This is a genomic window from Paenibacillus sp. S28, assembly GCF_016624415.1.
Classification (GTDB): Bacteria; Bacillota; Bacilli; order Paenibacillales; family Paenibacillaceae; genus Paenibacillus_AQ; species Paenibacillus_AQ favisporus.
In genome coordinates this window covers 115344-173014 of record NZ_JACVTM010000013.1, presented here as the reverse complement: position 1 = coordinate 173014, position 57671 = coordinate 115344, and the positions used below count along the sequence as shown (strand labels likewise).

Sequence of the window (57671 nt, the reverse complement as noted above, 5' to 3'; positions counted from 1 at the left end):
ACGCTGGAGACTTTCTTTCAGCTCGACTGCAATGTCAGCGAGACGGCGAAGCGACTATATATTCACCGAAACACCCTTTTATACCGGCTCGATAAGATCAAACAAGAGACCAATCTGGACGTTAGAAGCTTTGGGGACGCGGTTTTGGTGAAGCTGACGATGCTATTGTATAAAGTGACGAAAAGAAAATAGGTTTTTTGTGCAGATTGTGTATAGCCAGTCTGCGAGATGTTGGGTAATATATAACTATCATAATGTATTCGATTTCATAACTATACACTAAGGGGGCAAATTCACATGGCAGGTGTACGTTTAGAGCATATTTTCAAAAAGTATCCGGGTTCTGACAAAGCAACAGTTATGGATATCAACCTTGATATCAAGGATAAGGAGTTTCTGGTGTTGGTAGGTCCTTCCGGTTGCGGTAAATCTACGACGCTTCGTATGATCGCCGGTCTGGAAGAAATCTCTGACGGTAAACTTTACATTGGCGACCGCGTCGTGAACGATGTAGCTCCTAAAGACCGCGATATCGCGATGGTGTTCCAGTCCTACGCTTTGTATCCACACATGAACGTATACCAAAACATGGCCTTTGGTCTGAAGCTGCGTAAAGTGAAAAAGGATGAAATTGATAAACGTGTACGTGAAGCTGCGAGAATCCTCGATATCGAGCATTTGCTGGATCGTAAGCCAAAAGCTCTTTCCGGTGGTCAACGTCAGCGTGTTGCCTTGGGACGTGCGATCGTGCGTGATCCTCAAGTCTTCCTGATGGACGAACCGCTTTCCAACTTGGACGCTAAACTTCGTGGTCAGATGCGTGCGGAAATCACGAAACTGGTGAAACGCCTTGAAACCACTTGTATCTACGTAACACATGACCAGACGGAAGCCATGACGATGGGCGACCGTATCGTGGTTATGCAGGACGGCATTATTCAACAAGCCGCTTCTCCGGAAGAGCTGTACAACAATCCAAACAACCTGTTTGTTGCCGGCTTTATCGGATCGCCTACCATGAACTTTATTAACGGAACACTCAGCGAGTCCAACGGTTCTGTACGCTTCAAATCCCAAGGACTTGACGTAGAAGTTCCAGGCGGTAAAGCGCAAATCCTGAAGAGCAAAGGCTACATCGGCAAAGAAGTGATCATGGGCGTTCGTCCGGAAGATATTCATGAAGAGCCTGTATTCTTGGAAGCATCTCCGAATACGATCTTCACGGCCCATGTAGACGTAACAGAAAACCTTGGTCACGAAATGCTCCTCTACCTGAGCGGATTGGGTAACGACACCGTTATCGCCCGTGTAGACGGACGTTCTACGACTCGTGAAGGCAACAGCGCTCGTTTGGCTGTCGACATGAACAAAATTCATATCTTCGACAAAGAGTCTGAGCTGAACGTATTGTTGGCTGACTAATTCCAGGCGGAATGCCTGAAGATGAAGAGCCGCCCTTTCGGGCGGCTCTTTTGTATTTGGAGCGAATAGGCTGCTGACATTGCATTCATGGGAAATATCATTTACGATGGGTACATTAGAAAATTCATGGTTTGACCGGCGGCAGTCGGCTGACAGAAGAGCCAGCTGATAGAAAGGGAGACGTGAAATGGCTAAGAAAGTAAGAGTATCTGAATTGGTCCAGCAATTTCAGCTGGAGGTCATTTCAGGGGAACACGGCCTGAGACGGGCCATCACGACAGACGATTTAAACAGACCGGGTCTGGAAATGGCAGGTTATTTTGAATATCATCCTGAGGAACGGGTGCAGCTGCTGGGACGAACGGAGCTGGCCTTTTTTGCCATGCTTACGGCAGAAGAACGGAAAGAACGGATGGAGCGCCTGTGCAGCAGCGAGGAAACGCCTTGTATTGTTGTCACGAGAGGGCTGGAAGTGCCCGAGGAATTGATCCATTTTAGCCAGGAAAAGAACCTGCCCATCCTGCGGAGCAATATGGCGACGACCATCCTGTCCAGCCGGATTACCGGCTTTCTGGAGAGAAGGCTGGCGCCGACCACTACCATTCATGGCGTATTGTGCGACGTCTATGGGGTAGGCATGCTGATTACCGGCAGCAGCGGCATCGGCAAGAGTGAAACCGCACTGGAATTGGTCAAACGGGGCCACCGGCTGATCGCTGATGATGCGGTGGAAATCCGGCAGACCTCGGACTTTCAGCTGCACGGATCGGCTCCTGAGCTGATTCGCCATCTGTTGGAGATCCGTGGTGTCGGGATCATCAACGTCATGACCCTGTTCGGAGCCGGAGCAATCCGGAACAACAAACGAATTACACTTGTCGTCAAGCTCGAGGCCTGGCAGCAGGATAAACAGTACGACCGGCTCGGACTGGATGAAGAAACGACCAAAATCATCGATACCGACATTCCTCTCGTGACCATTCCGGTACGTCCGGGACGTAACCTTGCGGTCATCATCGAAGTGGCGGCTATGAATTACCGGCTGAAGCAAATGGGTCTGAATGCGGCCCTACAGTTTACGAATAAGCTCACAGCCACCATTGCAGAAGATATGGACGATATGGACTAGGAGAGTGGATACATGGCTACATTGCTAATTAATCCGATCGCTTTCTCGATTGGATCCCTGTCGGTTCACTGGTACGGTCTGATCCTGGGCTTGGGGGCGCTGGTTGGCCTCCTCCTGGCCATCCGGGAAGGCAGAAGATTCGGCATTATGCCTGAATTTTTCATGGACTTGCTGCTGCTGGGAGTACCGTCGGCTATTATCGGGGCGCGGATCTATTTCGTGGCCTTCATGTGGGACGATTACAAGAACAACCTGCTGGACATTTTTAAAATATGGAACGGCGGGATTGCCATTTACGGTGCGCTGATCGGAGCGATCATATGCGCCATCATCTATTTCCGTTACAGAGGGTACAACTTCTGGCGCATTGCCGACATTTGTGCACCCAGCCTGCTTACGGGGCAAATGATCGGTCGCTGGGGCAACTATGTGAACCAGGAAGCGTACGGCGGTCCGGTGAATGAGTTTTTCCTGCGGAACAATCTGCATTTGCCTGCTTTTATCGTAGACCAAATGAACGTCGAGGGCGTATACCACCATCCGACCTTCCTGTACGAATCGTTATGGAGCCTGGTGGGCATCATCATTTTGTTTATTCTCCGTCGTCAAAAGTTTTTGCGCGCGGCTGAATTGTTCCTTTCTTATTTTATTTGGTACTCGATCGGGCGGTTCTTTATCGAAGGACTGCGGACGGACAGCCTTGCTTTTAAGGGTCCGGAATGGCTGGCATCGATGGTTAACGGTTTGTGGAAACCGATGGAGTGGATGGGATTCGAGCATGGTGCGCTTGACCCGAACTATGGAAATGTCCGTATTTCCCAGCTGCTAGCGATCCTGATTATCGTCGTCGCCATTGTATTGATTATTGTGCGCCGTACAACCGGTCAGGCGAAGGAGCACTATCTGGATCCGATCGTCTCGACGAAAGCGCCGAAAGATACGGTGCCGGAAGCAACCGCGCTGGATCATGATACTAAAGTAGAACCCGTTGCTACCCCTGAGCACCGCGAGGAGAACGCCGTAGTGGAGGACAAAAAGGAGTAACGACAGCATGATAGATACCGTACTGTTTGATTTGGACGGAACGATTATTGATACGAATGAATTGATTATCAGCTCGTTTATGCATGTACTGGAGAAGCACGTCCAGCCCCCCCTGACTCGGGAAGTGATCATTCCAAAAATGGGAATGACGCTGGAGCAGCAGCTCCAGTTTTTCTCGGGGAGCGAGGATGTGACCCATTTTCACCAGGCTTACAGAACGTATAACGACGCTCATCACGACGAGATGGTGCAGCCTTTTCCGCATGTGCTGGAGGTAATCAAGGAACTGGACCGGCGCGGCATTACGATGGGGGTTGTGACCACCAAAAATAAGCCGGGCACGTTCCGCGTGCTGGAGATGTTCGGGCTGGACAAGTATATGAAGGCGATTGTAACGGTGATGGACGTTGAGCATCCCAAACCGCATCCGGAGCCGGTGCTGATGGCCATCAAGCAGCTTGGAGCGGATCCGGCAGCAACGTTGATGGTCGGGGACAGCCCGGTGGATATTCAATCCGCCAAGGCGGCAGGCGCCCGGTCTGCCGGGGTCGCTTGGTCGCTGAAAGGCGAGAAGGTGCTCCGCGAGTATAATCCGGATTACATACTGCATGATATGACCGATTTATATTCCTTGGTGGAACAGGAGTAAGGCGATTGTGAGCAGAAACGTGACCCGTTACCCGGTCGAAGGCCCGAACGCGCTGTGGCAAATCTATAGAACGGTCAGCCCTTGGAAAGGGGTTAAAAATTTCATATGTATACAAGCGGCCCGGTACTGCCCGATTCTTCCGCTAAAGAATTGGATCTACCGTCACCTGCTGGGGATGAAGGTGGGAGAGCATGCCGCCTTTGGCCTGATGGTCATGGTGGACGTGTTCTTTCCGGAGAACATCACGATCGGGGATAATTCGGTGATCGGGTACAACACGACGATTCTCGCCCACGAGTATTTGATTAAGGAATACCGGCTGGGACAAGTCCTGATCGGCAGCAATGTGCTGATCGGAGCGAATACGACCATTTTGCCGGGAGTCACGATTGGAGACGGCGCTGTCATTGCCGCGGGGTCCGTCGTGCACAAGAGCGTACCGGCGGGTGCCTTTGTCGGCGGAAACCCGCTGCGCGAGCTGAGACGTTCGGATTCGAAAACGGAGGAGGATGCGCATTCCTCGTCCGTGCCGGCATCGGATGAATAAAGGCAGCGGCCGCACATACGAAAACATTCAAAAGCTTGGATTTTGAATGTTTTTTTTGTATCAAGCCGAGGCAAGTGCACGAAAGTGAAACGTATGGCAATTGACGAATCTGCCTTTTCATGTTAATATAGCCATTATTCTTTACTTTGGTAGTATGGTAGCACTTTAACGTGATGAAGAAATATAACTGTTCGAGGTGATGGGACGTGACCAAGCCGAAAGGTTTTGAAAAGCCTTCAGGCGTCCGCGATTATGTGCCTTATGCGGTCTCCAAGCTGCGCCGGATCGAGCGCGACGTGCTTGACTGCATGAGCCGCTGGGGTTACCGGCAAATCATGACGCCGACGATGGAATATTACGATACGGTAGGCGTGGCAAGCTCCACGTCGGACCGCAAGCTGTTTAAATTATTGAATAACCGGGGCACCACACTGGTGCTTCGTTCGGATATGACGGCTCCGATCGCCCGGGTGGTCTCGTCGCTGCTGAAGGAAGAGCCTCTGCCCATCCGGCTGTCTTACCACGCGAACGTGTTCCGGGCCATTGAGGAAGAAGCCGGACGGGAAGCGGAATTTTTTCAGACTGGCGTCGAGCTCGTCGGTGACGATTCACCCGAAGCGGATGCCGAGGTCGTGGCGCTGGCCATTGAGTCTTTGAAGGCGGCGGGTGTGTCTTCTTTTAAAATTGCCATGGGCCACGTTGGGTTTCTCAACGGGTTGTTTGATGAAATCCTCCCGGGATCAACCGAAGCTCAGCAATCACTGAAAGAGGGACTGCTCAGCCGCGACTTCGTCGGTTTCCGTAAAACAATCAGCGAGCTGGGTGTAACGGATGAACAGCGGAATTGGCTCGAAGGACTTCTCCGTCTGCGCGGAGGCCAGGAAATTTGCGATCAGGCGCTGGAGCTGAGCGGTCATCCGCTCGCAAGGGCATCCATCAGCCATTTGTGCAAAGTATGGGAGGTGCTGGAGGCGTATGGTGTGTCGGAGCACGTGCTTATCGATCTGACAATGATCGGAGACTTTTCCTACTATACAGGAATGACGTTTGAAGGCTACGCCTCCGAGCTTGGCTTCCCGGTCTGCAGCGGCGGACGGTACAACAATCTGCTGAAGCAGTTTGGACGGAACGTTCCGGCGACGGGATTTGCGCTGAAAACGAACCGTATTCTGGATGGCGTCAACGGCGTGCAGGAAGCGGCTGTGCTGCCTGTTCTCGTCCGTTATGACGCAGCACATCGCAAGGAAGGCCTGGCCGAGGCGGCGAGGCTTCGTGCGCAGGGACAATCGGTTGTTACGCTGTTGATCGACGGAGATCATACCGGCCCGGATGCGGCGCAACCAGGGGCGACCAGCCAAGCTTATGGAGAGGTTATCACTTTTGGCGAGAGTTTGGGGTAAAGGGAACCTGGGGCAGGATTAGAAAAACATAAACAGCGAATTGAGATAGATCAACAATTAGAAGCAGGAGGGAGAACGTTGGCAGAAACTTTAAAAGTGGCGATGCCGAAAGGGCGGATCTATAAAAAAGCGTCGGCATTGTTCCGTGAAGCCGGTCTTCCGATCCCGGAAGAGGTCGATGAGTCGCGCAAACTGGTCATTCCGCTGCCGGAGCTGGACATGGAATTCATCCTGGCTAAACCGGTGGATGTGCCGACCTTCGTGGAATACGGCGCCGCGGACATCGGCATCGTCGGCAAGGATGTACTGATGGAAGAAAATCGCGATGTCTACGAGCTGCTGGACTTAGGTATCGCCAGATGCCGGATGTCCGTGATCGGTCTGCCCGACTGGAAGCCGGGCATTCAGCAGCGCGTGGCAACGAAGTACCCGAACGTGGCGTCGCAGTACTTCCGCGAGCAGGGGCAGCAGGTCGAAGTGATCAAGCTGAACGGCTCCATCGAGCTTGCGCCGTTGATCGGGCTTTCCGACCGGATCGTCGATATGGTGGAAACCGGTCAGACGCTGCGGGAAAACGGTTTGGTGGAAATGAACAGCATCTTTGAAATAACGAGCCGCCTGGTGGCCAACCGGGTGAGCTACCGGATGAAGAACGGGCAAATCCAGTCGCTCTGCGACCGGCTTCAGAAAGTGATTTCCGCTTCGGAATAGTTCGGGATAAAGCCAAGCAGAGTGGATGACGAAGAGATAGCAGAGGGGGAGAATGGGATGAAAATCGTACCGGTTGAGGATTTTGATCTGCGGCGGGAGGTCGAGTACGGCACGCCGGAGCAAAATGCAGCCGCCAAACGGATCGTGCAGGACGTAAAGCAGGAGGGCGATGCAGCTCTGCTCCGGTACACAGAAGAGCTCGACCGCACGAAGCTGACGGCATCGGGCCTGCGCGTGACTGAAGAGGAGCTGAAGGCGGCATACACAAAGGTTGAGCCATCGTTCGTCGAAGCAATTTCGGCTGCGGCGCGCAATATTCGCGCGTTCCACGAGAGAGAGAAAAGAAACTCCTGGATGGATCTGCAGCCTGACGGCAGCATCTTGGGGCAAATCATCCGTCCGCTGAAGCGGGTCGGCGTCTATGTGCCGGGCGGGAAAGCGGCCTATCCGTCGTCCGTGCTGATGAATGTCATTCCGGCGCAGGTGGCGGGCGTTCCGGAGATCGTCATGGTGACACCGCCGGCGACGGGCGGAAAAGAGGGCATCAACCCGTATATTCTGGTGGCGGCCGCGGAAGCCGGCGTCCATGAAATTTACCGGGTTGGCGGTGCCCAGGCCATCGCGGCACTGGCGTACGGCACGGAGACGATCGCGCCGGTGGATAAGATCTGCGGGCCGGGCAATATTTATGTCGCGCTGGCCAAGCGGGAAGTGTACGGTGCGGTCGATATCGACAGCATCGCCGGGCCAAGCGAAATCGTCGTGCTGGCCGACGAGCAGGCCGACCCCGAATTCGTGGCGGCCGACCTGTTGTCCCAGGCCGAGCATGACGAGATGGCGTCCGCGATTCTGGTGACGCCTTCGCGGCAGCTGGCGGACGCGGTCGCCGCCGAGGTAAAGCGGCAGCTGGAGAGCCTGCCCCGCCGGGATATCGCGGCGGCTTCGGTGGAGGGCTACGGAGCCATCATCGTAGTGGAGTCGCTGAAGGAAGGCATATCGGTCGTCAACCGGCTGGCGCCGGAGCACCTGGAGCTGATGGTCCAGGATCCGATGGCGATTGTCGGGCTGATCGAGAATGCCGGGGCGATTTTCCTCGGAGCATACAGCTCCGAGCCGGTAGGGGACTATTTTGCCGGACCCAACCACATCATTCCGACGAACGGCACGGCCCGGTTTTCTTCACCGGTCGATGTCGATGATTTTATTAAAAAGTCCAGCATGATCTACTACAGCAAGGAAGCGCTCCTGAAAAACGGCGAAGCGATTATGGAGCTGGCGCGCGGCGAGGGGCTGGAAGCGCATGCCCGGGCCATTGAGGTCCGGCTGAAACGCGAAATCGAAGGGAGAGACTAGAACATGACTAATCAAAGCAGCGAACGCCGTGCAAGCATCAGCCGCAAAACGAACGAGACCGACATTCAGCTGACGTTTGGCGTAGATGGCACCGGGGTATCCGAACTGGAAACGGATGTGCCGTTTCTGAACCATATGCTGGACCTGTTTACGAAGCACGGCCAGTTTGATTTGAAAGTGAAGGCCAAAGGCGACATCGAGATTGACGACCACCATACGGTGGAGGACATCGGCATCTGCCTCGGCCAGACATTAAGGGAAGCCCTCGGCGATAAAAAGGGCATCAAGCGCTACGCGAACGTGTTTATTCCAATGGATGAGGCGCTCGCTCAGGTCGTGATCGACGTGAGCAATCGTCCCCATTTTGAATACCGGGCGGAGTATCCTTCCAGCCAAGTCGGAAGCTTCTCCACCGAAATGGTGCATGAGTTTCTGTGGAAGCTGGCGCTGGAGGCACGCATCACGCTGCATGTCATCGTTCATTACGGCCAGAACACGCACCACATGATCGAAGCGGTGTTCAAGGCGCTGGGGCGCGCGCTGGATGAGGCGACCAGCATCGATCCACGGGTTACGGGGGTTCCATCAACGAAGGGAGTGCTGTAACCGTGACGATCGCCATTGTGGATTACGGCATGGGCAACCTGCACAGCGTCAGCAAGGCCGTCGAACGTCTCGGCACCGAGGCGCTTGTGACGGGCGACCGCGAAGCCATTCTTGGGGCTGACGGCGTCATCCTGCCCGGCGTTGGCGCGTTTGGCGACGCGATGGAGCACCTGCGCGAAACCGGGCTTGACCGGGTAGTTCGGGAGGCCGCTGAGGGCGGGAAGCCGCTGCTCGGCATCTGCCTCGGCATGCAGCTGCTGTTTGGCAGCAGCGAGGAGCATGGCCATCATGAAGGGCTCAACATCTTGCCGGGCAGGGTGGTTCGCTTCCCGGACGGGGAGCTGAAGGTGCCGCACATGGGCTGGAACCGGCTGCAGTTTGTGCAAAAGGACAGTCCGCTCTTCAGCGGCCTTACGGAGGGCCATGTGTACTTTGTCCACTCGTATCATGTGCTGCCGGACGAACCCGCCGATTTGCTGGCAGTAACGGATTACGGCCGTCCGGTGACCGCGATCGTGGGCCGGGGGTCGGTATATGGCATGCAGTTTCATCCGGAGAAGAGCGGCGAGCTGGGCGTGCAGCTGCTGCGCAGCTTTTTGCGGCTGACGGGAGCGAAGGTCTAACGCCTTCTTGACCGGCGTGGAATAACAGGAAAGCGGGGAGAACGATGTCTTCATTTATCATTTATCCGGCCATCGATATTCGCGGAGGCAAGTGCGTACGGCTGGTTCAAGGGGATTACAATCAGGAAACAGTATATAACGACAGCCCACTCGAGGCCGCCAAGGCTTGGGAAGCACAGGGCGGTGCCTATATTCATTTGGTGGATCTGGACGGCGCCAAGGCAGGACGCCCGGTGAACGACGAGGTCATTGGAGCCATTGCCAAAGGCGTTCAAGTCCCCGTTCAAGTCGGGGGCGGACTGCGCACCCTGGATGACGTGAAGCGCCTGCTGGGCCTTGGCGTGAGCCGGGTCATTATCGGCACGGCGGCGATCGAGGACCGCGCCTTTACTGAGGCAGTGCTCGGGACTTATGGAGACCGCGTGGCGATCGGAATCGATGCGCGGAACGGTTATGTGGCGACCCGCGGCTGGCTGGAGACATCGGAGGTTAAGGCAGAGGAGCTGGCTAAAGAGCTGGCGGCCAAAGGAGCGGAAACGTTCATCTTCACCGATATCTCCCGCGACGGCATGATGCAGGGGCCGAACATCGAGGCCATCGTGTCACTGGCCAAAGCCAGCGGACGCACCGTGATCGCTTCGGGCGGCGTGACGGTCACTGAGGACCTGCTGAACCTCAGCGGACACAGCGGCGACGGCGTGGGCGGAGCTATCGTCGGAAAGGCGTTGTACACGGGCAGCATTCAGCTTGCGGATGCGCTGCGGCGAATCGCTGAACAAGCATAAGCGTGAGGATAGGGAGAGCGGAAGCTCTCTTTTGCAGATATAAAGGGATAAACGGTAGTCAGACTACCATGTGAGCACGAAAAGAGAGGGAGCGAGGCCCATGCTGGCAAAACGAATCATTCCCTGCCTGGACGTTAAGGACGGCCGTGTGGTGAAGGGTGTTAATTTTGAAAATTTGCGGGACGCGGGCGATCCGGTGGAACTCGCGGCGCTGTACGACAAGGAAGGCGCGGATGAGCTGGTATTCCTGGACATTTCGGCGTCGGTGGAAGGACGCGCCACCATGGTGGAGGTCGTGCGGCAAACCGCAGGGGAAATCGCGATTCCGTTCACGGTAGGCGGCGGCATTTCCCATGTCGATGACATGAAGCGGATTCTGCGCGCAGGCGCGGACAAAATCGGCATCAACACGGCGGCCGTCCTGAATCCCCAGCTCGTATCGGAAGGCGCGCGCCGGTTCGGCTCACAGTGCATCGTCGTGGCTGTAGACGCCAAGTATAACGAGGCTTGGGGCGAGTGGGAGGTCTACACGCACGGCGGACGCAAAGCGACAGGCATCCGGGCGCTGAACTGGGTGAAGGAAGCGGAAGCCCTCGGAGCGGGGGAGATTTTGCTGACGAGCATGGACGCTGACGGCACGAAGGACGGTTTTGACCTTCCTCTCACCGCGGCGGTCGCGGACGCTGTCCGGATTCCAGTGATTGCCTCAGGCGGAGCGGGAACGAAGGAGCATTTTGCCGAAGTCTTCACGCAGGGGAAGGCGGATGCGGGCTTGGCAGCTACCATTTTTCACTACAAGGAAATATCGATACCGGAATTAAAGCAGGACTTAAAGCAAAAAGGGGTTGAAATCCGATGAGCAGCAACACACAGCAATTCTCCCTGGAGCAGGTGCAGGGGCAAATCCGTTATGACGAGGCAGGCCTCGTACCCGCCATTATTCAGGACGCCACGACGCGTAAAGTGCTGATGATGGCTTATATGAACGAAGAATCGCTCAAGCGGTCGATCGAAACCGGGGAGACCTGGTTCTGGAGCCGCTCGCGGCAGGAGCTGTGGAACAAGGGAGCGACGTCGGGCAACACTCAGCGCATTGTGTCCGCCAGCTATGACTGCGACGGGGATACGCTGCTGTTCCTGGTCCATCCGAAGGGTCCGGCATGCCATACCGGCGAGGAAACGTGCTTTTACCACGGCATTGCCGTTCCGGGACAGGAGCAATCGGCCGAAGGGGTCGGTGCGGCGGGCGAAGGAAGACACCGCTTTGCGGTGCTGGAGGAGCTCGAGCAGGTGATCGCGGAACGCGAGAAGGCGCGTCCGGAAGGCGCGTATACGACCTATCTTTTTGACAAAGGCGTCGATAAAATTCTGAAAAAGGTCGGCGAGGAAACTGCAGAGACGATCATCGCAGCCAAAAACAAGGACAACGACGAGCTGCGCCTTGAGGTCAGCGACCTGATCTATCACCTTCTGGTGCTGCTGCAGGAACGCAAGCTGCCCCTGGATGATATCATGGCCGAGCTGGACCGCCGCCACGAGCGTCCCCGCCGGGATTAGGGGGAAACCGCTATGTACATCGATTACCATACCCACCATGTCCGGTGCGGCCACGCCGTAGGCGAGCTCGAGGAATATGTGCGCCGCGCGGTTGACATCGGGCTGGGACAGATCGGTTTGTCCGACCATATGCCGCTGCTTCATGTGGACCCGGCTTCGTATTACCCGGAGATGGCGATGCCGATGGAAGAGCTTCCGCGATATGTGGAGGAGTGCCTGTCTTTGAAGGAGCGCTACCGCGGCCAAATCGACATTCGGGTCGGCTTGGAGGGCGACTATATCGAGGGCTATGAGGCGGAAATTGAGAAGATCGTGAACGCATACCCTTGGGATTACATTATTGGCTCGGTGCACTTTTTGGGCGAATGGGACATTACGGATCACCGTCAGGTGCAAGGCTGGGAAGGCAAGGATGTCCTGAAGGTATACGAAACGTATTATGATGCGGTGAAAAAGGCGGCTGCTACCGGCTTTTACGACATTATGGGACATCTGGACGTGATTAAGCGGTTCGGGTACCATCCAGGCGCCGAGGCGACAAGGGAAGTAGAAGCGCTGGAAAACGCTGCCCTTGCCGCTGTCGCGGCCAGCGGGGTGGCGATGGAGCTGAATGCGTCGGGATTGTCCAAGCCCTGCGCGGAAATGTTCCCATCCCGGCGCATGCTGGAGGAGGCCTACCGGTTGGGCATTCCGCTCACGGTGGGCTCAGACGCTCATGATCCGCTCAAGCTGGGCGAGAATTTGGAAGCCGCCCGGAACATGCTCTGGGAGGTTGGTTTCCGCGAACTCGTTGTTTTCGAAGGGCGGAAGCGCAGCCGGATACCGCTGGAGGTATAGGCAGGCTTGTAGGTGTACGGTCTGCTGCGGGATCAGGGCCGTCTGAAGTGGCGCCGATGACAGGGACGGAAACATTTTTTCCGCCGGACTCATCGGCGCGATTTCATTCCGGGAGCGAACCGATGTATAATCTAAGTATAGAAGACGGGTTATCAGGAGGGTCGTATGCAACATAAGCTGCGTATTTTTTCCGGATCATCGAATCCTGTTCTAGCTGAAAAAATTTGCGATATGCTGGGTGCGGAGCTGGGCAGCGTTAAGCTTTCCCGTTTCAAAAGCGGGGAAATCTATGTGAACTATGAGGAAAGCATCCGCAATTGCGACGTCTTCCTCGTGCAGTCCCTGTCTCACCCCATTAATGAACTGTTCGTCGAGCTGCTGGTCATGATTGACGCGGCCAAGCGGGCTTCGGCTCGTACGGTGAACATTATCGTTCCTTACTACGGGTATGCCCGCCAGGAACGCAAGTCCGCACCGCGTGAACCGATTACGGCCAAAATGGTGGCGGACGTGCTGACGACGGCCGGGGCGAACCGGGTCATTACTGTTGATTTGCATGCACCTGCTATTCAGGGCTTTTTTAATATTCCCGTCGACCATCTCACGGCGCTGGACCTCATCAGCGGTCATTTGAAATCGCTTCAAATCGACCGGCCGGTCATCGTGTCGCCGGACGCCGGAAGGGCGTCCACCGCGGAGAAGCTGGCGAATCACCTCGATTCTCCGTTTGCGATCATGATCAAGAAGAGACCTGCGCATAACGAGTCCGTCATTACGCATGTTATTGGCGATGTGAAAGGACGGACGCCGATCATCATCGAGGACTTGATCGATACGGGATCGACGATCGTCAATGTGGTCGAAGGCCTGAAGGAGCGCGGGGCGTCCGAGGCGATTGTATGCGCCACGCACGGCCTGTTCTCGGGCGACGCGCTGCAGCGGCTCGATCATCCCCATATCCGGGAGATCGTGGTGACGGATTCGATCGCCATCCCGGAAGCGCGGCCGGAGAAGCTGCACATCTTGACGATTGCTCCGATGCTGGCGCGGGCCACACGGATTATTATCGAGGGCGGGTCGATCGCCACTTTATTCAAGGACGCCGGGGTATAGCTGCCCCGGGGTCTTTTTGCGCTTACGCGGGGGATGGACTTGGTCTGTCTTCAATGAATTTACGTCGACGTACATTTTTCTTTAGATATAAGAATGGATTAGCTACGAAGAAACGGCTCCCTTATATCGCAAGAGAAATTTCCGCTAAACGCGGTCTGGCCCCCTTGAATAAACTTCGATTGTAGATTTCTCTTATAGTAGATTATGCCTTAGATGCCTCTTGCATCTTATGGTATACTGTTCTGGATAGATTGAACTTAAAGTTCGGCGTATGTACTCTCTGATTCCAGAGGGCGAAGCGGTGGCTTCGGTTCGTTCTATCCAGCAATCAAGGAGGTGCCTTGCTTAGGAATGAACGATTATCATCTGCGGGCGGAGGACCTACACCAAAAAGTAATACCCATTCAAATGGATGCCAATTTCTTTTTTGAACGAGCGGTTCGGTCTCTGGACCGGCACCGATACGATAAGGCATTAAAATATTTTCGCAAAGCTGTTGAATATGAGCCGGAGAATCCGGTGAATCATTGCAATATGGCGGGTATATTATCAGAGATGGGCGATTATGAAGGATCAAACGCCGTTCTTGCGCACATTTTGGAGCATGTGGATGCGACCATGACAGAGTGTTACTTCTATATGGCCAACAATTACGCCAACATGGAGAACTTTGAGGAAGCGGAACGCGCACTGGTCACGTATTTGGAGGAGGACCCCGCCGGGCAATTTTTGGACGAAGCGGAAGAAATGATGGAGCTGCTTCAGTATGAGCTGAAGCGGCCGACCAAGCTGAGCCGGATCAAGAGCCGCGGGGGCATCGTGGAGCACGAGCGCGCGCGGTCCCTGATGGAAGAAGGGAAGTTTGCCCAGGCGGCCGAGCTGCTGGAAGGCATCGTGAAGGAAGACCCCGACTTTCTTGCGGCGCGCAACAACCTGTCCCTTGCTTATTATTACATGGGCTTGTTCCGCAAAGCCAAGGAGACCATCGGCGAAGTACTGTCCCTGGAGCCGGGAAATTTGCACGGACTGTGCAACCTGGCGGTTTTTTACCAGCATGAAGGGGATACTGAAGCTTTAGATGGCCTGATGAAGATGCTGGAGGTTACGGTTCCTTTTCATCAGGAACATGTATTCAAGCTTGCGACGACGATGGGGATTCTGGGCCGGCATGAAGCGGCCTACGGTCATTTCCGCCGCCTGCTGAAGGATGACGAGCTCAACGATGATCCGAGCCTCTACCATTACACAGCGGTCGCCGCTTATAATAGCGGCAGAAGCAAGGAGGCGGCCCGTTACTGGAGCACGGCCATGAAGCTGGATCCGGAATCGGGAATTCCCCGGTTTTATTTGGACCAGCTGAAGGAAGGCTTCGGCGGAAGCGTCAAGCTCAGCTATCAATATCATCTGCCCTTTGAAGAGCAGCTGAAGCGGTGGGAGAAGGACGGGGAAGGCATGTCCGAGGAAATCAAGAACAACCCGCTGATTCGGTCTTCCTTCTCCTGGGCGCTCCGGTACGGAGATTCCGGTACCAAGCTGCAGGTCATCCGGGCTTTGGCCTGGATTGCCGATGAGGAAGTTAAGGAGACGCTGATGACCTTCCTCGAAGACCCGGACGTGCTGAGCGAGCTCAAAGCTGAAGCGCGTCGGGTGCTTCGGGATCTCGGGGTTGAGAGCTCCGAACTTCCTGGCACGGCCGTCGGTGCAGCGGCTTACCGTGAAGTGGCTGCGGGTCTGCCCAAGTGGAACGGGACGCTGCAGTCCGTCGTCGACAAGGCCCTGAAAAGCATGGAGACGGTGGCCGACCGCGCACAGAAAAACCATGTGCAGCAATTATGGCACCAGTTTATCAATAAGCTGTATCCCGAGACACTTCTCATCAGGCAGGCGGAGGGCTGGTCGGCGGCTCTGGAATACTTGACGGCCAAGAAACACGGACGCGCCCTGACTTACCAGGAGGTGGCCCAGCGCTATGGCGTTTCGGTCTCCACGGTGAGCCGCAACGTCAAGCGGATCGACAGCGTATGTTCACTGGATGAAGAAAGCGATGATATTTTCCGGCCATTTACGGAGAATATCTAAATAGACCCATTCATTTCCGTTCGAAAAGGAGGCAATTCTCATGTACAAATCCATCGTTATCGGAACAGGACCTGCCGGCCTGACGGCCGCGATTTATCTGGCACGCGCCAACATGAAGCCGCTGGTTATCGAAGGCATGCAGCCCGGCGGACAGCTGACCACCACGACTGAGGTAGAGAACTTTCCGGGGTTCCCGGAGGGCATTATGGGCCCTGAGCTCATGGACAACATGCGCAAGCAGGCGGAACGCTTCGGCGCCGAGTTTAAAACCGGCTGGGTCAACAAAGTCGATTTCTCCAAACGCCCGTTCAAGCTATCCGTGGAAGGCATGGGAGAGATTGAGGCGGAATCCGTAATTATTTCCACAGGCGCCTCGGCCAAATACCTGGGCATTCCGGGCGAGCAGGAAAACGTCGGACGCGGAGTCAGCACATGTGCGACCTGCGACGGATTTTTCTTCCGCGGCAAAAAGATCGTCGTGATCGGCGGCGGGGACTCCGCGATGGAGGAAGCCAGCTTCCTGACCCGTTTCGGTTCCAGCGTCACGCTGGTTCACCGGAGAGAAGAGTTGAGAGCGTCCAAAATAATGCAGGACCGCGCCCGCGAGAACGAAAAGATCATCTGGTCGCTTAACCGTACGCCGCTTGAAATCGTGGCTGGTGAGCACGGCGTGAAGGGACTGAAGGTCCTCAACAATGAAACGAACAAAGAAGAGCTGATCGAAGCAGACGGCGTCTTCGTGGCGATCGGCCATACGCCGAACACCAAGTTCCTCGACGGCCAGATTACGACCGACGAAATCGGCTACATCCAGGTGAAGCCGGGAACGACCGAAACGAACATTCCAGGCGTATTCGCCTGCGGCGACGTGCAGGACGTACGCTATCGCCAAGCGATTTCCGCTGCCGGTACCGGATGCATGGCCGCCATGGACTGCGAGAAGTTCCTGGAAGGCAGCATGGTGCATGACTGGAGCGAAACGCTGTAAAGCGGATCAATACGAACATAGAAAAGGAGCCGGGGACGGCTCCTTTTTACATAAGAATGGGGGAACGGGCTGCTACCTCTGATCCTGCCGAGGAGAGGTTTTCTCCTATATGTGTGCAAATTTCTGTGGATGATCTTCAGGCAGGCGCTGTGCCGAATTCCACATTTATTCGACCAGGATGGAAACCGTGCTGTATGCGAGAAGCAGGCCCATCGCGACGTTAAACGGGGTCTGGTATGCTGACAGCCATCGCTGAAATATGGAGCCGAACATACTCCAACAGAAGGTGCTCATTACGCTCAAGAGTGCCAGAAACAAAGAGAAGCCGATCAAGGCCAGATGGGAAGAATGGTACGGGAGAATAAAGGTGGATACGGCCGTTATGGCGTACAAAATGCCTTTGGGATTGATAAACTGCAGCAGCACCGCCGTTAGAAAGCGGTTGTTTTTGTCCTCCCTGCTGCTCGCGGCCTTCTTGCGGTGGAACATGATTTTAACGGCGAGATACAGCATGTAGGCTGCTCCAAGAATCGTCATCCACCACCGGATACCGGGAATGAGATTTTTGAGCAGCAGATTGCAGTAACTGCACAGCAGGGCAACGACAAAAAAGCCGGCGCCAACGCCCAGACAAAATCGGATCGTTCGTCGAAAACCGTACCGGTGAGCAAACAGCATCGCCATAAAGTTGTTGGGGCCTGGGGTAAAGGTGCTTACTACAATATAGACCAGAAACGAAAATACAGGCATCTTGGGTCTCCTCCGTTTGTATGTTATAATGTCCGGAAATTACGTTATAACGCATTTATACTTCATATTGTACATTGTGATCGTTATATTGTACATAATCGATTGGAAGAGGTGTGCCCATGGAAGAAATCAATCTGATCATCGCGCGAAATTTGAAGAGCATCCGTGACAATAAAAAGCTCAGTCTGGAAAAAGTAGCCGAGCTCACCGGGGTCAGCAAGACGATGATCGGCCAAATCGAGAGGGGCGAATCGAGCCCGACAATCACAACCATTTGGAAAATCGCCAACGGTCTCAAAATTTCGTTCACGTCGCTGATTAACCAGCCCCAGCCTGACACCAAAGTGATTCAGAAAAGCGAGGTCCAGCAGCTATCTGAAGACAACGGCAAATACCGGGTCTACCCTTATTTCCCGTTTGATGAAGAGCGGCGTTTCGAGATGTATGCGGTCGAGATCGATAAAGGGGGATTTCTCGCTTCGGAATCGCATGGTGAGGGAACGGAGGAGTACATTACGGTGTACGAGGGGGAATTGACCATCCGCGTGAACAACAGCGAGCATACCATCGGGAGCGGCGACTCGATCCGGTTCAAGGCCGACCGGCCGCATACGTACCATAATTCCGGCGGCTCGCTGACGAGATTAAGCATGGTCATCTATTATCCGGCTTGAAGCTGGAGGAAGGTGACGCGGGCGTAAATCACTCGGTACCGAAAAGGGGAGAACCCAAGCCTACACCGACGGCAAAAAGACCGGCTGCATGAGCTGGTCCCCGTTCGTGTTTTTTTCAAATCATGAGGCCTTTCGGTCCTTCTTAGAGCCAACCCTTCTGTTCGGCGATACCGATCGCTTCGATCCGGTTCTTGGCCGACAATTTGTTCAGCGTTTCGGAAATGTAGTTCCGAACGGTGCCGTGCGACAGGTGCAGGGTTGCCGCAATTTCGTTCGCTGTCCTGCCTTCCGCAATCAGCCGTAAAATGTCGCGCTCCCGCGCGGTGAGCGGGTTTTCCTGGGGGAACGAGCCGAAGACGAGTTCTGGTGAGACCTCGCGGTGGCCGGCCATGACCCGCCGGATGGCTTCGGCCAGCTTCTCGCTCGGATCATCCTTCAGCAAATATCCGCAGGCGCCTGCTTTCACAGCCCTTTCAAAATATCCCGGCCGGGCAAACGTCGTTAATATGATGATTTTACAAGCCGCCATCTGCGCCTTGAGCCTCTCGGCGACCTCAAGCCCGGTAATAACGGGCATTTCAATGTCCAATAGGCAGACATCTGGCTGTAATGACAGGATTTGGTCCAAGGCTTCCTGGCCGTCGCCGGCTTGGCCCACCACTTCCATATCCTCCTCCATATCGAGCAGCGAAGCGAGAGCGCCTCGCAGCAGACGCTGGTCTTCAGCGATCAGAATACGGATCATGCTGTTACACTCTCCTTCCCTTTAATAATAATCGGCACGGTAATGATGAGCTCGGTCCCGCCGGAAGAGGACAGCTCCAGCGTTCCGTCGATCAGCGCCAGCCGCTCGGACATACCCTTCAGCCCATTGCCCTGGCTTGTAGACTGCCCGCTTTCCTCCAGACCGACGCCGTTGTCCCGAATGACCATCCGGACGTCAGAAGTTCCCTTCCGAATAGTAATAGTGCATGCCGTGGCCCGGCTGTGCTTGATGATGTTGGTCGCTGCTTCCTTCAGGCACATGCTGAGGATGTTTTGCGTCAGATCGGGAATTCCGGTCAGCCGCGTATCCCCCTCGGATTCCAAAGTGATGTCAGCGCTGTGCAAAATCGAGCGCACTTCTTCGATCTCTTCCGCCACCGTCAAGGTCCTCATATCGGAAACCAGCTCACGTACCTGTCTTAAGGCCGCCCGGGAGGTCTCTTCCATTTCACGAGCTTCCAGCCGTGCCTTCTCCGGATCCTTGTCCGTGAGCCGCTGAACCAGCTGGCTTTTTAAGGTGAGAACGGACAGCGTATGTCCCAGCGTATCATGAAGGTCACGGGCAATACGCAGCCGCTCCTCCTTTTTGACCAAAATTTCGATCTGCTCCCGGGCTTCGTTCAGCTGCAGCTCCAGCTGCTTTCGCAGATTCATGGAACGCATGCCGAAGGGGGTCATCAACATAATCATAATAAAGGGAACGAGCGTTAAGTAGTCCGATACGGTCAGATGACGAATGTTCCCCAGGATCGGGAGCAGGATGGACGCCACGAAGGTAGCGAAGGCGATCCTGAATTTCCGGTCATCCTGATAATTGCCGATAAAGTTGGCGGTAAAAAAGCCCATAAACGAATAAAAAGGGAGGTAGAGCAAAGACAGCGTCACAATAATAATCATCTGAACGGCAAGCCAGAAGGCCGTTAACCTTTCGGAGAAAAAGAGCTGACGATACGACACGATAAAAACCGCGATCATGGCGTAGCCGAGCACCATTTTGATGCCGCTCTCATAGGCCATATTAAACAACGGAATGACCATATACACGAGCCATACATAAGGGGAAAACCCGAGCGCTCTTGGGAAAATCTCTGTTTTTCGACGTGCCAATGGCATTACACCGCTTCCTGTTTCTTTCGTACATAGGTGGATAATACCATAAACAAGATGAGATATCCCAGCAAAATCAATACCGGCTGCCAGCTGGGGGAATGACCCGCGGCAATATCCCAGGCTCCGCTTCCGAAGTTATAGGAAGGCAGCCACTTGCCGATGCTCTGCAGGATGGCCGGGAAGCTGTCGATCGGAAACCACATGCCGCCCACGATCGCCAAAATCATATACACCATGTTGCTGACACCGCTGGCGGTATCGACCCTTTTCATCGTCCCGACCAGGGTGCCCAGGGCCAGGAAGGGGATGGAGGCGAGCCATATCCACAATCCGCTGCCGACCCACTGGCCAGCTGACAAATGGACGCCGTTCATAAGAAAGCCTGCAGCAAAAATAACAATGATGGAGAACATGTGCATGACCATCTGGCCAAACATTTTTCCAAAGAAATAAATGCTGGAGGGCAGCGGGGTAATCCGCATAAAGACCGACCACCCGTGCGTGCGCTCCTGGACCATGCGGATGCCCAGCGTCATGATCGCCGAACCCATCACGCTGAAGGAAGTCATCGACATCAGGTAACGTGCCTGCCATTCGGAGGCGCCTTCAATGCCGGTATTCACGAGACGGGTAAAAATGAAATAGAACACGATCGGCATCAGTAAGGACCAGAAGACATAGTACGGATTCCGGATAATCCGCAGCATTTCGGCCCGGCACTGCATGAATAACATGTGCATTAGGAAACAGCCCCCTGTGTGTCGTCATTATGAATCATGATTTCAAAAGCGTCGTCAAGCCGGCCCTGCTGGGTCCGGATATCGTGAACCGGAAGATGGTATCGGAAAATCGCGGCCAGCACCGTATCGGTATTGTCCGCCGTGACGGTCCAGCGTCCTTCCTGGCAGGTGCAGTCGTGGACGCCGGGAACCGGGAGCAGGCGCTCGCGGATGTGCTGTTCGGTATCGGTACTCATCAGTGTCTGGCCTTCGAGCGACCTTGTATCGGTCGTAAAGGTCACGGAGCGGCTCGTCAGCTGGGCCGTGATCGCCTGCGGCGTGCCGTCGGCGGCAATTTTGCCGCGATTGAACAGGATCACACGGTCCGCGGCGTCCTCGGCCTCCTGCAGGTAGTGCGTGGAGAAGAGGATGGTCTTGCCCCGGTCCGAGAGCGCTCGGACCTGTTCCCAAAAGGAGCGGCGCGCCGGTGTATCCAGACCGACGGTCGGCTCGTCGAAGAACAGCAGATCGGGATTCCCCGCCAGCGCCAGCGCGAACCCGAGCCTCCGTTTCTGGCCGCCGGACAGCTTCTCCGCCCGTTTGCCCAGGTCTTCCTCGGTGAACCCGGCCAGGGCAGCCAGCTCCTCCAGCCTCATCGGCCGGGGGTAATAGCTGCGGATCAAGGCCAGCACCTCGCGCACCTTCAGGCCGTCGATCACGCTGACATCCTGGAGCATCGCCCCGATGCGCTGCTTGACCTGCGGCTGCTTCGGGGTTTGCCCGAACAGCCGGACAGAGCCGCTCGTCGGCTCGAGAAGCCCCAGCATCATCGAGATCGTCGTCGTTTTCCCGGCGCCGTTGGGTCCCAGGACGGCCACGATGGATCCTTTATCAATCGTGAATGAAACGTCATCGACCGCGGCTTTGCTTCCAAAACGTTTCGTGACATGCTGCAGTTCGGCAATATGCTCCATTTTGTCAATTCCTCCTATTGATCAGGTGAATCCGTATTTGATTGATCTATCGTTATCATAGACGAGGGGGCATCCCTTCGTTAGTGGACTCTGTCATGGAATGGAGGTGACAATTGTCATGTTTTTTGGCAGGGTTTTCATATAGGGGGTAGGTCCGTCAAGCCTTCTGACAGAAACGCTGGACCCACTTTCGGGTAAGGCCTGCTTCTCTTGACCGGAGAGAGGGCTTCAATTATAGTTGGTACAGTAGGAGCAAACTATTATTGAGGAAAAAAGGTGGCTTGTAACATGTCTGAGCAAATCTACGTCGGTGTCGACTTGGGCGGAACGACCATTAAAGTGGGCATCTGCAATCAAGCGGGACAGCTGATTCAAACGTATGAAGGTCCCACGGAAACAGATAAAGGCGTCGATACGGTTATCAACAATATTGAGAAATATGTGCGCCATATCGTGGAGCAGTCCCCTTACAGCTGGGATCAGCTGGCGGGCGTCGGGGCCGGGGTTGCCGGATTTACGAACGTCCGTGAAGGGATCATCATCCTCGCGCCGAACGTAGGTTTCCGGGATGTACCGATTCGTTCCATTCTGGAGCAGAAGATTGGCAAGCCGATCAAAATAGATAATGACGCGAACGTGGCGGCCCTGGGCGAGGCTTGGAGCGGCGCCGGACGCGGCATCGACAACTGCGTATGCTATACGCTAGGAACCGGCGTTGGCGGCGGTATCATCATTAACGGCCGAATCTATCAAGGCTTCTCCGGACTTGCCGGTGAGCTGGGACATATCTCCGTCGTGCCGGATCTGGAAGCCATTCAATGCGGATGCGGCAAAATGGGCTGCCTGGAGACCGTCTCTTCCGCAACGGGCATAATCCGTATGGCCAAAGATGCCGTTGAGCGCGGGGACCGCACTTCCCTGTCGATGGTTGAGAACATTGCGGCGAAGGAAGTCTTTGATGCAGCCAAAGCAGGCGACGAAGTGGCGCTGCGGATCGTGAACCGCGCTGCCTTCTACCTGGGCAAGTCCATGGCTGCGGTTGCGGCGATTCTGAATCCGGAAGTATTCATTATCGGCGGCGGCGTATCCAAGGCTGGAGACATCCTGTTTAACGAAGTTCGGGAAGTTTATGCGAAGCTGACGCCGGAACCGCTGCAGCGCGGGGTATCGATCCTTCCTGCCGAGCTCGGCAACGATGCGGGTATCGTCGGTGCTGCCGGTTTGCTGCTCCGTTCGTAAGGAGATCCTGCGAGGTCACCCATGGGTTAAAATGAGGGGTGACCTGGGTATACCAAGTATTAACGGGCCCATATTCCATAAGGGAGGGGAAAGCTGATGCTGGAGGAGAATAATACTGCGTCGGCCATGGCCACCCTGATTATTATTACAGGCATGTCGGGGGCGGGTAAATCCTTGGCCGTACGAAGCTTGGAGGATTTGGGATTTTTCTGTGTGGATAATTTACCGCCGGTGCTCATTCCCAAATTTGCGGAACTGATTGAACAATCGAAGGGGAAAATCGCCAAGGTGGCGCTGGTCATTGACCTGCGCGGCCGGGAGTTCTTTACGGCCTTATCCGAATCATTGAATTATATTAAGGACCATTTCACGATTCATTGCGAAATTCTGTTCCTGGAGGCGACCGATTCGGTCCTCGTGCAGCGTTACAAGGAGACCCGCCGGCGGCATCCGCTTGCGCCGGAGGGCATGCCGCTGGACGGCATCCGGCTGGAGCGCAAAATGCTGGAGGAGCTCAAGAGCTCGGCCACAGTGGTGCTCGACACGAGCAATATGAAGCCGGGACAATTGAAGGACAAAATTATCTCGAGATTTTCCCACTTGGAAAGCAATACCCTTTCGGTCAACGTAACCTCATTCGGATTTAAGTACGGTATTCCGATCGATGCCGATCTAATCTTTGACGTCCGCTTTCTTCCGAATCCCCACTATGTGGATAGCCTGCGTCCACACACCGGTCAGGACAGCGATGTGTATGACTATGTCATGAAGTGGCCTGAAACCCAGGCCTTTCTGACGAAGCTGCTGGATATGCTGCATTTCTTGATTCCCCAATACCGTAAGGAAGGCAAGAGCCAGGTGATCATCGGCATCGGCTGTACCGGCGGGAAGCACCGCTCGGTGGCGATCGCCGAGTACCTGGGCAAAATGCTGGGAGCCAGTGAGACCGAGACGGTCTCCGTCAGCCATCGGGATTCCGAACGTGATCGGCATTAAAGAGAGTGGAAGTGATGACAGTGGCAGAACAAAGAAGTGACCGTCCGCGGATCGTCGTGATGGGCGGGGGCACCGGACTGTCGGTCATGCTCCGGGGACTGAAGGAAATGCCGCTAGACATCACGGCTGTCGTCACCGTAGCAGATGATGGAGGGAGTTCGGGCATCCTTCGCAGCGAGCTGCAGATGCCCCCTCCCGGGGACATCCGGAACGTCCTGACGGCACTGGCCGACGTGGAGCCGCTGCTGTCGGAAATGCTGAGATACCGGTTCTCCAGCGGCTCGGGCCTGGCCGGGCACAGCCTGGGGAACCTGATTTTGGCGGCCATGACCGACATCAGCGGCGATTTTGTAACGGCTGTGCGCGAGCTCAGCCGCGTTTTTGCCGTGCGGGGGCGGGTGCTTCCGGCGGCGGGCGAAGCCGTAATCCTGAACGCGGAGATGGAGGACGGCACCATCGTGACCGGCGAGTCGAAGATTCCGGAGGCCGGGGGGCGGATCAAGCGGGTGTTTCTGGAGCCGGCCCATGTCGAGCCGCTTCCGGAAGCGACCGAGGCCATCCGGGAGGCGGATGCCATCCTGATCGGCCCGGGAAGTCTATATACGAGCATTCTGCCGAATCTGCTCGTTCCGAAGCTGGCCGAAGCGGTCATGTCGTCGGACGCGATCAAGATTTTTGTGTGTAACGTCATGACACAGCCCGGGGAGACAGATGGCTACACCGTAAGCGACCATCTTCAGGCGGTATATGACCACGTCGGCAAGCATCTGTTCGATTATGTCATCGTGAACAGCGGTGAAATTCCGCCCCAGGTGCAGGACAAATATGCCGAGAAGGGCGCGAAGCCGGTGGAGCTCGATTACGACGAGGTCACCAGTCTTGGCTATAAGGTCATCGCCGATACGCTGGTTCTGTTCCGGACCTATCTGCGCCATGACGCCGACAAGCTGAGCCGGCATATTTACCAGCTGGTTCAAAATTGGATTAAACGAAAGAGGTGAGTCCCGTGTCGTTTGCGGCGCTGACTAAAAAAGAACTGACCATGATCGAAGCAGAGCCCTGCTGCGAAAAGGCTGAATTGTCGGCACTGATCCGGATGAACGGGGCCGTCCAGCTTTCCAATAAAAAGGTGATCCTGGATATATCGACAGAGAATGCAGCCATTGCCAGACGCATTTACACATTGATCAAAAGGCATTTCCAGGCGCATACCGAGCTTCTCGTGCGTAAAAAAATGCGTTTGAAGAAAAATAATGTGTACATCGTACGTATTCCTGCACAGGTTCAGGAAATACTGATGGAGCTGAAGATTGTCTCCGAGGGCTTCCTGTTCACCTCGCATATCCATCCGGATTTGGTCCGCAAACCATGCTGCAAAGGGGCGTATTTACGCGGTGCCTTTATGGCAGGGGGCTCCGTGAACAATCCGGAAGGGTCGTCATACCATCTTGAAATTGCCTCGATGTACGAGGAGCACTGCCAGGCCCTTGTAGACCTCGCCAATGAATTTCATCTGAACGCCCGTTGTATAGAGCGCAAGAAGGGGTTCATACTGTATATTAAGGAAGGCGAGAAAATCATTGAATTTTTAAGCCTGATTGGGGCCCATCAGGCCTTGTTCAAATTCGAGGACGTGCGGATCATGCGGGATATGCGGAATTCGGTTAACCGGATCGTGAACTGTGAAACCGCGAATTTGAACAAGACAATCGGGGCCGCCGTCCGGCAAATCGATAACATCAAGCTGCTCCAGAAGGAAGTGGGCCTTGATAATCTGCCGGACAAACTTCGGGAAGTGGCCGAAGTGAGATTGGCCCATCCCGATATGAACCTGAAGGAAGTCGGTGAACTGCTGAAGGGCACCGTCAGCAAATCCGGTGTGAACCACCGGCTGCGCAAGATCGACGAAATGGCCGAGAAGATTCGTGGCGGCTGAGCCTTTTTTCTTCTAGTTTCCTTCATGGTATAATGGTATAATGTTATAAAATGTGTTGTGTGTGAGCTATACAGATTGATCTAATAGGGGGTAAGTTTCCATGACAAAGCACCCGGTAGTTGTCCGTTTGAAAACGGGTCTCCATGCCAGACCGGCAGCATTGTTCGTCCAAGAAGCGAATAAGTACTCGTCTGAAATTTTCGTGGAAAAAGATGATAAAAAGGTGAATGCCAAGAGTATCATGGGAATTATGAGCCTTGCCATTAGCTCGGGTACGGAAGTAAACATCAGTGCTGAAGGTGCGGACGCAGAACAGGCTGTAACCGCTTTAGTCAACTTGGTGGGCAAAGAAGAGCTTGAAAACCAATAATAAACAATTATAGAATGGGCCCTGCGGCTGCGAATGATGCGGCGCTGAGGCCATTTTCTGCACAAAGCAGTCCGTTTCTCCTTGGGGAGGGCGGGCTGTTTTTTGCTGTCTGGCGGGATCTGGGACGATTTGGCTCTTATAAAAATAAATCTGCCATCCGATATCATAGCTATAGCCGTTCATGCAAGCGGCGGCAACGGGGAAGCCCGGATGCATTTATTTTGATAAAGAGGGGTCAACGTATGGGGAAATGGAACGGTACCACAACCAACACAGATGATGCTGAAGGATCGGGGAAACGACGGAGGCTGACGATCGCGGAGCGGGACGCGATGGGCAGAAACCGGATTCTGCTGATCGCGATTCTGATCTCGACGCTGATGGCCGTGTCCACGGTCAAGCTGGGAAGCCTCGATAATCTGACGAGTCTCAACAACTTAAGCTTCTTGATTGATTTGGTGGTTCTGCTGGTGATGGTGTACAGCCAAGTCCGGCGTAAGCTGATTCATCAGGCAGCCGTTATTGCCATTACGGGGGTGGCGCTGACGATCCTCATTCAGGCGTTGGATTCCACCAGCCCGAGCAGCTTGTTTTCCATATACTATTTGCTCGTGTTGGCGCTGATCACCTTGCGTATCGTATTAACCTCGATCACGATGCTGTACGGCTTGGGGTTGATGCTCTACCTGTGCCTGCAAAAGGCTGATGAGGTTCAACTCGGAACCAGTTCGAAGGACGGGCCTTTAACGGTCATCATTATGTATGCGCTTGTATGCGTCATGGTGTTCCTGCTGCTGCGGGTGACCCGGTCCTTGATGAACAATATGAAAGCGGCAAGCGATCAGACCGAGCGGCTGCTGGCCGAGCAGAAGGAACAAAAGGAACACGTACTGGGCAGCGTGGCTGCGGTGACCGGCAGCATCGACGACCTGACGCAGGCGGTCGAGGACAACACCGCCTCGTTCCAGCAGATGAACGTCGCCTTTCAGGAGATATCGGGCGGGGCATCATCCCAGGTGGATTCCACCTATGCCATTAACGAGTCCATTAAGCAGATGAACGAGATGATCAAGCAGATGTCCAGCTCGACGGAAACGCTGCTGAGCCAGACAGGTACGGCGAACCGGCTGTCGGAATCCGGCAAGGACAAAGTGGAGCAGCTGAACGATGCGATTATCGAATTCAAGGAAGAAATCGGCGCCATGTCGCAGGATATCCAGAGCTTGACCGGAAAGGTGCAGGAAACGACGCAGTTCAGCCAGACCATTCAGGAGATTGCGAACCAGACCAACCTGTTGTCGCTGAATGCCAGCATCGAGGCGGCACGGGCAGGCGAGCATGGCCAGGGTTTTGCCGTGGTCGCCCGGGAAATCCGCAAGCTGGCGGAGAATGCCTCGGACTCGGCGGAGAAAATTTCGCTCCAGCTTCACAGCTTCTCCGAGCTGATGAGCGACACCCTGATGCGGATGGATCAGGTTGCGGAGCGGATGCAGAAGAGCAGCGAGATGACGCATGAGACATACGAAGCCTTTGAATCCATTAAAGAATCGGTGGCCGGACTGCTGCAAATTTCCGACGGGTACCGCGGATTGCTTCACGAAGTGGAGACGTTCTCGGGTTCCATTGACGAGTCCACTTCGCATCTCGCGTCGGTGAACGAGCAAACGTCGGCGACGCTGCAGGAATTGTCGGCTACATTGCAGTCCCTCCTCGGCAACAATGAGCAGAGCCTGGCCGGCATTAAGGAAGCGCAGAGCCACTTGAAATTGATCGTCAGCTGACCGTTTCATAGGCAGAAGATTATTTTTCTAACATGTGCAACATTTAACAGTCCCCTACGTCTAGTAGACAAATACAGTTGGAAGGTGAGGGCGGCCGCGCAGTCGGTTTGACCTACAGGCTGCGTCCGTGCTTGCGCTTTCGGCTATATGGATACACTGGAAGTATATAAAGGGAGGCTGAAGGTAATGAAAACATGGCTGAAACCGGTAGGTTCTGTGCTGATCGCAGGAGCGCTCTTGGCTGGAGGCGCGGGCGTCACCGGACTGGGTGGCTCGACCACCGTCTATGCGGACCAGGATGTACAGCGCAATGTCATCAATGTTGTAGGCAAGGGTGAGATTTCGGTCAAGCCGGATATCGCATACTTGTCGATCGGTGTGGACTCGCAGGCGGCAACGGCACAAAGCGCGCAAAAGGCAACGGCAGACAAAATCCAAAAGATCACCGCGCTGCTGAAGACGACGTGGAAAATCGAAGACAAAGATATCAAGAGCACCACGTTCTATGTGCAGCCGAACTACACCTACAACGAGAAGGACGGACAAAAAGTGACGGGCTATACAGCCCACCATACGCTGCAGGTATCGTACCGCGACCTGTCCAAGGTTGGACAGCTGCTTGACGCCGCTTCCGGTGCGGGCGCCAACAACATCGAGAGCGTCCAGTTTTCCGTCGAGAACCGTGACCAATATGAGGCACAAGTGATTGAGAAGGCGATGGCTAACGCTGATCTGAAAGCAGGCGCGATTGCCAAGGCCGCCAAGCGTCAGCTGGGAGTGGTTCTGGTCGTGAGCCAGGGCGATGCGCAGAACCCGATCATTTATGCCGAATCTTCCATGGCCAAAATGGCTGCGGACAGCAACGCCGGCAACGCCACGTCGGTGGAGCCTGGCGAAGTAAAAGTATCGACGCAGCTGAGCGTGCAGTACGAAATGAAATAAGAACGGGCTGATTTGGTCCGAGCCAAGCCGCCGTTTCGGGGACAGACGTCCCTTGAAGCGGCGGCTTTTTGCGCAGATGTGGGTCCTGATCCCCCCTTTTCCAGCGGGAAAACGCAGAAAGGTATTGTACCAAGGGTCAAAAAACGTTATAGTGAATATGCGAAAATTTGTACATGCAGCAACAGTTGTAGACAACTTCCGTTGATCGTAACGGAGAAAAATAATTTACCGAAAAAGCCATACCCATGGATATGGCTTTTTTCTTAGTAATGGATAAGGGGTTGATGCATATGATTGAACTTGTCCAGATTGAGAAGCAATTTGAAGGACAAGTTGTCGTGCATCCGCTGTCACTGAACATTGAAGAAGGGGAATTCCTGACTCTGCTCGGGCCTAGCGGCTGCGGTAAGACGACCATACTACGAATGATTGCCGGATTCGAACAGCCGACTCACGGCGAGATTATCCTGGAAGGGCAGAATGTCACGAAGCTTCCGCCTAACCAGCGGGATTTGAACCTGGTGTTCCAGCATTACGCGCTGTTCCCGCATATGACCGTGGGAGACAATATCGCCTTCGGTTTGAAAATGAAAAAGCTGCCCCAGGCAGAGCAAAAAGCACGGGTTGCTGAAGCCGTCCAGATGACTCAGCTAACCGCGCTTACTTCGCGTTATCCGCATCAGCTGTCCGGCGGACAGCAGCAGAGGGTGGCCATCGCGAGGGCGATCGCGAACAAGCCCAAAGTGCTCCTGCTCGACGAGCCGCTGGGCGCGCTGGACCTGCAGCTGCGCAAGAGCCTGCAATCTGAGCTGAAGCATCTGCAGCGCTCGCTGGGCATTACCTTTGTCTATGTCACGCACGATCAAGAGGAAGCAATGATGCTTTCCGACAGGATCGTGATTATGAACAGCGGTAAAGTCGAGCAGATCGGTACGCCGAAGGACATCTATGCCGCGCCGAAGACGCTTTTCGCCGCAACCTTCGTCGGGGAGAACAACATTTTCAGTTCCGGTTCGGAGCTGTTTGCCGTACGGCCGGAGAAGCTGCGTCCGAAACGGGAAACCGAAGGGGTCCGCAAGACCGGAGTCATTCAGGATGTGCTGTATCTTGGCAACGTTCATAAGCTAACCGTCCAGCTCGATGGCGAACCGATGCTGGTGACGATCGCTCTGGACTTCGAAGATGAGATCGTTTGGAAGGTTGGGCAACGGATCGGGGTGGACTGGAATCCGCGGGATGAGGTGGTTATCGGGGCATGAGACGATCCAAGCTGCTGATTACGCCGGTTCTGCTGTGGCTGGCGCTGTTTCTGCTCGTCCCGATGGTGATCGTCGTGGTCATGTCATTGATGAGCCGCGACACACTGGGCAATGTTGTCTTTCATTTCTCGCTGAACGGGTATAAAACCTTTTTCGACTCTTTGTATCTCGGCATCTATTGGGATACGTTAGTGCTGTCGGTGGTGACGACCGTCGTATGCTTGTTGGTCAGCTACCCGCTCGCTTATTTTATCGCCAATGCCTCTCCCAGGGTGCAGACCTGGGGACTGGTGCTGATTACGATTCCGTTCTGGATCAACTTCTTGATCCGGACGTACGCCTGGGTGCTGCTGCTGCGCACGCAGGGCGTGGTGAATACGCTGCTGATCCATTTTGGATGGATTCAGGAGCCGCTGCAAATGCTGTATACCAAAGGCGCGGTGCTGCTTGGCATGGTCTACAACTTCATTCCGTTCATGGTGCTGCCGATTTACGTCGCGCTGGAACAGATGGATAAGCGGCTGCTGGATGCGGCCAGCGACCTGGGAGCTACCCGCTGGAAAGCGTTCCGGCACATCACGCTGCCGCAGAGCAAGTCCGGGATCATGACCGGCTGCGTCTTGGTCTATGTCTCCACAACGGGGATGTTCGTCGTTACGGATATTCTTGGCGGGGCCAAGTCGACGATGATCAGCAACATCATCCAGCAGCAGTATCTGGGAGCGCGCAACTGGCCGTTCGGCTCGGCGCTGTCCGTGATTTTCGTCATCACATCCCTCATTCTGATCCTGCTGTTTAACCGGGCGATGCAGTCCCGGGCGGACCGTGCGAAGGAGGGGAGAGCATGAAGAGAAAAAGTCATCCCCTGCTGGGGATTCACTCCGTGCTGATGATGATCTTTATTTATGTGCCGATCCTGCTGATTATTATTTATTCATTTAATAACACGAGGCTCAGCGGGGACTGGGAAGGATTTACGTTCGACTGGTATGCCTCGCTGATGACCGATGACCATGTGCTTGAAGCGCTCATGAACAGCTTGACCGTCGGGATCGTATCTACGATCGTAGCGACGCTGCTCGGGACGGTAGGCGCCTTGTCTCTGCGGGGGCTTGGCCGGCGATGGAAGGGCAGCATGAACGGGCTCATGTACCTGCCCGTCATTATTCCCGACATCATCATGGGGCTGTCGCTGCTGGTGCTGTTCAACCAGATGCATGTTCCGCTGGGTAAAGCAACGGTTATCATCGCCCATATCACGTTCAGCATGTCGTACGTCTATGTCGTCGTGACGGCCCGCCTTGCGGGAATGGGCAAGCAGCTGGAGGAGGCGGCCGCCGACCTTGGCGCCACCCCTTGGCAGACGTTCCGCCATGTAACGTGGCCGCAAATTTTCCCTGGCGTCATTTCGGGGGCGCTGATCGCGTTTACGATGTCGCTGGACGACTTTATGGTCAGCTTCTTCGTAGCTGGGCCAAGCTCGACTACGCTGCCGATTTATATTTACGGCCAGGTGAAGCGGGGGATCTCGCCGGAAATTAACGCACTCTGTACGCTGCTGATCGTGGTGAGCGTTGTGCTGATTTTGCTGGCGCAGTTTTTCCTCAACCGTGGCAAGGGCCAGAAGAAGCATAAAATGCTGCCGATTTAACGCAGCTGCAAGATATGGAACTATTGATTGAACTACAGGATATGGACTACATGCTATAAGGAGAAAGAGAGGAGATATGTTACTGTGAAAAGAAAGGGTATCGCCGGTCTCATACTGGCTGGGGCACTCGCCCTCGTGTCGGTTGCATCCCTGGGAGGATGCTCATCTTCCAAGGAGACGCTTCATATTTACAGCTGGGCTGACAATTTTGACGAGCAGGTGCTCAAGGACTTCGAGAGTAAATTCAACGTCAAGGTTACGTATGACAACTATGCGAACAACGAGGATTTGCTGGCCAAAATCAAGGCAGGCGGCGGCGGATACGATCTGATCCAGCCTTCGGACTACATGGTCCGGACGATGATCGAGAACAATTTGCTGGAACCGCTGGACAAGAACAACATTCCGAACTTCGAGAATATTCAGGAATCGCTGAAGAACCCTGATTTTGACCCGGGCAATAAATACTCGATCGTATATACTTCCGGCGTAACGGGTATCGCGTATAACAAAAAATACGTGAAGGACACCATCGACAGCTGGGAGGATCTGTGGGACCCGAAATATAAGGGCAAGGTCCTTCTGCTGGACGACAACCGCGAAGTGATTGGCATGGCCTTGAAGAAGCAGGGGCACTCGAACAGCTCCCAGGATGAAGGCGAGATCAAGTCGGCCGTAGACGACCTGAAGAAGCTGCTGCCGAGCGTTCTTGCTTTCGACACGGATACCATCAAGCAGAAGATGATTCAGGAGGAAGGCTGGATCGGAACGGTATGGTCCGGCGACGCCGCTTTTATCGCGAAGGACAATCCGGATGTGGAATATGTCGTGCCAAAAGAGGGCGGGACGATCTTCTCGGACAACTATGCGATCCCGAAAGGGGCCGAGCATAAGGAGCTTGCCGAGAAGTTTATCAACTACATGCTCGATCCGCAGGTCAGCGCAAAGAACTATGAGTCGATCGGATACAGCGATCCGAACGCCAAAGCGATGGAGTTCCACAGCGAGGAATACCGGAACAACCATATGATCAACCTCTCCGAAGAAGAGCTGGGACGGACGGAATGGCTCGGCGACGTAAAGGATACCCTGCAGCTCTATGACCGTTATTGGACGGAGCTGAAGAGCGGACGGTAGTAAGCAGAGGCCTTACAACGACCGTTAATATCGTTTAAGAACAATTGCCCTGTTTCGGGATCCATGCTTAAGCTGGCTTCCGGAACGGGGCATTATTTTTATTTCGTGAGCTTATTAAGTCCTGGCGCGGTGCTGGTGTCCTATGAAGGGGGACTTCATGATCGCAAGGCCGTGACCGATCGGATGAAGGAACACAAAGTTAACGTAAAGGTTAAGAGAGTTATACTTTTGGCTGGCGTAAACGACAATACTGTAACCCCGGTTGTAAACAAATCGGCTGAGGTCTTTTTTATAATAGGGAAGTGGTGAATTTGGGTAATAAATCATATGACTAGCACAAGCAGCAATGTTTGGAGAGGAGATTTGATAAGGATGAACAAGGGAATGAAATGGGGAGCCGCGGTGCTGGCCGCAGGCGTATTGATCGGAAATGCCGGCGTGTTTGGGGGATCGCAGGTGTCGGCTGCAGCCTCAAAGCCGGTCGTGAAGCCGGCTGCGCAGCCGGGAGTGGCGTTAAAATATAACGGCAAGGTGCTATCGCTGCAGGGGAAATTGGTTGACGGGGTCACCATGATTCCGGTGTCCATTTTGCGTGATGCCGCCGGTCTGCCGCTGTCTTATAATCCGGGTATCAAGACGTACACTGTCGGATCCGGGGTAACGAAGCTGAACCTGGAGGTTTCCGACTACGGGGTCAGCGCTTATATCAACGGAAGCTATGTCGGAGACAATTCGAACAGCTACGATGGAAAATTGATCGACGGCAAGCTGTACGTTCCTTTCAAGCTGCTGAACGACTATATGGGCTTCCAGGGCGTGTATACCGCGTCTTCCAAGACGTTGAGCCTGTCCAAGCGTCAGATGAACCAGGTGACAATCTCCACCGAACTCATCAAGGCGAGCGACGCCAATGCAACGATTCTGATCCGTTATCCTCAGTTAAGCGGGCTGGCTAACGCGGACGCCCAGGAGGCGATCAACAAAGTATTTAAAGACAAGGCGGAAGCGTTCGCCACAGAAGCCAAGGCCAAGGCGAAAAAGCGCGACGCGAAGGTGGAGCACCCGTATGAGTTCGACGGAACGTTCCTGGTCACTTACAACCGCCAAGGCGTCCTGAGCATCGTGACGGATTCTTATGAATACACTGGCGGAGCTCACGGGATGACGGCCCGCGAAGGGTTTACGTTCTCGCTGAAGGACGGCAAACAGCTGACGCTGGACAGCCTGCTCCACAATTCGGCCGACGCCAAGACCAAACTGGACAAACTGCTGAAGCAAAAAGCGACCAAAGACGGCTTCACAGACGGCTTCAACGGGCTGAAAAAGGACGCGGACTTCTATGTGAAGGAAAGCGGATTGACGATTTTCTTCCAACAGTATGAAATCGGGCCGTATGCCGCCGGTTTCCCGACGTATACGTTCAACTTCAGCGACCTGCTGCCGAAGGGAACGGATCCGTTCGAAGCAGCGAAATAATGGAGCCGATACAGCCGAGATGATGTAAGCGAGTCAGATGATATAGAACATTTATCCCAACGAGCGTCGGTCAACGGTCCTCAAGGGATGATTTAATGTTGCCAAACCCCCGTTAAACCTATAACGGGGGTTTGGCTGTTTTTGCTGCGTGGCGACAGCCGGTCATATTTTTCGTTTGCGGGGCAAAAACAAGGCGACAAGCGCGCCGAGGAGAATGCCGAGCGCCGCCAGATAAATGGCTGTCCGATTACCCTCAGCTAATGCTTGGCGAAAAGCTTCACCCGTCATTTGATGCGTACCCGAGTTGGCGATGGCGATCAAGATGGCAAGCCCGATGGCATTGCCGATGTTCAAGGTGGTCGAGGCCATCCCGGAAGCGACGCCTTGGTCCTCCGGGGCTACACCGTTTGAAGCCGTGATCCACATGGCGGTCCAAGTGATGCCCTGGCCGATCCCGGAAATTACAAGGCCCGGAACGATCATCAGATAGCTGCTGTCTGTGTACGCACCTAACGGAATCAGTATGGTCCCGACAATTCCGATGATCATGCCGATAAGCAGCGTGCTTCGCGCCTCCAAACGGGAAGCCAGCCGCTCACCGAGCTGGGTGCCCGCGGCAATTGCCAAGGAAGGGATAATGAAGGCAAGCCCGGTTTGCAGAGCACTGTATCCGTGCACATTTTGAAATAAGGTTGTCAGGAAGTAGGGTAAGGCACCAAACGTCCCCATGTAGATGAATGTAATGACCATGCTGGCAGCCAAGCTGCGGTTACGGAAAAGATGGATCGACATTAAAGGAGCGGTGCTTCGTATTTCAATCAGAGCAAAGACCGACAAGAGGATCAGGGAAAGGACAGCACATATGATCATTTCCGTGGAGGCCCAGCCCAATTCGGGCCCCTGGACAAGAACATATACCAGGAGAGTAGCGCCTGCGGTTACCGTGGCGGCGCCGGGCACATCGAAATAGCGCTTTTGATTCCGCCGTTCGTCGCGGGGAATAACGAACAGCGCAGCTAGTGCAACGATTCCTGCTAATGGAACATTCACCAAAAAGACCGCTTCCCAGCCGAACGCATTGGTCAATACCCCGCCCAGGATCGAGCCAATCGTCAGGCCGCTGGCTCCGGCCCCGCCCCATACGGCAAGAGCGCGGTTTCGGCGCGGACCTTCCTCAAACAATCGGTTGATCAGCGATAACGTGGCGGGAAACAGGAACGCCGCTCCGATACCTTGGATGGCACGGGCTATAATGATGACGAGCGGGTCCCAAGCCAAGCCTCCCAATAGCGAAGAAAGGGCGTAAAGGACCAACGCAAAAATAAACATTCGCTTTTGTCCCAGCATATCGGCAGCACGCCCTCCAAGAAGCAGGAAGCCCCCGCAGAAAACCGTGTAAGCACTGACCACCCATTGCAGGGACTGTTCCGAGAAGCCAAGGCCATGTCCGATCTCAGGCAAAGCGACGAAAACGATATTGATGTCGAGCCCGTAAATCAGCTGTGCTAGAGCAAGCAGTGCCAAACTCCATCCCATGCCCCGCTGCTTGACGGCAGCGATCTCGGATGTAGAGCCGCTTAGCCGAGTTTGTTGATCAGTAGACATTCGTAGTTCACCCCTATAATTCAAATTATTTTGAAATGATTGGATCGGGAACATTATATTTCAAAATAATTTGAAATGTCAACAAGGAATTAAGCCGCGAAGGTTATCGAGTATTCCTGGAAGGAATAGAAGCGGAGACCACGTACGGCAGTACGACAATCCAAGAAAAAATCCCCTCTGAGCAAACGGAAGTGCGCTTTCCTGCACTTGTCTGCTTAAAGGGGATTTTGTTATGGAGCGGAACTCCTTCTGTTACTTGCCTGAACTTATACGTCAAACACGAAGTCGTCGTCGGACAGCGGCTCGATGTTGATCGCGCGGACGTAGCCGTTGCCTTTTTTCGAGAAGAAATCATGCTGCTTGGTGTGGGTGCTGATCCCGTTGAAGACGATCGGGTTGATCGGCTCTTCCGGGAAATGCGGCTCGAAGCCGAGATTCATCAGCGCTTTGTTGGCGTTATAGCGGACATAGGTTTTCACTTCCTCCTGCAGTCCGATCGGGCTGTACAGGTCATCCGTATATTTCACCTCGTTCTGATACAGCGTCTCAAGCAGCTCGTACAGCTCCCGGCGCAGCTCCTCCTGCTCTTCGAAAGAGAATTCCTGGAACAGCTCCTGGGCCAGCGTGCCGACGTACAGACCGTGAATGCTCTCGTCGCGGATGATCAAGTCGATGATTTCGCCGCTGCTGGTCATTTTGCCTTGGCCGGCCAGGTAAAGCGGATAGAAGAAGCCGCTGTAGAACAGATAGCTTTCCAGGAAGACGGAAGCGGCCATCGCCTTGTAGAGATCGCGCTTGGTTTGAATGTTTGCGTACCAGAATTCGATGCTCTTCGCTTTGAACTGCAGCTGCTCGTTGTCCTCCACCCAGCGGAAAATGGCGTCGATCTCTTCCGTCGAGGCGAGCGTGGTGAAAATGCTGCTGTACGATTTGGCGTGAATTTGCTCCATCATCGACATGAAGCCGAGCACGGCTTTGCGCTGCAGGCCTTCCACATGCTCCAAAATTTTCGGCATGCCGACGCCGCCCTGCAGCGTATCCAGCAGCGTCAGTCCGCCAAGAACATGCTTGTAGGCGGTGCGCTCCTCGTCGGTCATTTTGATCCAATCCATTTTATCGTCGGACAAGGGGATTTCGTCGTCGGTCCAAAACTGCATGATGTTCTGCTGCCAGAACATGAGCGTAAAATCATCGTCGGGCCGGTTCCAGTTTACTGCTTTCATTAGACCATTGCTCCTTTTATAGAAGAAGGCGACAGGGGCTGTTCAAGCCCCCGCTGTCGCCTTGCGTAATATTCGAATTTAGACGGCGCAGCTGGTGCACTCTTCGATGGACAATTTTTTCGTCCGGGTGTAGTACAGCGATTTTAGCCCCTTCTGGGCGGCGTAAATATAGAAACGGGACAATTCCCGGGTCGATACGGTGCTGTTGACGTGCAGCACGGTGGAAATGCCTTGGTCCACATGCTGCTGGATTTCCGCGATCATGTCGATCAGGCGGAACTGGTCGATATTGTAGGCCGATTTATAATACCACTGCGTCTCCGCGCTGAGGAACGGCATCGGGTAATATGTCGTCGAGTTCGCGTAGGTACGCGTTTCGATATGCTCGACGATTGGCATGACGCTGGACGTCGCGTTCTGGATGTACGAGATGCTCTGCGTCGGCGCGATCGCCAGACGGTAGGCATGGTACAGTCCGTGCTTCTGCACAAGCGCCTTGAGCTGCGCCCAGTCCTCAGGGGACGGGATCTCGATGCCTTCAAACAACTGCTTCACGCGTTCCGATTGCGGCCGGAAGTCTTTTTCGAGGTAGCGGTCAAAATAGGTACCCTTCGCGTACTCGGACTTGTCGAAGTCCCGGAACGTTTCGCCGCGATCACGCGCAATTTCCATGCTTTGCTCCAGCGAGTAGTAGTTCATCATCATGAAAAAGGTGCTCGCAAACTCGCGCGCCTCAGCGCTCTCGTATGCGATTTTGTTTTTGGCCAGGTAACCGTTCAGGTTCATGGCTCCAAGGCCGACGGAGTGCAGCTCCTTGTTGGCGAGGCTCACGCCCGGCGCGTTCTCCACGCGGGAGTGATCGCTGACGACCGTAAGGGCCTCGATGCCGACACGGACCGATTCCTTGATTTTTCCCTGCTCCATTACGTTCACGATGTTCAGCGAGGCCAGGTTGCAGCTGATGTCCCGGCGAATCACATCGTCGACACCGTAGTCGTTAATTTCCGAAGTCTCCTGCAGCTGGAAAATTTCCGTGCACAGGTTGGACATTTTGATCTGGCCGACATCCTTCAGCGCATGCACCTTGTTGGCGTTCGATTTGTTCACGATGTACGGATAACCGGACTCGAGCTGGATTGAGGCGATTTTCGTCAGCATGTCGCGGGCGCTCATGACGGTTTTCTTCGTCACCTGGTCATTGGCGAGCAGCTCGTCGTACATTTCGTCCATATCGATGTCGTCCAGATGCTTGCCGTAGGCTTTGTATACCGAGTAGGGGCCAAAGACCACAAGCGGCTTGTTCTGGGCGGCGAGCTCGTAAAATTTGTTCGGGACAATCAGCCCGATCGACAGCGTCTTGATGCGCAGCTTCTCGTCGGCGTTGATTTTCTTCGAATCAAGGAACTCGATGACATCCCAGCCGAAAATGTTATAGTATCCGGCACCCGAGCCTTTGCGCTGGCCCATTTGGTCGGCATAGGAGAAGGCGTCCTCCATCAGCTTCAGCACCGGCATGATGCCTTTGGCCGCTCCGGCCACGCCTTTGATCGGTTCGCCACGCCCACGCAGCTTGGACAAATTGACGGCGACGCCGCCGCCGATTTTGGACAGCTGCATGCAGGTGCCGAGCACGTAGTTGATCGAATTGAGCGAATCGTCCATTTCCAGCAGGAAGCAGGAGACCAGCTCGCCGCGGCGGCTTTTGCCGGCATTGAGGAAGGTCGGGGTCGCTGGCTGCAGCCGCTGCTCAATCATCGCTTCGGCGATGCGGAGCGCTTTACCGATATTCCCTTCGCCCAAGTACAGCGCCACGATGGCGACGCGGTCCGGGTACTGCTCCAGATACTGCTTCTTGTCGTTGGTTCTCATCGCATAGTCCTTGTAGAACTTCGAGATCGCCATGTAGGACTGGAATTGAAAGTCGCTGCTCGCCGTCAGGTTGAACACAGACTCGACTTCGTCGTAGGTGTAATGCTCAAACACGTTCTCATAGTAGTCGTTGCTGATCAGGTAATCCAGCTTCTCGCGCAGGGAGCCGAACTTCATCGTATCGCGCTCCACTTCCTCCATAAAGGCGGCAACCGCCTCCCGGTCTTTTTCCAATTGAAAGTAACCGTCCGATCCGCGCTGCATAATTTCGTTGTTGAGTTCAATATGCTTCAATGCTCCGCACCCTCTCTTTGAAAATCTCCGTATCCCGCATCGTTCCCGAAAGCTCGAACTTGGTGATGACCGGCACATGGTACATCTCCGATATCGTATCCGCGCTCTTGGCGAAACGAGGCCCCCAGTTCCGGTTGCCGCTGGCCGACACGCCGCGAAGCATGCGGTTGTTCTTCGACAGGAAGTTCGACACTTTCTCGGGCACCTGCCCAAAACCCGTTGTATACGTTACGAGCACGTAAGGCTCATTCACCTGCTCCTGCTCTTCGATCGGAATGGCTCTCATGTTCAGCTTGTTGATAAAGCGTCTGACATTGCCGGTCTTGGAATCATAGACGATCAGCATGATCCTTCACTCCTGAATAATGTTCTCTGCCGTGGTCACGGGCGCAAAAAAAACGTCTATTGACGTCATTGAAGATAACCACACCACATATCGTGGTCGTTATTCTTGTGATCACAGAATGGTTCAGCTTCGCTGAAAAATTAAATTGATTTTCTCAAAATAACACCGGAATGAATGGTGTGTTGTGGGAAATTATGTTATATATACTATGCCGCTGACAATCAATATGTAGATGGTTTAAAGCGGGTATTAAGAATAATACATCAATATATTGATGTGGTCAAGCCTGTGAGAATCATGTTCATGGGCGCACTTGCAGCCTGCTTGACGCCTTGAAAAACAAAAAAACAGGGAACCTCCCGGCGATCCGTAAGCGGATCGATTCGGGGAGATTCCCTGTTTTTCTTCGGTTCCAAAGCCGCGAATATTTACACGCCTTGGATTGGAGTGCTTTCCAGAACTTTATCGATCAGTCCGTATTCCTGCGCTTCAGCTGCGCTCATGAAGTAGTCACGGTCGGTGTCTTTCTCGATGCGCTCCAGCGGCTGTCCGGTACGTTCGGACAAGATGCGGTTCAAGGTGTCGCGCATTTTCAGAATGCGGCGGGCGCGGATTTCGATATCCGTAGCCTGGCCTTGCGCACCCCCGAGTGGCTGGTGGATCATGATCTCACTGTTTGGCAGGCCGAAGCGTTTGCCCTTGGCGCCGGCGTTCAGCAGGAACGCGCCCATGGAAGCCGCCAAGCCTACGCAGATTGTAGATACGTCCGGTTTGATGAACTGCATTGTATCGAAAATCGCCATACCGGCCGTAATGGATCCGCCGGGGCTGTTAATGTACAAATGGATGTCTTTCTCCGGATCTTCGGCTGCGAGGAACAGCAGCTGGGCGATGATAGAATTGGCGACCACGTCATTGACTTCGGTGCCCAGGAAAATGATGCGGTCTTTCAGCAAACGGGAATAGATGTCGTAAGCCCGTTCACCGCGGTTGCTTTGTTCGACGACCATAGGAATATAACTCACGTGGAAAACCTCCCTTAATTGGCTCAAAATAGGTCATTCTATACATACTGTTACCGTATTAACCACATGATAAACAATTTCAAACAAAAAGTCAAAGAAAGTCAAACTCGAGGTAAAAAAAATAGCCATCTGATTGGCTGTGGTACGTTTGGTTAAAAACATAACGTAGAACGGTTGCCGTTCTGCGTTCTCTTCTATTAAAGAAAAATGGCGCGCCCGCGAGGAATTGAACCTCGATCTCAGGCTTCGGAGGCCTACGTCATATCCATTGGACCACGGGCGCAAAATTCAATAGCAAGAGTTATTATATGATAGCTTGCCTCAAAATGCAAGGGTTAAGTTATTAATTTTTTCGAATCAGGAAAATGCTGTATAGGAGGAAAGGCTGATGTGAATTATAGTCAGTGGACTACTTGCAACCAGCGCCATTATTGAGTAGAATAGTGGTGGGACTTAAAACGTTGACCCGGGACATTTTAGGGCCAGGGGAGAGAGGGAAGCGAAGTTGCAGGAGTGGAAAGAAATGCGGGATATATTAGAGATACAAAAGCAGCTTCTGCCTGATCTCGTGGACGTTCTCAAGACCAGATATACCATTCTTCATCAGATCAAGCTGTCGGAGCTGATCGGCCGGAGAACGCTCGCTGCATCCCTGCATATGACCGAGCGGGTGCTGCGGGCCGAGACGGATCTTCTCAAGTCCCAGGGCCTGGTTGAGATCGAGAGCTCTGGGATGAGGGTCAGCGAGGCGGGAAGCAAGCTGCTCGAACAGATGGAGCCGATGGTGAAAGTGCTGTTCGGCCTCAATGATCTTGGCGAGAAGATCCGCCAGACGTACGGCTTGCGCAAAGTCGTGGTCGTGCCCGGGGATTGCGAATCGTCGCCGCTCACGAAGCGTGACTTGGGACGCGCGGGTGCCAAAGCGCTGCTTGGCGTCATGAACCAAGGGGACACCGTAGCGGTGACTGGAGGCTCAACGCTCGCCGAAGTGGCGGAGCAGTTGACGCCGCAGGCGGCCGTACCGATGAAGAACAGCTGGTTCGTGCCAGCTAGGGGCGGACTTGGCGAAAGCGTGGAGTTTCAGGCGAACACGATCGCATCCACCATGGCCAAGCGCGTCGGCGCGCAGTACCGGCTGCTGCATGTGCCGGACCTCCTGAGTGATGAAGCGTATCAGTCGCTGGTGCAGGACCGCAACATCCAGGAGATCGTGCAGGCGATCAGGCACTGCCGCATCATCATGCACGGCATCGGGGACGCGATGGAGATGACCCGCCGAAGAAGGCTGGATCCCGCCGCCGTGGAGGAGATCCGGTCGGAAGGAGCCGTAGCCGAATCCTTTGGCTACTATTTCAATGAACAAGGCGTTGTCGTTCATAAAATGATGACTTTGGGGCTGCGGCTGGAGGACATTATGCGGACCGAGACCGTCATCGGCATTGCGGGCGGCCGAAGCAAGGCCAAAGCGATCCATGCGGTGCTCAAATTCGGCCACGAGGACATTCTGGTGGTTGACGAAGCGGCCGCTATCGAGATCTGCCGGGAAATTGGCAGCGAGTAAACAACATTCCTTTTGATGTCATGACAGGTATCTACCTGTTTTGAATAAATAAAATACGAACTTTTGGGAGGACTATTCAATGAGTGTAAAAGTAGGCATTAACGGTTTTGGACGTATCGGACGACTCGCTTTCCGCCGTATTCAAAATGTGGAAGGCATCGAAGTTGTAGCCATCAACGACCTTACTGACGCTAAGATGTTGGCCCATCTGCTCAAATATGATACAACGCAAGGCACTTTCAACGGAGATATCGAAGTTCACGACGGCTTCTTCAAAGTGAACGGCAAAGAAGTTAAGGTTCTGGCGAACCGTAACCCTGAAGAACTTCCTTGGGGCGATCTTGGCGTAGACATCGTTCTCGAGTGCACAGGCTTCTTCACAACGAAAGAAGCTGCTGAGAAACACCTGAAAGGCGGCGCTAAGAAAGTTGTGATCTCCGCTCCGGCTACAGGCGACATGAAGACGATCGTATACAACGTTAACCATGAGACACTGGACGGAACTGAGACTGTAATCTCCGGCGCATCTTGCACAACGAACTGCCTGGCTCCTATGGCCAAAACGCTGAACGACAAGTTCGGTATCGTTCAAGGCTTGATGACAACGATCCACGCTTACACTGGCGACCAAAACACCCTGGACGCTCCGCATCCAAAAGGTGACTTCCGTCGTGCGCGTGCAGCTGCAGAAAACATCATTCCTAACTCCACTGGCGCTGCAAAAGCGATTGGTCTGGTTCTTCCAGAACTGCAAGGCAAACTGGACGGTGCCGCTCAACGCGTACCTGTACCAACTGGTTCCCTGACTGAGCTCGTTACAGTTCTGAACACCAAAGTAACGGCTGACGAAGTAAACGCAGCAATGAAAGAAGCTTCCGATCCAGAAACTTACGGCTACACTGAAGACGAAATCGTATCTTCCGACATCAAAGGCATCACGTTCGGTTCGCTCTTCGACGCTACTCAAACGAAAGTGTTGACTGTTGGCGACCAACAGCTGGTTAAAACCGTTGCTTGGTACGACAACGAAATGTCTTACACTTCCCAATTGGTTCGCACATTGGCATACTTCGCTAAGATCGCTAAGTAATATCGGCCATCCCATAGCGAAAACATCCCGAGCGGAAACAGGCATCCTATGTTTCCGCTCTTTAAAATATAGAATGCATAAATTTTCAGCGGAGCTGAGCCATTCTATGATTGCAAGATCAATGTCCTAACATGCTGAACCACGGGGCTGAGGAGACTGTCCCGTTAAAAATATGGGTGCGGAGGGAAACAATACGATGAACAAGAAGTCTGTACGTGATGTAGAAGTAAACGGCAAACGCGTATTCGTGCGCGTTGATTTTAACGTGCCATTGGAAGACGGCAAAATTACCGACGATACACGGATCCGTGAAACGCTGCCAACGATCAACTACCTGATCGAGCATGGCGCGAAAGTGATTCTGGCCAGCCACATGGGGCGCCCGAAAGGCGAAGTGGTAGAATCCATGCGTCTGACACCTGCGGCAGAGCGCCTGTCCGAGCTGCTCGGCAAACCGGTTGTCAAGGCTGACGAAGCGGTTGGCGACGCGGTCAAAGCGCAAGTGGAGAAGCTGAACAACGGCGACGTGCTGCTGCTTGAAAATGTCCGCTTTTACCCTGGCGAAGAGAAAAACGATCCGGAACTTGCGAAGCAGTTCGCTGAGCTGGCTGACCTGTTCGTAAACGACGCGTTTGGCGCCGCTCACCGTGCGCATGCTTCGACCGAAGGTATCGCCCATTACCTGCCGGCTGTTTCCGGCCTGCTGATGGAGAAGGAACTTTCCGTACTTGGTAAAGCACTGTCCAATCCGGAGCGTCCTTTCACAGCAATCATCGGCGGTTCCAAGGTTAAGGATAAAATCGACGTCATCGACAACCTGCTGAACATCGCGGATAACGTCCTGATTGGCGGCGGCCTGTCCTATACGTTCATGAAGGCACAGGGCTATGAAATCGGTCTGTCTTTGTGCGATAATGAAAAACTGGATGTCGCGCTCGGATTTATCCAAAAGGCGAAGGATCTCGGCAAAAACTTCCTGCTTCCGGTTGACATCGTCATCGCGGACGATTTCAGCGCCAATGCGAACGTTGACATCGTAGAGGTCGGCAACATCCCTGAGAAATGGGAAGGCGTGGACATCGGACCGAAAACCCGTGCCAAATATGCAGAGATCATCAAGAACTCCAAACTCGTGGTATGGAACGGACCGATGGGCGTTTTCGAAATCGATCCTTTCTCCAATGGTACACGCGAAGTGGCTGAAGCCTGCGCCCAAACCGAAGGCTACACCATCATCGGCGGCGGCGACTCGGCGGCAGCGGCAGAGAAATTCCATCTGGCTGACAAAATGGATCACATCTCCACTGGCGGCGGCGCATCCCTCGAGTTCATGGAAGGCAAAGCTCTCCCTGGCGTCGTGGCACTGAACGACAAGTAAGCAAGAAGCGCTGGAAGAGCGCGGAACGTACGGACCCGTAAGGACAAAAAAGGAGTGAAAAGTGTGAGAACACCTATCATCGCCGGCAACTGGAAAATGTTCAAAACCGTTCCGGAAGCCAAAACGTTTATCGAAGAAGTCAAAGGCAAAGCTGAAGTTGAAGGCGTGGAGAACGTCATCTGCGCTCCGTTCACGAACCTTCCCGCTTTGGTGGAAGCTGTGAAAGGCACATCGATCAAAATCGGTGCGCAAAACCTGCATTTTGAAGATAACGGTGCGTTCACCGGGGAAATCAGCGGCGTGATGCTGAAAGACCTTGGCGTAGACTACGTCATTATCGGCCACTCCGAGCGCCGGCAATATTTTGCCGAAACCGACGAGACCGTAAACAAAAAGGTCCAAGCGGCATTCCGTCATGACCTGACTCCAATCGTGTGCGTCGGCGAGAAGCTGGAAGAGCGCGAAGCCGGCCAAACGAAAGACGTATGCAAAGTGCAGACGGAAGCAGCGTTCCAAGGCTTGTCCGCAGAACAGGCGGCTCAAGTGGTTATCGCTTACGAGCCAATCTGGGCGATCGGAACAGGCAAGTCCTCGACTGCACAGGACGCTAACGAAGTGATCTCTTATATCCGCAGCCTGGTTGAAGGCCTGTATGGCAAAGAGGTAGCGGATCAAGTCCGTATCCAATACGGCGGCAGCGTGAAGCCGGAGAACGTTAAAGAATACATGGGCCAAAGCGACATCGACGGCGCGCTCGTTGGCGGTGCCAGCCTGCAGCCGGCTTCGTTCATCCAGCTCGTTGAGGGGGCGAAGTAAGATGACCGCACCTAGACCCGTAGCACTGATCATCATGGACGGATTCGGGCTGCGCAGCACGGACGAAGGCAACGCAGTAGCGCAGGCCAAGAAACCGAACTACGACCGATTGATGGCGAAGTATCCGAACACGACGCTGACCGCTTCAGGCGAAGCGGTAGGTCTGCCGGAAGGGCAAATGGGAAACTCCGAAGTCGGCCATTTGAACATCGGCGCAGGCCGCATCGTGTACCAGGATTTGACCCGGATTTCGAAATCGATCCGCGAAGGGGAGTTTTTCAACAACCCGACGCTGGTCGAAGCGGTGCAAGCTGCAAAGAATAACAGCAAGAAGCTCCATCTGTATGGCCTCTTGTCCGACGGCGGGGTACATAGCCATATCGAGCATATGTTTGCTATGCTGGACCTAGCGAAAAAAGAAGGGCTGGATGAGGTTTACATCCATGCTTTCCTGGACGGACGCGACGTGGCTCCGGATTCCGGCAAGAAGTTCATCCAGGATCTGCAAGCCAAGATCAAGGAAGTTGGCGTCGGCAAAATCGCCACGGTACAAGGTCGTTACTATGCGATGGACCGCGATAAACGCTGGGAGCGCGTAGAGAAGTCCTACCGTGCGATTGTGTACGGGGATGGACCGAAATACACCGATCCGCTGGTTGCCGTAACGGAATCCTATAACAAATCGGTATTCGACGAGTTTGTAGAGCCGACCGTCATCGTTGACGAGCAGGGCAGCCCGGTATCGCTGGTGGAGAGCGGAGACTCCGTTATCTTCCTGAACTTCCGCCCGGACCGCGCGATCCAGCTGTCCCAGGTGTTCACGAACAAGGACTTCCGCGGATTCGACCGTGGGCCGAAGTTCCCGGAAAACCTCCATTTTGTCTGCCTGACGCTGTTCAGCGAAACGGTGGAAGGCTACGTAGCCTACGAGCCGAAGAACCTGGACAACACGCTGGGCGAAGTGCTGGTGCAGAATAACAAGAAGCAGCTGCGTATTGCCGAAACGGAAAAATATCCGCATGTTACCTTCTTCTTCAGCGGCGGACGCGACGTCGAGCTGCCTGGAGAAACGCGCATTCTGATCAATTCGCCGAAGGTCGCCACTTATGACCTGAAGCCGGAAATGAGCGCTTACGAAGTGGCGGACGCCTGCGTGAAGGAAATTGAAGCCGAGAAGCATGATGCGATCATTCTGAATTTTGCCAACCCGGATATGGTCGGTCACTCCGGTATGCTGGAACCGACGATCAAAGCGGTTGAAGTCACCGACGAGTGCATGGGCAAAGTAGTGGATGCCGTTATTGCCAAAGGCGGGGTAGCGATTATTATCGCCGACCACGGAAACGCCGACATGGTATTTGACGAAGCAGGCCGCCCATTCACCGCTCATACGACGAATCCGGTGCCGTTTATTTTGACCGATGAGAACGTAACGCTGCGCGAAGGCGGCATTCTGGCCGACGTGGCGCCGACGATTCTCGATCTGATGCAGCTGCCGAAGCCTGCCGAAATGACCGGCGAATCGATGATTGCAACCCGCAAATAAGCGGAAAATTCGATTCCGGTGATCCGATGCGTTATAATGGCTGTAGTAGCTGACAAGCAATATAGAATGAACTCAAGAAGTTCGTGTTGTAGGGCTAGGATAAGGCCGTTACAACAGGGTTCTCCATTCGAGACTTGAGTTCAACCTATATCATGTGGTCTGAATAACCAATTACGAATGTGGAAAAGGAGATTAGCACAAAATGACTATTATTTCTGACGTGTACGCACGCGAAGTCCTCGACTCCCGCGGTAACCCTACGGTTGAAGTTGAAGTATATCTGGAATCCGGCGGCCATGGCCGCGCCATCGTACCATCCGGCGCATCCACAGGCGCTCACGAAGCTGTAGAGCTTCGCGACGGCGACAAAGACCGTTACCTCGGCAAAGGTGTTCTGAACGCGGTGAAGAACGTGAACGAAATCATCGCTCCTGAAGTCATCGGCATGGACGCGCTCGACCAGCTCGGCATCGACAAGCTGATGATCAAACTGGACGGAACACCTAACAAAGGCAAGCTGGGCGCTAACGCCATCCTGGCTGTATCCATGGCCGTAGCCCGCGCGGCTGCTGACGCTCTGGACCTTCCGCTGTACGTATACCTTGGCGGATTCAATGCCAAACAACTGCCTGTACCAATGATGAACATCGTCAACGGCGGCGCTCATGCCGACAACAACGTCGACGTTCAAGAATTTATGGTACTGCCGGTTGGCGCGCCTACGTTCAAGGAAGCTCTCCGTACAGGTGCAGAAATCTTCCACAGCCTGAAATCCGTTCTGAAGGGCAAAGGCCTGAACACAGCAGTTGGCGACGAAGGCGGATTTGCTCCAAACTTCACGTCCAACGAAGACGCATTGTCCTCTATTATGGAAGCTATCGAAAAAGCCGGCTACAAGCCAGGCGTTGACGTATTCCTCGGTATGGACGTCGCTTCCACCGAATTCTACAAAGATGGCAAATACCATCTTGAAGGCGAAGGCAAATCCTACACATCCAGTGAATTCGTTGAGCTGCTCGCTTCCTGGGTCGACAAATACCCGATCATCACGATCGAAGACGGCTGCTCCGAAGACGACTGGGAAGGTTGGAAGCTCCTTACCGCGAAACTCGGCGACAAGATCCAGCTCGTTGGCGACGACTTGTTCGTAACGAACACCGAGCGTCTTGAAAAAGGTATCGAAGAAGGCATCGGCAACTCCATCCTGATCAAAGTAAACCAAATCGGTACGCTGACAGAAACGTTTGATGCGATCGAAATGGCGAAACGCGCAGGATACACAGCGGTTGTCTCCCACCGTTCCGGTGAGTCCGAAGACAGCACGATCGCTGACATCGCCGTAGCAACGAATGCCGGTCAAATCAAAACCGGTGCTCCGTCCCGTACAGACCGTATCGCGAAGTACAACCAATTGCTCCGCATCGAGGACGAATTGGGCGAACTGGCGCAGTACAACGGTCTGAAGTCGTTCTACAACCTGAAAAAATAAGGCTGTACAGCCTTAAGCAAAGAGCGTTCCGGGTAACTCCGGGGCGCTTTTTTTATTTAAAATTTCAGTGGCGCTGAACGATTCAATCATCGCAAGGAACACTTCCGCTAAACGCGGTCTGTCTTTTTTAAGCTGCGTCGATGGGGTTTTTTATTTCAAGATGGAGCTACCAGCATAGCGATCAAAGGATCGGTGACTCGGATTTTAAACGATCTTGCGTTTGGGGGTGTGCCACCCTGAGCTTGTGATTGATGCTATAAACAGCGGTGCAGTGCGGGTTTAGCTTGTGTTCGCAAATAGGCTATGATACAATAAGAATGCTGTTTGTGCACGCTGGGCTGCATTCTAAGTCCGGCCATAACGGAATTGAAATTTTGACATTCATATAATTGAGATGTTAAGCCATTGGGAGGTGGAACAAATGGAAATCTTGTTGAAGGTGCTGCTCGTGATTTTCTCCATCGCGTTGATCGCGATTGTTCTTTTGCAAAAAGGGAAAAGCGCGGGTCTTTCCGGGGCCATCTCCGGTGGCGCGGAACATCTATTCGGTAAAACGAAAGCACGCGGCATGGATCTCGTGCTGCAGCGCGTGACGGTTGTCGTCGCGGCATGCTTTTTTATCCTGGCCATTGTGGTGGCCGTCGTCGTCAAGTAAAGAATAGCAGCACACCAAAACCTCCGCTCTTTTTCGATTGGAAGATGAGCGGAGGTTTTTTAGGTTGATTAAGGCTTACGGGCAGGGATGCAACCGATTAAATTCGTGTATACTAGGGTATGTGTATATTACTGGACAAATACAACAAACGAACGATTACATAGTCACTTGCGGAAGGCATTCCTGCAAGTCACCTGAGGTGATGAAACGATGATTACGGAACAGATGATACTTGATTTGATGCAGGATCCCGAATATAAACCGATGACGTATCAGGAACTGGAACAGCATTTCGCGATTGACGATGCGCTGGATTTCAAGGATTTTCTGAAAACGCTGAACGCGATGGAGGAGGCAGGGACCATCGTGCGGTCCCGGTCGGAACGGTACGGCGTGCCGGAACGGCTGGATCTCCTGAAGGGCCGTCTGCAGGCCCATGCGAAAGGCTTTGCATTCCTGATCCCGGAAGACCGGGAGCATCCGGATGTATATATTGGAGCCAATGATATGAAGAGCGCCATGAACGGGGACACCGTTCTGGTGCGGGTTACGGCCAAGAGCCCGGCCGGCGGCAAGCTGGAGGGGGAAGTGGTGCGGATCGTCAACCGGGCCATTACCCAGATCGTCGGGGTCTTCCAAGGGCATGAAGCGTACGGCTTTGTGCTGCCTGACGATAAACGGATCAACCGGGATATTTTTATTCCGAAGGATGCCTTTAACGGGGCGGTCGACGGCGAGAAGGTCGTCGTCAAAATCGTCAATTATCCGGAGGGCCGATCCGCCGCGGAAGGCGAAGTGGTCGAGATTCTCGGGCATAAGGATGATCCGGGGGTCGATATCCTGTCCATTATCCGCAAGCATCAGCTGCCGGAAGCTTTTCCGGAAGAGGTGATGGCAGAGGCGGAGCAAGCGCCGGATTCGATCACCGAGGAGGAAATCGTCCAGCAGGGACGGCGTGACCTTCGCGGCAAAACGATCGTCACGATTGACGGAGAGGACGCGAAAGACCTCGATGACGCAGTAAACGTGGAGCGTCTGCCGAACGGCAACTTCCTTCTGGGCGTTCATATCGCCGACGTCAGCTACTATGTCCGCGAAAACTCGGAGCTCGATAAAGAGGCGTACAACCGCGGATGCAGCGTCTATTTGGTGGACCGGGTCATCCCGATGCTGCCGCACCGCCTGTCCAACGGCATCTGCTCGTTGAATCCGCAGGTGGACCGCCTGACGATGTCCTGCGAAATGGAATTCGACGAGCATATGAAGCTCGTGAGACATGACATTTTTACCAGCGTGATCAAGACGAAGGAACGGATGACGTACAACAACGTCCGGAAGATCCTGAACGACGAGGATCCGGAAGTGACGGAGCGGTACAGCTATCTGGTCGACACCTTCAAGCTGATGAAGGAGCTTGCGCTGCGCCTGCGGGCGAGACGGATGAACCGCGGTGCGGTGGACTTCGACTTTGTGGAGTCCAAGGTGATCGTCGATGAGAACGGCAAGCCGGTCGACATCGTGAAACGCGAACGCTCGATCGCCGAGCAGATCATCGAGGAGTTCATGCTGGCGGCCAACGAAACGGTGGCCGAGCATTTCTACTGGATGAAAGTGCCGTTTCTGTACCGGATTCACGAAAATCCGGATCCGGAGAAGCTCCAGACGTTCATGGCGTTTGCGGCCAACTTCGGTCACCATGTGAAGGGCCGGGGCAACTCCGTGCATCCACGGGCGCTCCAAAGCCTGCTGGAGGACATCCAGGGCACGAAGGAGCAAAAGGTCATCAGCACGGTGATGCTGCGCTCGATGAAGCAGGCGAAATACGATGCGGAAATGTCCGGACACTTTGGACTGGCCGCCGAATATTATTCGCACTTTACGTCTCCGATCCGCCGCTATCCGGACCTGGTCATTCACCGGGTGATCCGGGAAGTGCTGGAGAACAAGGGCGTCCTGCCGGAGAACCGGCTGGAGTACCTGGCTTCCCGGATGGCAGACATCGCCCAGCAGTCCTCCGAGCGTGAGCGTGTGGCGGTGGATGCGGAGCGTGACACAGACCAGCTGAAGAAGGCCGAATACATGCTCGATAAGGTCGGCGAGGAATTCGAAGGCATCATCAGCAGCGTGACGAGCTTCGGCATGTTCATCGAGCTCGAGAACACGGTCGAGGGCCTGATCCGGCTGAGCGCGCTGACGGACGATTACTACCATTTCGATGAGGCCTCCATGGCCCTCATCGGGGAGCGCACGTCACGCGTGTTCCGGATCGGCGACGAAGTGAAGATCCGCGTCGAGCGCGTGAACATGGACGATCACACCATCGACTTCGAGATGGTGGACATGAAGCCGCGCAGCGAAGGCCGGCGCGGCGGAAGCTTTGGCGGCCGTGGTGGAGGCCGCGTGGGCAGAGGCGCCGCCATCCGTGAAGGCGGCGAGAATGGCCGCGGCGGGCGCGGTGCGGCCCGTGGCGGCGGCAAGGGCGCGCGGCCGGGCAAGAGCGCCCGCGAGGGCAGCGCCGGCGCAGCGCAGCAGGGCGCCGCGCGGGAAGGCGGCCGCAGCGGCGAAGCCAAGCGGCCGGCGAGCTTCGGCTTCGGCTCCGGCAAGGGTGGCTACGGCGCCCCGGCGCCTGGCGGAAGCCAAAGCGGCAGCAGTAGCAAGCCGTCCAGCGGCCGCAAGAAGAAAACGTCGCGCAGCGGTATTTTTGTCGGGGATGGGGCGGCTGCCGCCCGCGAAGACAATGCCGGCAGCGGCGAGAGCGTCGTCCGCAAGCGCAAGAAGAAGGGTGCGGCCAAGAATGGCACAGCCGCCTTCGTGCGCAAGAAGAAAAAGTAGAAGGGTTTCTGGGCAGTATCTTTTAAATCAGGCTTCGCCTGAAATGGGCGCCACCCGTGCGCCTTTTCGCCGAAATCTTGATTTTGCCCAGCCCAGTTGATACAATGGATTTCTGGTATACTGGCCGGGTTTGCGGCCTCTAGACGCTCTCGTTAGGGCGCTTGAGCTGCTTTCCCTTGAGCTGTACACCGGAAGTCCATTGCTGTTATAGCAAGTGTGGGAGGAGTGATAGCATGGGTGGTAAGAAGAGTGACGGGAAGGTCCTGGCCCAGAACAAAAAAGCTTCCCATGATTACTTCATCGAGGATACGTACGAAGCCGGCATGGTGCTGACCGGGACCGAGATCAAGTCGATCCGGAACGGACGGGCCAATATCGGGGATGCGTTTGCAACGATCCGCAATGGGGAAATTCATATTCATAACATGCATATCAGCCCGTTTGAGCAGGGCAACCGCTATAATCCGACGGATCCGACGCGGACCCGCAAGCTGCTGATGCACAAGGAACAGATCCACAAGCTGTTGGGACAGACCAAGCAGGAAGGCTATACGATCGTTCCGCTCAAGGTGTATATCCGCAACGGCTACGCGAAGCTGCTGCTCGGCCTTGGCCGCGGTAAGAAGCAGTATGACAAGCGTGATTCGGCCGCCAAACGCGACGCGCAGCGCGACATTCAGCGGGCACTCCGTGAGAAGCAGAAGATCGCGCGTTAATTTGGGGTTATGTGAAGTTACAGGCAAGTTTCACCTGCGTTTCCTTCAACCTCTGTGTCATTTTGGCCGGAATGTGTGATATACTATGTATGTAAGAGGTTATGGCTTGACCAGCCTTTTACGTGATAAATGCTTCTGATCATCCTTTCTTCATGGAGGGGAAGGATGCTGGATAGATTGCTTCTTATGCTTCAACGGTTCTAATCTAATCCAATAGAAGCCCTTTTTAATAAGGGGGCGTTTTTGGATTCGACGGGGATAGTTCGAGCATGAGTAGCGGGTAGTGGGGACGCGTCCACTTCATCAACGCTAAAGCCAATAATAACTGGCAAACAACAAAACAACTACGCTCTCGCAGCTTAATAACCTGCAGACGTGCTCTCGCTCTGCATCGCCCATGTGCCGGGATGAGGGCTCAACTTTAGTGGGATACGCTGTCTAGTCTCCGCCTGCGGCTAGCTGAAGAAGACAAACAGGCTGACCCGAAGGGAATCCGGTAACGGGGAGTCTCTAGGGTGACATTAAAACTGTTACTACACCCGTAGAAGCTTATGTGGCGTTATCTTCGGACAGGGGTTCGACTCCCCTCGCCTCCATAATGAGTATCAGAAAAGCGACCCGTAACGGGCCGCTTTTTTGCATCTCTCTATTTATTAGGATGGCTGCGCAATGACTCTTAATCAATATTTTTCTCCACTTTAATTGTGGTTTACTAAGTATACTACCCGGGGAAGATTATACAGTGTCATACTGCAGATAAGGTGAGTTCCAATAAAATGGAAGCAAAATTCAAAAAAACTTGTTATTCATCTCCAGTTGTGTTATAGTTAGTTTATTGGAATTTCGACCTGAGATCACATATTGTAGAGGGTTAGATTTTGATGATGTAACCTTGTACAATATGTGATTTTTTTTGGAAACTCGAAGATCATGTAAAAAAACAATTATGGAGGTAATGAACTATGCAACAAGGAACAGTAAAATGGTTTAATGCAGACAAAGGTTTTGGTTTTATCGAGGTTGAAGGCGGAGACGACGTATTTGTGCACTTCAGTGCAATCGTGAGCGACGGCTTCAAATCGTTGGATGAAGGTCAAAAAGTTGAATTTAATGTAGTACAAGGCAACCGTGGCCCACAGGCCGAGAATGTTGTAAAACTCTAAGTTTGTAATTAGAAAGGTCCCGCACATCGTGTCGGGGCCTTTTTTTCGCTCATGATTCCAGAAGAGAAAGTGGGATGCTGCTTGTACTATTCACGGAAAAGACTGATGATCGATCTTCCTGAGGAAATGACAACGATATGGTCGTGCACCAATGAAAAGTGCAACGGATGGATGAGGGATAACTTTGTTTTTCTGATCCAACCGATTTGTGGCCAATGCAATTCCTTCATGGAGAAGAGTCAGAAAATGCTGCCTATTTTAACAAATACAAGTCCGAATCAGACGAAGCATTAAAAAAAAGCGAGGACCAGTGACATCACTATGGTTACGATCTATACGCGGAAAAAAGATGGCGTTATGTCCGGACAGGGGTTCGACTTCCCCTCGCCTATCACGTAAATGAAATCCACAACCTCATGGGGTTGTGGATTTTGCATTTCTGACGAGCCTACTTCAAATCAAACCCTTTGCTCTTCACATACTCCGTATACCCGCCCAGCGGCAAATCTCGATCCAGCATAGAGATGAATTTCCCGGACCAGCTGGCCTTCTGCTTATTGTTGGTTCGAGCGCCATAATACTCTTTTATTTCCCGGTCATACGCTTCAACCTGTGCCTTAAGATCACGATCATACTGGTTTTCAAAAAATACGGCGGACCGTGGCAGGCGCGGCTTTTGTTCTGGGAATTCATCGGGGACGCCTACCGCAAGACCGACCAAAGGAATGACAAAGTCCGGAAGGTCCACCCATTCGTCCAGTTCAGGCAGAGCACTGTTAATCCCGCCAATAATAACGGCCCCGAGACCCATCGATTGAGCCGCCAAGTTGGCGTTTTGCAGAGCAAGCGCGGCACTTAGCACACTGGTTTGATAAAAATAGGAGTAGTTCAGGTTGCGGCTCATTTTGTCCTGGTAGTCCGGGCCGGCAGCCAGCATCATGCGGTGAAAATCGGCGCAAAAGATAAAAAAGTATCCGCACTCCGCAATCCACGGATTTTCAGAATGCTCCGCTATTTTCTTGCGCAGTTCCTGATCGGTGACACCGATGATCGAGAACGGCTGCATATGCGCCGAGGTTGGTGCCATTTGCGCCGCGTCGACGATGGCTTCGATTTGCTCGCCGGTTAACGGCGTATTTGTAAACTTGCGGATGGAGCGATGCTGGCGGATCAATTGAATGACCTCATTCATAAAATTTCCCTCCAAATCAATGTAATGTGATTTCTGCAGAAGCTGCATGAAGACCACGTTCCAACTAAATGGTTTCCATGGAAACCACAATAACAAGGAAATGATGCTTTGTCAAATGGTTTCTGCGGAAACCATGATATAATGAAAAGAAAAAAGGTAGGCTTGCCTTATGCCTGATATGAATGATGATTTGCTTCAGCTCAAAAATCGCATCGAAAAATCCATATACCAGATCCTCGTCAGCGAAGCCGAGGATGACAGCGATCGGCTCTGGCTCATGGAGCGCATTTCCGACGACCGGCTGAAAAAGCTGCTGCCTCGTCTATCCGTCTCAAGCCTGCACGTTCTGGACGTCATCTATGCGCATGACGGCATTAAAGGGATCGATATCGCCCGCGAGATGGGTTTAACAAAAGGCGCCGTCTCCAAAATTACCAGCAAATTGCTGGAGCAGGACCTGATACGAAAAAACCAGCTGCCGGACAACCTGAAAGAAATTTATTACTCTGTGACACCGCTTGGCGCCGAACTGGCTGAGCTGCACCGGGTTTTTCACGAGGAGAAGGATCATAAAGCGATGGAACTGTTAGCTAGTTTCGACGAGGCATCGCTGGAAATCGTGGCAGACTTTCTGGAGAAGCTGGCCCGTCTACGGTAGATGGCGTAGTTCAAAGCTGGCAGGGGGTGGCTGTCGTTGGGTGTATCGATCAGTATTTTCCGAGGATTATAACTTTGCGCCGCCACGGATCACTTCCATCACTAAAAACCCAGCCTTTGGGGGCTGGGTCTATTTGTGTGCAACGTTTATATACAAAGAAGAAGTAAATCTATAATTGGCATTCTCATCAGTTTGCTGAACACTAAAAAAATATTTAACTCTGTATAAAATAATACCTTGTCGTGTCATTCCGGACAGTGCATACTTTTGGCAATGCAAGCAAAGGCGCGGCACATGTACAACAAAACCGCAGAGCCGTGGTATGATAACCTTAACCATACCAAATTGGAAATAAAAGGGTTATTTTTCTCCTACGACAGGAAGGAATTACAGCTTATGAAAAGGCAATTGTCAGGTCTGATCGCAATGGTGCTCGTTTTTACCGTCGCTACCTCGATCTTTATTTATGAATGGCTTCACCCAAATGTCAACTACCCGGAGGCGCGGGACGGCGTGTTGGATGCCAGAGACTGGGACTTTTCGCAGCAGGGGATCATTCCGCTTCGAGGGGAATGGGAATTTTACAAGGACCAACTGCTGACGCCCCAGGACTTCGCCGATCAGGGAGCGGACCAGCAAACGGAGCGTCGTTTTCTCCAGGTTCCCGGAGGATGGAAGGGGAAAGTATCGGACGATGGGTACGGTGCGGGAACGTACCGGCTGCGTCTGCTAGTAAGCGACCTTGGTGATTACAGCCTTCGGGCTAAAAAGATTCGGATGTCGAGCCACATTTACATGGACGGGCAAGAGCTTGGCGGTACCGGACAAACCGCATTGTCTGACACCGGCTTTGTGCCCAGCAATTTTCCGTTCTTCGGAACAGTTGAAGTAAAGGACCAAACGATCGAAATTATCGTCCAGGTGGCGAGCTACAACAATGTGCAAGGCGGACTTGTGCAGGCTCCTGAATTCGGACGGACAGCCGATGTGCTGACCCGCCGGGACAACGCCCGTATGGCCGATGTGATCGTCATTACGACACTTCTGGTTTTTGGTATCTACTTTGCGGGCATGTTTAGACAGTGGCGGCGGGAGCCGTATCTGATTTTCTTCAGCTTGTTCTGTTGGGCGCTGGGGATCTTTTTCAGCATCGATAACGAAATCGTTATGGCGAACCTGGTTCCTTCCATATCCTATCTTTTGCTGCAGAAGCTGTTGTTCATCCTTCCGTACTTAGCCATTTTGTTCTTCATTCACTATGTGCGCATTTATCTAAGTGACAGGAGCGGGCACTGGTTCAAGGGATTTCGCTGGGTTTCCTACGTATATCTGGCTCTGCTCATCCTGCTCCCCAATGATCGTCTGCTGGTTCTGTTGTGGCCCGGTGTTTTATTGCAGGTTGTGGCTTTCGGTTTCATTTTCACCTCAATTTTTCGCAATCGCCATCATGGGGTGCGGATTTATTATATTTTGCTCGGGGCTTTCTTTTTGATCATCAGTTGGATCTTTGCCCAGACCCGCTATCAGCTGGCGCTGGATAGTCCCTATTACATTATCGTCACGCTGCTGCTGGTCGTGCTGTCGCAATCGT

At 53.9% G+C, this 57671-nt stretch carries 55 protein-coding genes, 1 tRNA gene and 1 other RNA gene (2 of these 57 cut by a window edge); 45 read left to right on the top strand and 12 right to left on the bottom strand.

The genetic code is table 11. The features are described 5' to 3' along the window. The 18 genes from IAE55_RS25835 to trxB all read left to right on the top strand — a co-directional run. A protein-coding gene (locus IAE55_RS25835; protein ID WP_234489862.1) for a PucR family transcriptional regulator crosses the window boundary here: on the top strand, positions 1 to 192 show its 3' end. It extends 951 nt beyond the left edge of the window; 192 of the gene's 1143 nt are visible here — the last part of the coding sequence; its start codon lies off the left edge, out of view; its stop codon occupies positions 190 to 192. Between the two features lie 105 nt (positions 193 to 297). Next, a complete protein-coding gene (locus IAE55_RS25830) occupies positions 298 to 1422 on the top strand; it encodes an ABC transporter ATP-binding protein (protein ID WP_145027392.1) in 1125 nt (374 codons plus the stop codon). Between the two features lie 187 nt (positions 1423 to 1609). Then, positions 1610 to 2551, top strand: a complete 942-nt coding sequence (gene hprK, locus IAE55_RS25825; protein WP_152399661.1) for an HPr(Ser) kinase/phosphatase — start codon at positions 1610 to 1612, stop codon at positions 2549 to 2551. A gap of 12 nt (positions 2552 to 2563) precedes the next feature. After that, positions 2564 to 3595, top strand: coding sequence for a prolipoprotein diacylglyceryl transferase (gene lgt / locus IAE55_RS25820; protein WP_076173196.1), 1032 nt, complete (start codon positions 2564 to 2566; stop codon positions 3593 to 3595). A 7-nt stretch (positions 3596 to 3602) separates the two neighbouring features. After that, positions 3603 to 4244 carry a pyrophosphatase PpaX gene (ppaX, locus tag IAE55_RS25815; RefSeq protein ID WP_145162054.1) on the top strand — a complete coding sequence of 214 codons (642 nt, stop codon included), beginning with the start codon at positions 3603 to 3605 and terminating at the stop codon, positions 4242 to 4244. Positions 4245 to 4251: 7 nt separating this feature from the next. After that, positions 4252 to 4791, top strand: coding sequence for an acyltransferase (locus tag IAE55_RS25810; RefSeq protein WP_076173194.1), 540 nt, complete (start codon positions 4252 to 4254; stop codon positions 4789 to 4791). Positions 4792 to 4997: 206 nt separating this feature from the next. Further along, on the top strand, positions 4998 to 6191 hold the full coding sequence (locus IAE55_RS25805; RefSeq protein WP_145949817.1) for an ATP phosphoribosyltransferase regulatory subunit: 1194 nt from the start codon (positions 4998 to 5000) through the stop codon (positions 6189 to 6191). A gap of 78 nt (positions 6192 to 6269) precedes the next feature. Next, entirely contained in the window at positions 6270 to 6902 is a 633-nt protein-coding gene (gene hisG, locus IAE55_RS25800; protein ID WP_076173192.1) for an ATP phosphoribosyltransferase, read from the top strand. A gap of 57 nt (positions 6903 to 6959) precedes the next feature. Then, positions 6960 to 8255 carry a histidinol dehydrogenase gene (hisD, locus tag IAE55_RS25795; RefSeq protein WP_076173191.1) on the top strand — a complete coding sequence of 432 codons (1296 nt, stop codon included), beginning with the start codon at positions 6960 to 6962 and terminating at the stop codon, positions 8253 to 8255. 3 nt (positions 8256 to 8258) lie between these two features. After that, positions 8259 to 8861, top strand: coding sequence for an imidazoleglycerol-phosphate dehydratase HisB (hisB, locus tag IAE55_RS25790; RefSeq protein ID WP_089549412.1), 603 nt, complete (start codon positions 8259 to 8261; stop codon positions 8859 to 8861). Positions 8862 to 8863: 2 nt separating this feature from the next. Next, positions 8864 to 9484, top strand: coding sequence for an imidazole glycerol phosphate synthase subunit HisH (gene hisH, locus IAE55_RS25785; protein ID WP_145162045.1), 621 nt, complete (start codon positions 8864 to 8866; stop codon positions 9482 to 9484). A gap of 44 nt (positions 9485 to 9528) precedes the next feature. Next, positions 9529 to 10269 carry a 1-(5-phosphoribosyl)-5-[(5-phosphoribosylamino)methylideneamino]imidazole-4-carboxamide isomerase gene (gene hisA, locus IAE55_RS25780; RefSeq protein ID WP_145162042.1) on the top strand — a complete coding sequence of 247 codons (741 nt, stop codon included), beginning with the start codon at positions 9529 to 9531 and terminating at the stop codon, positions 10267 to 10269. 100 nt (positions 10270 to 10369) lie between these two features. Beyond that, on the top strand, positions 10370 to 11128 hold the full coding sequence (gene hisF, locus IAE55_RS25775; protein ID WP_116233108.1) for an imidazole glycerol phosphate synthase subunit HisF: 759 nt from the start codon (positions 10370 to 10372) through the stop codon (positions 11126 to 11128). After that, the gene (gene hisIE, locus IAE55_RS25770) at positions 11125 to 11826 is read left to right on the top strand and encodes a bifunctional phosphoribosyl-AMP cyclohydrolase/phosphoribosyl-ATP diphosphatase HisIE (RefSeq protein WP_200634267.1); all 702 of its coding nucleotides are present in this window, start codon (positions 11125 to 11127) and stop codon (positions 11824 to 11826) included. Before hisF ends, hisIE begins: the two co-directional genes overlap by 4 nt. 12 nt (positions 11827 to 11838) lie before the next feature. Beyond that, positions 11839 to 12663, top strand: coding sequence for a histidinol-phosphatase HisJ (hisJ, locus tag IAE55_RS25765; RefSeq protein ID WP_145162036.1), 825 nt, complete (start codon positions 11839 to 11841; stop codon positions 12661 to 12663). A gap of 165 nt (positions 12664 to 12828) precedes the next feature. Then, positions 12829 to 13776 (top strand): ribose-phosphate diphosphokinase, encoded by a 948-nt coding sequence (locus tag IAE55_RS25760; protein WP_145162033.1) that lies wholly within the window; start codon positions 12829 to 12831, stop codon positions 13774 to 13776. Between the two features lie 351 nt (positions 13777 to 14127). Further along, positions 14128 to 15855 (top strand): tetratricopeptide repeat protein, encoded by a 1728-nt coding sequence (locus IAE55_RS25755; RefSeq protein WP_145162030.1) that lies wholly within the window; start codon positions 14128 to 14130, stop codon positions 15853 to 15855. 40 nt (positions 15856 to 15895) lie between these two features. Next, positions 15896 to 16843, top strand: a complete 948-nt coding sequence (gene trxB, locus IAE55_RS25750; protein WP_105445122.1) for a thioredoxin-disulfide reductase — start codon at positions 15896 to 15898, stop codon at positions 16841 to 16843. 165 nt (positions 16844 to 17008) lie between these two features. Here the strand turns inward: trxB and IAE55_RS25745 are convergent, their stop codons facing one another. Further along, positions 17009 to 17593: a LysE family transporter gene (locus IAE55_RS25745; protein ID WP_200634266.1), complete on the bottom strand. Its 585-nt coding sequence runs from the start codon at positions 17591 to 17593 to the stop codon at positions 17009 to 17011. A gap of 119 nt (positions 17594 to 17712) precedes the next feature. On the opposite strand from IAE55_RS25745, the gene IAE55_RS25740 reads away from it, so the two are divergent. Further along, entirely contained in the window at positions 17713 to 18267 is a 555-nt protein-coding gene (locus tag IAE55_RS25740) for a helix-turn-helix domain-containing protein (protein ID WP_076173180.1), read from the top strand. Between the two features lie 142 nt (positions 18268 to 18409). Here the strand turns inward: IAE55_RS25740 and IAE55_RS25735 are convergent, their stop codons facing one another. The 4 genes from IAE55_RS25735 to IAE55_RS25720 are packed head-to-tail and all read right to left on the bottom strand — an operon-like array spanning position 18410 to position 21835. After that, positions 18410 to 19012, bottom strand: coding sequence for a response regulator transcription factor (locus IAE55_RS25735; protein ID WP_200634265.1), 603 nt, complete (start codon positions 19010 to 19012; stop codon positions 18410 to 18412). Further along, positions 19009 to 20145, bottom strand: a complete 1137-nt coding sequence (locus tag IAE55_RS25730; RefSeq protein WP_200634264.1) for a sensor histidine kinase — start codon at positions 20143 to 20145, stop codon at positions 19009 to 19011. Before IAE55_RS25730 ends, IAE55_RS25735 begins: the two co-directional genes overlap by 4 nt. Continuing rightward, positions 20145 to 20882 carry an ABC transporter permease gene (locus IAE55_RS25725; protein WP_105445125.1) on the bottom strand — a complete coding sequence of 246 codons (738 nt, stop codon included), beginning with the start codon at positions 20880 to 20882 and terminating at the stop codon, positions 20145 to 20147. Before IAE55_RS25725 ends, IAE55_RS25730 begins: the two co-directional genes overlap by 1 nt. After that, the gene (locus IAE55_RS25720; protein ID WP_200634263.1) at positions 20882 to 21835 is read right to left on the bottom strand and encodes an ABC transporter ATP-binding protein; all 954 of its coding nucleotides are present in this window, start codon (positions 21833 to 21835) and stop codon (positions 20882 to 20884) included. The genes IAE55_RS25725 and IAE55_RS25720 overlap by 1 nt, the downstream gene beginning before the upstream one ends. A gap of 288 nt (positions 21836 to 22123) precedes the next feature. On the opposite strand from IAE55_RS25720, the gene IAE55_RS25715 reads away from it, so the two are divergent. From IAE55_RS25715 to IAE55_RS25660, 12 genes are all read left to right on the top strand, one after another. Beyond that, entirely contained in the window at positions 22124 to 23074 is a 951-nt protein-coding gene (locus IAE55_RS25715) for an ROK family glucokinase (protein WP_076173175.1), read from the top strand. 96 nt (positions 23075 to 23170) lie between these two features. After that, a complete protein-coding gene (gene rapZ / locus IAE55_RS25710; RefSeq protein WP_076173174.1) occupies positions 23171 to 24070 on the top strand; it encodes an RNase adapter RapZ in 900 nt (299 codons plus the stop codon). Between the two features lie 14 nt (positions 24071 to 24084). Further along, positions 24085 to 25071 (top strand): gluconeogenesis factor YvcK family protein, encoded by a 987-nt coding sequence (locus IAE55_RS25705; RefSeq protein ID WP_076173173.1) that lies wholly within the window; start codon positions 24085 to 24087, stop codon positions 25069 to 25071. A 5-nt stretch (positions 25072 to 25076) separates the two neighbouring features. Continuing rightward, complete coding sequence (whiA, locus tag IAE55_RS25700; protein WP_200634262.1) at positions 25077 to 26006, top strand: DNA-binding protein WhiA; 930 nt, start codon at positions 25077 to 25079, stop codon at positions 26004 to 26006. 100 nt (positions 26007 to 26106) lie between these two features. Then, on the top strand, positions 26107 to 26376 hold the full coding sequence (locus IAE55_RS25695) for an HPr family phosphocarrier protein (protein ID WP_076173171.1): 270 nt from the start codon (positions 26107 to 26109) through the stop codon (positions 26374 to 26376). Positions 26377 to 26618: 242 nt separating this feature from the next. Continuing rightward, positions 26619 to 28157, top strand: a complete 1539-nt coding sequence (locus IAE55_RS25690; RefSeq protein ID WP_200634261.1) for a methyl-accepting chemotaxis protein — start codon at positions 26619 to 26621, stop codon at positions 28155 to 28157. Positions 28158 to 28343: 186 nt separating this feature from the next. Continuing rightward, positions 28344 to 29099, top strand: coding sequence for an SIMPL domain-containing protein (locus IAE55_RS25685; RefSeq protein WP_105445128.1), 756 nt, complete (start codon positions 28344 to 28346; stop codon positions 29097 to 29099). 284 nt (positions 29100 to 29383) lie between these two features. Then, the gene (locus tag IAE55_RS25680; RefSeq protein ID WP_313960386.1) at positions 29384 to 30358 is read left to right on the top strand and encodes an ABC transporter ATP-binding protein; all 975 of its coding nucleotides are present in this window, start codon (positions 29384 to 29386) and stop codon (positions 30356 to 30358) included. Then, a complete protein-coding gene (locus IAE55_RS25675; protein WP_105445130.1) occupies positions 30355 to 31206 on the top strand; it encodes an ABC transporter permease in 852 nt (283 codons plus the stop codon). Before IAE55_RS25680 ends, IAE55_RS25675 begins: the two co-directional genes overlap by 4 nt. Continuing rightward, positions 31203 to 32009 carry an ABC transporter permease gene (locus IAE55_RS25670; RefSeq protein WP_076173166.1) on the top strand — a complete coding sequence of 269 codons (807 nt, stop codon included), beginning with the start codon at positions 31203 to 31205 and terminating at the stop codon, positions 32007 to 32009. The genes IAE55_RS25675 and IAE55_RS25670 overlap by 4 nt, the downstream gene beginning before the upstream one ends. A 99-nt stretch (positions 32010 to 32108) precedes the next feature. Beyond that, positions 32109 to 33146, top strand: coding sequence for a polyamine ABC transporter substrate-binding protein (locus IAE55_RS25665; protein WP_442793353.1), 1038 nt, complete (start codon positions 32109 to 32111; stop codon positions 33144 to 33146). Positions 33147 to 33518: 372 nt separating this feature from the next. Further along, entirely contained in the window at positions 33519 to 34622 is a 1104-nt protein-coding gene (locus IAE55_RS25660) for a PdaC/SigV domain-containing protein (RefSeq protein ID WP_181153073.1), read from the top strand. A gap of 162 nt (positions 34623 to 34784) precedes the next feature. Here IAE55_RS25660 and IAE55_RS25655 read toward each other — a convergent pair whose 3' ends face one another. The 6 genes from IAE55_RS25655 to IAE55_RS25630 form a co-directional block, all read right to left on the bottom strand. Next, positions 34785 to 36227: an MFS transporter gene (locus IAE55_RS25655; RefSeq protein WP_200634259.1), complete on the bottom strand. Its 1443-nt coding sequence runs from the start codon at positions 36225 to 36227 to the stop codon at positions 34785 to 34787. Positions 36228 to 36493: 266 nt separating this feature from the next. Then, entirely contained in the window at positions 36494 to 37450 is a 957-nt protein-coding gene (gene nrdF / locus IAE55_RS25650) for a class 1b ribonucleoside-diphosphate reductase subunit beta (protein WP_200634258.1), read from the bottom strand. Positions 37451 to 37528: 78 nt separating this feature from the next. Beyond that, a complete protein-coding gene (gene nrdE / locus IAE55_RS25645) occupies positions 37529 to 39613 on the bottom strand; it encodes a class 1b ribonucleoside-diphosphate reductase subunit alpha (protein WP_234489861.1) in 2085 nt (694 codons plus the stop codon). Then, positions 39600 to 39959 carry a class Ib ribonucleoside-diphosphate reductase assembly flavoprotein NrdI gene (gene nrdI / locus IAE55_RS25640; RefSeq protein ID WP_145027353.1) on the bottom strand — a complete coding sequence of 120 codons (360 nt, stop codon included), beginning with the start codon at positions 39957 to 39959 and terminating at the stop codon, positions 39600 to 39602. The genes nrdE and nrdI overlap by 14 nt, the downstream gene beginning before the upstream one ends. A 428-nt stretch (positions 39960 to 40387) precedes the next feature. Next, on the bottom strand, positions 40388 to 40984 hold the full coding sequence (clpP, locus tag IAE55_RS25635; RefSeq protein WP_076173158.1) for an ATP-dependent Clp endopeptidase proteolytic subunit ClpP: 597 nt from the start codon (positions 40982 to 40984) through the stop codon (positions 40388 to 40390). A gap of 208 nt (positions 40985 to 41192) precedes the next feature. After that, positions 41193 to 41267: transfer RNA gene (locus IAE55_RS25630), tRNA-Arg, on the bottom strand. Between the two features lie 240 nt (positions 41268 to 41507). Here IAE55_RS25630 and IAE55_RS25625 point away from each other — a divergent pair. The 12 genes from IAE55_RS25625 to IAE55_RS25570 all read left to right on the top strand — a co-directional run bounded on the left by IAE55_RS25625 (position 41508) and on the right by IAE55_RS25570 (position 54524). After that, on the top strand, positions 41508 to 42545 hold the full coding sequence (locus tag IAE55_RS25625) for a sugar-binding transcriptional regulator (RefSeq protein ID WP_105445135.1): 1038 nt from the start codon (positions 41508 to 41510) through the stop codon (positions 42543 to 42545). 79 nt (positions 42546 to 42624) lie between these two features. Next, the gene (gap, locus tag IAE55_RS25620; RefSeq protein ID WP_076173156.1) at positions 42625 to 43635 is read left to right on the top strand and encodes a type I glyceraldehyde-3-phosphate dehydrogenase; all 1011 of its coding nucleotides are present in this window, start codon (positions 42625 to 42627) and stop codon (positions 43633 to 43635) included. 196 nt (positions 43636 to 43831) lie between these two features. Continuing rightward, positions 43832 to 45013, top strand: a complete 1182-nt coding sequence (locus IAE55_RS25615) for a phosphoglycerate kinase (protein WP_116233172.1) — start codon at positions 43832 to 43834, stop codon at positions 45011 to 45013. A 63-nt stretch (positions 45014 to 45076) separates the two neighbouring features. Further along, positions 45077 to 45829, top strand: coding sequence for a triose-phosphate isomerase (gene tpiA, locus IAE55_RS25610; RefSeq protein WP_200634256.1), 753 nt, complete (start codon positions 45077 to 45079; stop codon positions 45827 to 45829). 1 nt (position 45830) lies between these two features. Next, entirely contained in the window at positions 45831 to 47375 is a 1545-nt protein-coding gene (gene gpmI / locus IAE55_RS25605) for a 2,3-bisphosphoglycerate-independent phosphoglycerate mutase (protein WP_200634255.1), read from the top strand. A 202-nt stretch (positions 47376 to 47577) separates the two neighbouring features. After that, positions 47578 to 48864, top strand: a complete 1287-nt coding sequence (gene eno / locus IAE55_RS25600) for a phosphopyruvate hydratase (RefSeq protein WP_076173153.1) — start codon at positions 47578 to 47580, stop codon at positions 48862 to 48864. A 421-nt stretch (positions 48865 to 49285) separates the two neighbouring features. After that, positions 49286 to 49519 (top strand): preprotein translocase subunit SecG, encoded by a 234-nt coding sequence (secG, locus tag IAE55_RS25595; protein ID WP_076173152.1) that lies wholly within the window; start codon positions 49286 to 49288, stop codon positions 49517 to 49519. Positions 49520 to 49729: 210 nt separating this feature from the next. Then, entirely contained in the window at positions 49730 to 52351 is a 2622-nt protein-coding gene (gene rnr, locus IAE55_RS25590) for a ribonuclease R (protein WP_200634254.1), read from the top strand. A gap of 233 nt (positions 52352 to 52584) precedes the next feature. After that, a complete protein-coding gene (gene smpB / locus IAE55_RS25585; protein WP_105445139.1) occupies positions 52585 to 53067 on the top strand; it encodes an SsrA-binding protein SmpB in 483 nt (160 codons plus the stop codon). A 233-nt stretch (positions 53068 to 53300) separates the two neighbouring features. After that, positions 53301 to 53666: a transfer-messenger RNA gene (gene ssrA / locus IAE55_RS25580) on the top strand. Between the two features lie 363 nt (positions 53667 to 54029). Then, positions 54030 to 54230, top strand: a complete 201-nt coding sequence (locus IAE55_RS25575) for a cold-shock protein (protein WP_076173149.1) — start codon at positions 54030 to 54032, stop codon at positions 54228 to 54230. Positions 54231 to 54281: 51 nt separating this feature from the next. Continuing rightward, positions 54282 to 54524, top strand: coding sequence for a cold-shock protein (locus tag IAE55_RS25570; RefSeq protein WP_308737674.1), 243 nt, complete (start codon positions 54282 to 54284; stop codon positions 54522 to 54524). Positions 54525 to 54678: 154 nt separating this feature from the next. Here IAE55_RS25570 and IAE55_RS25565 read toward each other — a convergent pair whose 3' ends face one another. Continuing rightward, entirely contained in the window at positions 54679 to 55422 is a 744-nt protein-coding gene (locus IAE55_RS25565; RefSeq protein WP_200634253.1) for an NADPH-dependent oxidoreductase, read from the bottom strand. Between the two features lie 169 nt (positions 55423 to 55591). On the opposite strand from IAE55_RS25565, the gene IAE55_RS25560 reads away from it, so the two are divergent. Next, positions 55592 to 56080, top strand: coding sequence for a MarR family transcriptional regulator (locus tag IAE55_RS25560; protein ID WP_145161986.1), 489 nt, complete (start codon positions 55592 to 55594; stop codon positions 56078 to 56080). Between the two features lie 396 nt (positions 56081 to 56476). Then, positions 56477 to 57671: the start of a hybrid sensor histidine kinase/response regulator gene (locus tag IAE55_RS25555; RefSeq protein ID WP_200634252.1), read on the top strand. It continues 1919 nt past the right edge of the window; the window shows 1195 of its 3114 coding nt (coding positions 1–1195); its start codon is at positions 56477 to 56479; its stop codon lies off the right edge, out of view.

Coding starts and splice junctions, on each gene's coding strand:
- gap (WP_076173156.1), top strand. CDS start 42,625: ATGAGTGTAAAAGTAGGCATTAACGGTTTTGGACGTATCGGACGACTC.
- IAE55_RS25690 (WP_200634261.1), top strand. CDS start 26,619: ATGGGGAAATGGAACGGTACCACAACCAACACAGATGATGCTGAAGGA.
- hisD (WP_076173191.1), top strand. CDS start 6,960: ATGAAAATCGTACCGGTTGAGGATTTTGATCTGCGGCGGGAGGTCGAG.
- hisIE (WP_200634267.1), top strand. CDS start 11,125: ATGAGCAGCAACACACAGCAATTCTCCCTGGAGCAGGTGCAGGGGCAA.
- IAE55_RS25615 (WP_116233172.1), top strand. CDS start 43,832: ATGAACAAGAAGTCTGTACGTGATGTAGAAGTAAACGGCAAACGCGTA.
- IAE55_RS25740 (WP_076173180.1), top strand. CDS start 17,713: ATGGAAGAAATCAATCTGATCATCGCGCGAAATTTGAAGAGCATCCGT.
- IAE55_RS25745 (WP_200634266.1), bottom strand. CDS start 17,593: ATGCCTGTATTTTCGTTTCTGGTCTATATTGTAGTAAGCACCTTTACC.
- IAE55_RS25720 (WP_200634263.1), bottom strand. CDS start 21,835: ATGGAGCATATTGCCGAACTGCAGCATGTCACGAAACGTTTTGGAAGC.
- IAE55_RS25625 (WP_105445135.1), top strand. CDS start 41,508: ATGCGGGATATATTAGAGATACAAAAGCAGCTTCTGCCTGATCTCGTG.
- nrdF (WP_200634258.1), bottom strand. CDS start 37,450: ATGAAAGCAGTAAACTGGAACCGGCCCGACGATGATTTTACGCTCATG.
- hprK (WP_152399661.1), top strand. CDS start 1,610: ATGGCTAAGAAAGTAAGAGTATCTGAATTGGTCCAGCAATTTCAGCTG.
- IAE55_RS25705 (WP_076173173.1), top strand. CDS start 24,085: ATGACAGTGGCAGAACAAAGAAGTGACCGTCCGCGGATCGTCGTGATG.
- trxB (WP_105445122.1), top strand. CDS start 15,896: ATGTACAAATCCATCGTTATCGGAACAGGACCTGCCGGCCTGACGGCC.
- IAE55_RS25570 (WP_308737674.1), top strand. CDS start 54,282: ATGATTCCAGAAGAGAAAGTGGGATGCTGCTTGTACTATTCACGGAAA.
- IAE55_RS25695 (WP_076173171.1), top strand. CDS start 26,107: ATGACAAAGCACCCGGTAGTTGTCCGTTTGAAAACGGGTCTCCATGCC.
- IAE55_RS25730 (WP_200634264.1), bottom strand. CDS start 20,145: ATGCCATTGGCACGTCGAAAAACAGAGATTTTCCCAAGAGCGCTCGGG.
- IAE55_RS25685 (WP_105445128.1), top strand. CDS start 28,344: ATGAAAACATGGCTGAAACCGGTAGGTTCTGTGCTGATCGCAGGAGCG.
- IAE55_RS25670 (WP_076173166.1), top strand. CDS start 31,203: ATGAAGAGAAAAAGTCATCCCCTGCTGGGGATTCACTCCGTGCTGATG.
- secG (WP_076173152.1), top strand. CDS start 49,286: ATGGAAATCTTGTTGAAGGTGCTGCTCGTGATTTTCTCCATCGCGTTG.
- nrdI (WP_145027353.1), bottom strand. CDS start 39,959: ATGCTGATCGTCTATGATTCCAAGACCGGCAATGTCAGACGCTTTATC.
- rapZ (WP_076173174.1), top strand. CDS start 23,171: ATGCTGGAGGAGAATAATACTGCGTCGGCCATGGCCACCCTGATTATT.
- IAE55_RS25575 (WP_076173149.1), top strand. CDS start 54,030: ATGCAACAAGGAACAGTAAAATGGTTTAATGCAGACAAAGGTTTTGGT.
- IAE55_RS25660 (WP_181153073.1), top strand. CDS start 33,519: ATGAACAAGGGAATGAAATGGGGAGCCGCGGTGCTGGCCGCAGGCGTA.
- hisB (WP_089549412.1), top strand. CDS start 8,259: ATGACTAATCAAAGCAGCGAACGCCGTGCAAGCATCAGCCGCAAAACG.
- IAE55_RS25655 (WP_200634259.1), bottom strand. CDS start 36,227: ATGTCTACTGATCAACAAACTCGGCTAAGCGGCTCTACATCCGAGATC.
- IAE55_RS25560 (WP_145161986.1), top strand. CDS start 55,592: ATGCCTGATATGAATGATGATTTGCTTCAGCTCAAAAATCGCATCGAA.
- IAE55_RS25680 (WP_313960386.1), top strand. CDS start 29,384: ATGCATATGATTGAACTTGTCCAGATTGAGAAGCAATTTGAAGGACAA.
- IAE55_RS25715 (WP_076173175.1), top strand. CDS start 22,124: ATGTCTGAGCAAATCTACGTCGGTGTCGACTTGGGCGGAACGACCATT.
- eno (WP_076173153.1), top strand. CDS start 47,578: ATGACTATTATTTCTGACGTGTACGCACGCGAAGTCCTCGACTCCCGC.
- IAE55_RS25735 (WP_200634265.1), bottom strand. CDS start 19,012: ATGATCCGTATTCTGATCGCTGAAGACCAGCGTCTGCTGCGAGGCGCT.
- hisJ (WP_145162036.1), top strand. CDS start 11,839: ATGTACATCGATTACCATACCCACCATGTCCGGTGCGGCCACGCCGTA.
- smpB (WP_105445139.1), top strand. CDS start 52,585: ATGGGTGGTAAGAAGAGTGACGGGAAGGTCCTGGCCCAGAACAAAAAA.
- rnr (WP_200634254.1), top strand. CDS start 49,730: ATGATTACGGAACAGATGATACTTGATTTGATGCAGGATCCCGAATAT.
- IAE55_RS25565 (WP_200634253.1), bottom strand. CDS start 55,422: ATGAATGAGGTCATTCAATTGATCCGCCAGCATCGCTCCATCCGCAAG.
- lgt (WP_076173196.1), top strand. CDS start 2,564: ATGGCTACATTGCTAATTAATCCGATCGCTTTCTCGATTGGATCCCTG.
- IAE55_RS25675 (WP_105445130.1), top strand. CDS start 30,355: ATGAGACGATCCAAGCTGCTGATTACGCCGGTTCTGCTGTGGCTGGCG.
- IAE55_RS25755 (WP_145162030.1), top strand. CDS start 14,128: ATGAACGATTATCATCTGCGGGCGGAGGACCTACACCAAAAAGTAATA.
- IAE55_RS25725 (WP_105445125.1), bottom strand. CDS start 20,882: ATGCACATGTTATTCATGCAGTGCCGGGCCGAAATGCTGCGGATTATC.
- hisA (WP_145162042.1), top strand. CDS start 9,529: ATGTCTTCATTTATCATTTATCCGGCCATCGATATTCGCGGAGGCAAG.
- IAE55_RS25760 (WP_145162033.1), top strand. CDS start 12,829: ATGCAACATAAGCTGCGTATTTTTTCCGGATCATCGAATCCTGTTCTA.
- IAE55_RS25830 (WP_145027392.1), top strand. CDS start 298: ATGGCAGGTGTACGTTTAGAGCATATTTTCAAAAAGTATCCGGGTTCT.
- ppaX (WP_145162054.1), top strand. CDS start 3,603: ATGATAGATACCGTACTGTTTGATTTGGACGGAACGATTATTGATACG.
- gpmI (WP_200634255.1), top strand. CDS start 45,831: ATGACCGCACCTAGACCCGTAGCACTGATCATCATGGACGGATTCGGG.
- hisF (WP_116233108.1), top strand. CDS start 10,370: ATGCTGGCAAAACGAATCATTCCCTGCCTGGACGTTAAGGACGGCCGT.